At 66.3% G+C, this 54,615-nt stretch carries 58 protein-coding genes (1 of these 58 cut by a window edge); 36 read left to right on the forward strand and 22 right to left on the reverse strand.

Annotation, left to right across the window (positions count from 1 at the left end; genetic code table 11):
• From ATE67_RS06460 to mmsB, 10 genes are all read left to right on the forward strand, one after another.
• Nucleotides 1-1,481, forward strand: partial view of a CoA-acylating methylmalonate-semialdehyde dehydrogenase gene (locus ATE67_RS06460; protein ID WP_058815931.1) — the 3' portion only. The gene continues 13 nt to the left of window position 1, outside the view; 1,481 of the gene's 1,494 nt are visible here — the last part of the coding sequence; the start codon falls outside the window, past its left edge; the stop codon is at nt 1,479-1,481.
• Between the two features lie 34 nt (nt 1,482-1,515).
• Complete coding sequence (locus ATE67_RS06465) at nt 1,516-2,427, forward strand: polysaccharide deacetylase family protein (RefSeq protein WP_058815932.1); 912 nt, start codon at nt 1,516-1,518, stop codon at nt 2,425-2,427.
• Between the two features lie 47 nt (nt 2,428-2,474).
• Complete coding sequence (locus ATE67_RS06470) at nt 2,475-2,999, forward strand: hypothetical protein (protein ID WP_058815933.1); 525 nt, start codon at nt 2,475-2,477, stop codon at nt 2,997-2,999.
• A gap of 25 nt (nt 3,000-3,024) precedes the next feature.
• Complete coding sequence (locus tag ATE67_RS06475; protein ID WP_058815934.1) at nt 3,025-3,327, forward strand: I78 family peptidase inhibitor; 303 nt, start codon at nt 3,025-3,027, stop codon at nt 3,325-3,327.
• Nucleotides 3,290-3,736 carry a RidA family protein gene (locus ATE67_RS06480; protein ID WP_058815935.1) on the forward strand — a complete coding sequence of 149 codons (447 nt, stop codon included), beginning with the start codon at nt 3,290-3,292 and terminating at the stop codon, nt 3,734-3,736. The genes ATE67_RS06475 and ATE67_RS06480 overlap by 38 nt, the downstream gene beginning before the upstream one ends.
• Nucleotides 3,733-4,878 carry an acyl-CoA dehydrogenase family protein gene (locus ATE67_RS06485; RefSeq protein ID WP_058815936.1) on the forward strand — a complete coding sequence of 382 codons (1,146 nt, stop codon included), beginning with the start codon at nt 3,733-3,735 and terminating at the stop codon, nt 4,876-4,878. The genes ATE67_RS06480 and ATE67_RS06485 overlap by 4 nt, the downstream gene beginning before the upstream one ends.
• Complete coding sequence (locus tag ATE67_RS06490; protein ID WP_058815937.1) at nt 4,875-5,921, forward strand: enoyl-CoA hydratase/isomerase family protein; 1,047 nt, start codon at nt 4,875-4,877, stop codon at nt 5,919-5,921. The genes ATE67_RS06485 and ATE67_RS06490 overlap by 4 nt, the downstream gene beginning before the upstream one ends.
• A 95-nt stretch (nt 5,922-6,016) precedes the next feature.
• The gene (locus ATE67_RS06495; protein ID WP_058815938.1) at nt 6,017-6,799 is read left to right on the forward strand and encodes an enoyl-CoA hydratase-related protein; all 783 of its coding nucleotides are present in this window, start codon (nt 6,017-6,019) and stop codon (nt 6,797-6,799) included.
• The gene (locus ATE67_RS06500) at nt 6,796-7,032 is read left to right on the forward strand and encodes a hypothetical protein (protein ID WP_156416932.1); all 237 of its coding nucleotides are present in this window, start codon (nt 6,796-6,798) and stop codon (nt 7,030-7,032) included. Before ATE67_RS06495 ends, ATE67_RS06500 begins: the two co-directional genes overlap by 4 nt.
• Nucleotides 7,033-7,042: 10 nt before the next feature.
• Nucleotides 7,043-7,918 carry a 3-hydroxyisobutyrate dehydrogenase gene (gene mmsB / locus ATE67_RS06505; protein WP_058815940.1) on the forward strand — a complete coding sequence of 292 codons (876 nt, stop codon included), beginning with the start codon at nt 7,043-7,045 and terminating at the stop codon, nt 7,916-7,918.
• 216 nt (nt 7,919-8,134) lie between these two features.
• Here the strand turns inward: mmsB and ATE67_RS06510 are convergent, their stop codons facing one another.
• From ATE67_RS06510 to ATE67_RS06565, 12 genes are all read right to left on the reverse strand, one after another.
• Nucleotides 8,135-8,362 carry a hypothetical protein gene (locus ATE67_RS06510; RefSeq protein ID WP_231728070.1) on the reverse strand — a complete coding sequence of 76 codons (228 nt, stop codon included), beginning with the start codon at nt 8,360-8,362 and terminating at the stop codon, nt 8,135-8,137.
• Nucleotides 8,363-8,600: 238 nt separating this feature from the next.
• Nucleotides 8,601-10,634, reverse strand: a complete 2,034-nt coding sequence (locus ATE67_RS06515) for a 3-hydroxyacyl-CoA dehydrogenase NAD-binding domain-containing protein (RefSeq protein WP_058815942.1) — start codon at nt 10,632-10,634, stop codon at nt 8,601-8,603.
• A 120-nt stretch (nt 10,635-10,754) separates the two neighbouring features.
• Nucleotides 10,755-11,957: a serine hydrolase domain-containing protein gene (locus ATE67_RS06520; protein WP_058815943.1), complete on the reverse strand. Its 1,203-nt coding sequence runs from the start codon at nt 11,955-11,957 to the stop codon at nt 10,755-10,757.
• Nucleotides 11,954-12,901, reverse strand: a complete 948-nt coding sequence (locus ATE67_RS06525) for an aldo/keto reductase family protein (protein ID WP_058815944.1) — start codon at nt 12,899-12,901, stop codon at nt 11,954-11,956. The genes ATE67_RS06520 and ATE67_RS06525 overlap by 4 nt, the downstream gene beginning before the upstream one ends.
• 12 nt (nt 12,902-12,913) lie before the next feature.
• Nucleotides 12,914-13,717: an SDR family NAD(P)-dependent oxidoreductase gene (locus ATE67_RS06530; protein WP_058815945.1), complete on the reverse strand. Its 804-nt coding sequence runs from the start codon at nt 13,715-13,717 to the stop codon at nt 12,914-12,916.
• Complete coding sequence (locus ATE67_RS06535) at nt 13,717-14,493, reverse strand: SDR family NAD(P)-dependent oxidoreductase (RefSeq protein WP_058816381.1); 777 nt, start codon at nt 14,491-14,493, stop codon at nt 13,717-13,719. Before ATE67_RS06535 ends, ATE67_RS06530 begins: the two co-directional genes overlap by 1 nt.
• The gene (locus tag ATE67_RS06540) at nt 14,490-15,563 is read right to left on the reverse strand and encodes a phosphotransferase family protein (protein WP_058815946.1); all 1,074 of its coding nucleotides are present in this window, start codon (nt 15,561-15,563) and stop codon (nt 14,490-14,492) included. The genes ATE67_RS06535 and ATE67_RS06540 overlap by 4 nt, the downstream gene beginning before the upstream one ends.
• Entirely contained in the window at nt 15,560-16,651 is a 1,092-nt protein-coding gene (locus ATE67_RS06545; RefSeq protein WP_058815947.1) for a Zn-dependent alcohol dehydrogenase, read from the reverse strand. The genes ATE67_RS06540 and ATE67_RS06545 overlap by 4 nt, the downstream gene beginning before the upstream one ends.
• 108 nt (nt 16,652-16,759) lie before the next feature.
• A complete protein-coding gene (locus tag ATE67_RS06550; RefSeq protein WP_058815948.1) occupies nt 16,760-18,049 on the reverse strand; it encodes an acyl-CoA dehydrogenase family protein in 1,290 nt (429 codons plus the stop codon).
• Nucleotides 18,050-18,184: 135 nt separating this feature from the next.
• On the reverse strand, nt 18,185-19,627 hold the full coding sequence (locus tag ATE67_RS06555) for an MFS transporter (protein WP_082660240.1): 1,443 nt from the start codon (nt 19,625-19,627) through the stop codon (nt 18,185-18,187).
• Nucleotides 19,624-21,063, reverse strand: coding sequence for an MFS transporter (locus ATE67_RS06560; RefSeq protein WP_058815950.1), 1,440 nt, complete (start codon nt 21,061-21,063; stop codon nt 19,624-19,626). The genes ATE67_RS06555 and ATE67_RS06560 overlap by 4 nt, the downstream gene beginning before the upstream one ends.
• The gene (locus ATE67_RS06565) at nt 21,060-21,932 is read right to left on the reverse strand and encodes an SDR family NAD(P)-dependent oxidoreductase (RefSeq protein ID WP_058815951.1); all 873 of its coding nucleotides are present in this window, start codon (nt 21,930-21,932) and stop codon (nt 21,060-21,062) included. The genes ATE67_RS06560 and ATE67_RS06565 overlap by 4 nt, the downstream gene beginning before the upstream one ends.
• A 171-nt stretch (nt 21,933-22,103) precedes the next feature.
• Here ATE67_RS06565 and ATE67_RS06570 point away from each other — a divergent pair, with 171 nt between their 5' ends.
• The 4 genes from ATE67_RS06570 (at nt 22,104) to ATE67_RS06585 (ending at nt 26,250) form a co-directional block, all read left to right on the forward strand.
• Nucleotides 22,104-23,285, forward strand: coding sequence for an acyl-CoA dehydrogenase family protein (locus ATE67_RS06570; RefSeq protein ID WP_058815952.1), 1,182 nt, complete (start codon nt 22,104-22,106; stop codon nt 23,283-23,285).
• A gap of 148 nt (nt 23,286-23,433) precedes the next feature.
• The gene (locus tag ATE67_RS06575; protein WP_058815953.1) at nt 23,434-24,552 is read left to right on the forward strand and encodes an acyl-CoA dehydrogenase family protein; all 1,119 of its coding nucleotides are present in this window, start codon (nt 23,434-23,436) and stop codon (nt 24,550-24,552) included.
• A 121-nt stretch (nt 24,553-24,673) separates the two neighbouring features.
• On the forward strand, nt 24,674-25,477 hold the full coding sequence (locus tag ATE67_RS06580) for an SDR family oxidoreductase (protein WP_058815954.1): 804 nt from the start codon (nt 24,674-24,676) through the stop codon (nt 25,475-25,477).
• A 254-nt stretch (nt 25,478-25,731) separates the two neighbouring features.
• The gene (locus ATE67_RS06585) at nt 25,732-26,250 is read left to right on the forward strand and encodes a hypothetical protein (RefSeq protein ID WP_058815955.1); all 519 of its coding nucleotides are present in this window, start codon (nt 25,732-25,734) and stop codon (nt 26,248-26,250) included.
• 101 nt (nt 26,251-26,351) lie between these two features.
• Here the strand turns inward: ATE67_RS06585 and ppc are convergent, their stop codons facing one another.
• From ppc to ATE67_RS06600, 3 genes are all read right to left on the reverse strand, one after another.
• The gene (ppc, locus tag ATE67_RS06590) at nt 26,352-29,021 is read right to left on the reverse strand and encodes a phosphoenolpyruvate carboxylase (RefSeq protein WP_058815956.1); all 2,670 of its coding nucleotides are present in this window, start codon (nt 29,019-29,021) and stop codon (nt 26,352-26,354) included.
• Nucleotides 29,022-29,085: 64 nt separating this feature from the next.
• A complete protein-coding gene (locus ATE67_RS06595; protein WP_058815957.1) occupies nt 29,086-29,502 on the reverse strand; it encodes a YbaY family lipoprotein in 417 nt (138 codons plus the stop codon).
• Nucleotides 29,503-29,677: 175 nt separating this feature from the next.
• Nucleotides 29,678-30,244, reverse strand: a complete 567-nt coding sequence (locus tag ATE67_RS06600; protein WP_058815958.1) for an HNH endonuclease — start codon at nt 30,242-30,244, stop codon at nt 29,678-29,680.
• A 170-nt stretch (nt 30,245-30,414) separates the two neighbouring features.
• On the opposite strand from ATE67_RS06600, the gene gluQRS reads away from it, so the two are divergent.
• The 9 genes from gluQRS (at nt 30,415) to ATE67_RS06645 (ending at nt 38,057) form a co-directional block, all read left to right on the forward strand.
• Nucleotides 30,415-31,266 carry a tRNA glutamyl-Q(34) synthetase GluQRS gene (gene gluQRS, locus ATE67_RS06605; protein WP_058815959.1) on the forward strand — a complete coding sequence of 284 codons (852 nt, stop codon included), beginning with the start codon at nt 30,415-30,417 and terminating at the stop codon, nt 31,264-31,266.
• Nucleotides 31,267-31,275: 9 nt separating this feature from the next.
• Nucleotides 31,276-31,500, forward strand: a complete 225-nt coding sequence (locus tag ATE67_RS06610; RefSeq protein ID WP_058815960.1) for an HIG1 domain-containing protein — start codon at nt 31,276-31,278, stop codon at nt 31,498-31,500.
• Between the two features lie 136 nt (nt 31,501-31,636).
• Nucleotides 31,637-32,218 carry a cob(I)yrinic acid a,c-diamide adenosyltransferase gene (locus tag ATE67_RS06615; RefSeq protein ID WP_058816382.1) on the forward strand — a complete coding sequence of 194 codons (582 nt, stop codon included), beginning with the start codon at nt 31,637-31,639 and terminating at the stop codon, nt 32,216-32,218.
• Between the two features lie 270 nt (nt 32,219-32,488).
• Nucleotides 32,489-33,754, forward strand: coding sequence for an ergothioneine biosynthesis protein EgtB (gene egtB, locus ATE67_RS06620; RefSeq protein ID WP_058815961.1), 1,266 nt, complete (start codon nt 32,489-32,491; stop codon nt 33,752-33,754).
• A gap of 1 nt (nt 33,755) precedes the next feature.
• Entirely contained in the window at nt 33,756-34,742 is a 987-nt protein-coding gene (gene egtD / locus ATE67_RS06625; RefSeq protein WP_058815962.1) for an L-histidine N(alpha)-methyltransferase, read from the forward strand.
• 167 nt (nt 34,743-34,909) lie between these two features.
• Nucleotides 34,910-35,776: a 3-hydroxyacyl-CoA dehydrogenase NAD-binding domain-containing protein gene (locus tag ATE67_RS06630; protein ID WP_058815963.1), complete on the forward strand. Its 867-nt coding sequence runs from the start codon at nt 34,910-34,912 to the stop codon at nt 35,774-35,776.
• A gap of 65 nt (nt 35,777-35,841) precedes the next feature.
• Nucleotides 35,842-36,315, forward strand: a complete 474-nt coding sequence (locus ATE67_RS06635; protein ID WP_197411890.1) for an MAPEG family protein — start codon at nt 35,842-35,844, stop codon at nt 36,313-36,315.
• Between the two features lie 70 nt (nt 36,316-36,385).
• Nucleotides 36,386-36,874 carry a hypothetical protein gene (locus ATE67_RS06640; RefSeq protein ID WP_058815965.1) on the forward strand — a complete coding sequence of 163 codons (489 nt, stop codon included), beginning with the start codon at nt 36,386-36,388 and terminating at the stop codon, nt 36,872-36,874.
• A 40-nt stretch (nt 36,875-36,914) separates the two neighbouring features.
• On the forward strand, nt 36,915-38,057 hold the full coding sequence (locus tag ATE67_RS06645; RefSeq protein WP_197411891.1) for an epoxide hydrolase family protein: 1,143 nt from the start codon (nt 36,915-36,917) through the stop codon (nt 38,055-38,057).
• Here the strand turns inward: ATE67_RS06645 and ATE67_RS06650 are convergent.
• The 3 genes from ATE67_RS06650 to ATE67_RS06660 form a co-directional block, all read right to left on the reverse strand.
• A complete protein-coding gene (locus ATE67_RS06650; protein WP_058815966.1) occupies nt 38,052-38,363 on the reverse strand; it encodes an MliC family protein in 312 nt (103 codons plus the stop codon). The genes ATE67_RS06645 and ATE67_RS06650 overlap by 6 nt on opposite strands.
• 13 nt (nt 38,364-38,376) lie before the next feature.
• Nucleotides 38,377-38,988 (reverse strand): beta/gamma crystallin-related protein, encoded by a 612-nt coding sequence (locus ATE67_RS06655; RefSeq protein WP_058815967.1) that lies wholly within the window; start codon nt 38,986-38,988, stop codon nt 38,377-38,379.
• Between the two features lie 125 nt (nt 38,989-39,113).
• Nucleotides 39,114-40,475, reverse strand: coding sequence for a NupC/NupG family nucleoside CNT transporter (locus ATE67_RS06660; protein WP_082660242.1), 1,362 nt, complete (start codon nt 40,473-40,475; stop codon nt 39,114-39,116).
• Between the two features lie 146 nt (nt 40,476-40,621).
• Between ATE67_RS06660 and ATE67_RS06665 the strand changes: the two genes are divergently transcribed.
• Genes ATE67_RS06665 through ATE67_RS06695 form a run of 8 tightly spaced genes read left to right on the forward strand, consistent with a single transcriptional unit; the run spans nt 40,622 to nt 46,715 of the window.
• Nucleotides 40,622-42,421, forward strand: coding sequence for an alpha/beta hydrolase family protein (locus tag ATE67_RS06665; protein WP_058815968.1), 1,800 nt, complete (start codon nt 40,622-40,624; stop codon nt 42,419-42,421).
• Nucleotides 42,422-42,427: 6 nt separating this feature from the next.
• Complete coding sequence (locus ATE67_RS21330; RefSeq protein ID WP_156416933.1) at nt 42,428-42,574, forward strand: hypothetical protein; 147 nt, start codon at nt 42,428-42,430, stop codon at nt 42,572-42,574.
• 43 nt (nt 42,575-42,617) lie between these two features.
• Nucleotides 42,618-43,277, forward strand: coding sequence for a queuosine precursor transporter (locus ATE67_RS06670; protein ID WP_058815969.1), 660 nt, complete (start codon nt 42,618-42,620; stop codon nt 43,275-43,277).
• Entirely contained in the window at nt 43,274-44,182 is a 909-nt protein-coding gene (argB, locus tag ATE67_RS06675) for an acetylglutamate kinase (protein ID WP_058815970.1), read from the forward strand. Before ATE67_RS06670 ends, argB begins: the two co-directional genes overlap by 4 nt.
• Before the next feature lie 44 nt (nt 44,183-44,226).
• The gene (locus ATE67_RS06680) at nt 44,227-44,526 is read left to right on the forward strand and encodes a YggT family protein (protein WP_058816384.1); all 300 of its coding nucleotides are present in this window, start codon (nt 44,227-44,229) and stop codon (nt 44,524-44,526) included.
• Nucleotides 44,527-44,530: 4 nt separating this feature from the next.
• Nucleotides 44,531-45,424 carry a bifunctional methylenetetrahydrofolate dehydrogenase/methenyltetrahydrofolate cyclohydrolase FolD gene (gene folD / locus ATE67_RS06685; protein ID WP_058815971.1) on the forward strand — a complete coding sequence of 298 codons (894 nt, stop codon included), beginning with the start codon at nt 44,531-44,533 and terminating at the stop codon, nt 45,422-45,424.
• Nucleotides 45,424-46,089, forward strand: coding sequence for a hypothetical protein (locus tag ATE67_RS06690; protein WP_058815972.1), 666 nt, complete (start codon nt 45,424-45,426; stop codon nt 46,087-46,089). The genes folD and ATE67_RS06690 overlap by 1 nt, the downstream gene beginning before the upstream one ends.
• A complete protein-coding gene (locus tag ATE67_RS06695) occupies nt 46,086-46,715 on the forward strand; it encodes a MarC family protein (RefSeq protein WP_058815973.1) in 630 nt (209 codons plus the stop codon). Before ATE67_RS06690 ends, ATE67_RS06695 begins: the two co-directional genes overlap by 4 nt.
• 71 nt (nt 46,716-46,786) lie before the next feature.
• Here ATE67_RS06695 and ATE67_RS06700 read toward each other — a convergent pair whose 3' ends face one another.
• Nucleotides 46,787-47,476, reverse strand: coding sequence for an OmpA family protein (locus ATE67_RS06700; protein WP_058815974.1), 690 nt, complete (start codon nt 47,474-47,476; stop codon nt 46,787-46,789).
• Nucleotides 47,477-47,678: 202 nt separating this feature from the next.
• Here ATE67_RS06700 and ATE67_RS06710 point away from each other — a divergent pair, with 202 nt between their 5' ends.
• On the forward strand, nt 47,679-49,001 hold the full coding sequence (locus tag ATE67_RS06710) for a hemolysin family protein (RefSeq protein WP_058815976.1): 1,323 nt from the start codon (nt 47,679-47,681) through the stop codon (nt 48,999-49,001).
• 50 nt (nt 49,002-49,051) lie between these two features.
• Here the strand turns inward: ATE67_RS06710 and ATE67_RS06715 are convergent, their stop codons facing one another.
• Entirely contained in the window at nt 49,052-49,489 is a 438-nt protein-coding gene (locus tag ATE67_RS06715) for a hypothetical protein (RefSeq protein ID WP_058815977.1), read from the reverse strand.
• Nucleotides 49,490-49,638: 149 nt separating this feature from the next.
• A complete protein-coding gene (locus ATE67_RS06720; protein WP_058815978.1) occupies nt 49,639-49,836 on the reverse strand; it encodes a DUF1192 family protein in 198 nt (65 codons plus the stop codon).
• A gap of 143 nt (nt 49,837-49,979) precedes the next feature.
• On the opposite strand from ATE67_RS06720, the gene ATE67_RS06725 reads away from it, so the two are divergent.
• From ATE67_RS06725 to ATE67_RS06740, 4 genes are all read left to right on the forward strand, one after another.
• Nucleotides 49,980-50,960, forward strand: a complete 981-nt coding sequence (locus ATE67_RS06725) for an NAD(P)H-quinone oxidoreductase (protein ID WP_231728071.1) — start codon at nt 49,980-49,982, stop codon at nt 50,958-50,960.
• 16 nt (nt 50,961-50,976) lie between these two features.
• Complete coding sequence (locus tag ATE67_RS06730) at nt 50,977-51,600, forward strand: glutathione S-transferase family protein (RefSeq protein ID WP_058815980.1); 624 nt, start codon at nt 50,977-50,979, stop codon at nt 51,598-51,600.
• 228 nt (nt 51,601-51,828) lie between these two features.
• Nucleotides 51,829-52,464 (forward strand): DUF1013 domain-containing protein, encoded by a 636-nt coding sequence (locus ATE67_RS06735; protein ID WP_058816385.1) that lies wholly within the window; start codon nt 51,829-51,831, stop codon nt 52,462-52,464.
• A gap of 8 nt (nt 52,465-52,472) precedes the next feature.
• Nucleotides 52,473-53,624, forward strand: coding sequence for an MBL fold metallo-hydrolase (locus tag ATE67_RS06740; protein ID WP_058815981.1), 1,152 nt, complete (start codon nt 52,473-52,475; stop codon nt 53,622-53,624).
• A gap of 46 nt (nt 53,625-53,670) precedes the next feature.
• Here the strand turns inward: ATE67_RS06740 and ATE67_RS06745 are convergent, their stop codons facing one another.
• Entirely contained in the window at nt 53,671-54,477 is an 807-nt protein-coding gene (locus ATE67_RS06745) for a hypothetical protein (protein ID WP_058815982.1), read from the reverse strand.
• Nucleotides 54,478-54,615: the final 138 nt, after the last annotated feature.

A 54,615-nucleotide genomic window follows, 5' to 3' on the forward strand; every position in this document is an offset into this window, starting at 1 on the left:
ACCACCACATCGTCGGCGGGGCCGGCGGTAGCAGCCGTTTCGGCGACGTCCTCGACCCCAACAACGGCGGCGTACAGGCGCAGGTCGCACTCGGCGACCGCGCCGTCCTCGACCGCGCGGTGGCGGCAGCGAAGGCCGCCCAGCCCGCCTGGGCGGCGACCAACCCGCAGCGCCGCGCGCGCGTGATGTTCGAATTCAAGCGCCTCGTCGAAGCCAATATGAACCAGCTCGCCGAAATGCTTTCGAACGAGCATGGCAAGGTGATCGCGGACTCGAAGGGCGACATCCAGCGCGGGCTGGAGGTCATCGAATTCTGCTGCGGCATCCCGCATGTGCTGAAGGGCGAATATACGCAGGGCGCGGGTCCCGGCATCGACGTCTATTCGATGCGCCAGCCGATCGGCATCGGCGCGGGGATCACCCCGTTCAACTTCCCCGCGATGATCCCGCTCTGGATGGGCGGCGTCGCGACCGCGACCGGCAACGCCTTCATTCTGAAGCCCAGCGAGCGCGATCCCTCGGTGCCGGTGCGCCTGTCGGAGCTGTTCCTCGAAGCCGGGATGCCCGAGGGCATCTTCCAGACCGTCCATGGCGACAAGGAAATGGTCGATGCGATCCTCGATCACCCCGATATCGGCGCGGTCAGCTTCGTCGGCTCGTCGGACATCGCGCATTATGTCTACAACCGCGGCGTTGCGAACGGAAAGCGCGTGCAGGCGATGGGCGGCGCGAAGAACCATGGCATCGTCATGCCCGACGCCGACCTCGATCAGGTCGTGAACGACCTGACCGGCGCGGCCTTCGGTTCGGCGGGCGAGCGCTGCATGGCGCTGCCGGTCGTCGTCCCCGTCGGCGAGGACACTGCGAACCGCCTGCGCGAAAAGCTGGTCCCCGCGATCGAGGCGCTGCGCGTCGGCGTGTCGACCGATGCCGAGGCGCATTACGGCCCCGTCGTGACGCAGGCGCACAAGGACAAGGTCGAGGGCTGGATCGCCAAATGCGCCGAGGAAGGCGCCGAGCTTGTCGTCGACGGCCGCGGCTTCACCTTGCAGGGGCACGAGAAGGGCTTCTTCGTCGGCCCAACCTTGTTCGACCATGTCACCACCGACATGGAATCGTACAAGGAAGAGATTTTCGGCCCCGTGCTCCAGATCGTCCGCGCCCCCGATTTCGAAACCGCGCTCGAACTGCCGTCGAAGCACCAGTACGGCAACGGCGTCGCGATCTTCACGCGCAACGGCCATGCCGCGCGCGAATTCGCGGCGCGGGTCAATGTCGGCATGGTCGGCATCAACGTGCCGATCCCCGTGCCCGTCGCGTACCACACCTTCGGCGGCTGGAAGCGCTCGGCGTTCGGCGACACCAACCAGCACGGCATGGAAGGCGTGAAGTTCTGGACCAAGGTCAAGACCGTCACCGCGCGCTGGCCCGACGGTTCGCCCGACGGCGGCAACGCCTTCGTCATTCCGACCATGGGATAATCCGGCGTTGCTACGCCGGTTGCTTCTCCCTCTGATGCTTCTGTCGCTGCTGCCGGTCCCGGCGGCGGCGCAGAAGATGATCGCGCTGTCGTTCGACGACGTGCCGCGCGGCCGCGGCGCCTTTTTGACGCCCGAAGAACGCACGAAGCGGATCATTGCGGAACTGAAGAGGGCGAAGGCGCCGCAAGCGGTGTTCTTCGTCAATCCCTGCCGGATCGGCACGGGAGACGGTGTCGGCGGGGCCGAACGGATCGCGGCCTATGTCGCGGCGGGCCATGTCATCGCCAATCACAGCTGCACGCACCCGCATCTGAACGCGACGACCGCCGAGGCCTATCTCGCCGACATCGACGCGGCCGAGGCGTGGCTGAAGAGCCAGCCCGGCCATCGCCCGTCGTTCCGCTTCCCCTTTCTCGACGAAGGCGGGCGCGACAAGGCGAAGCGCGATGCCTTGCGCGCGGGGCTCGCGGCGCGCGGCCTCCGTAACGGCTATGTCACCGCGGAAAGCTCGGACTGGCGGCTCGAGGCGCTCGCCGCCGACGCGGTGCGCGAGGGGAAGGCCGTCGATCGCAAGGCGCTGGGCTCGCTCTACGTCCGCTGGCATGTCGAAGCTGCCGATTTCGCCGATGGGCTGATGCAACAAGCCATCGGCCGCCAGCCCGTGCATATGATGCTACTCCACGAAACCGATCTGGCGGCACTCCATATCGGCGATCTCGTTCGCGCGCTGCGCAAGGGCGGCTGGACGATCGTCAGTGCCGATGCGGCCTATGCCGACCCAATCGGCACGCTCATGCCCGACACTCCCGCCGCGAACGGCACGCTGACCGAAGCGCTCGCGTGGGAGAAGGGCCTGCCGGCGCCGCGCTGGTATCGCTATAATGAAGAGGCGCCCGCGATCGCCAAATTCCGCGCGAAGGCGCTGCATGAGGGGGCGGGCAAATGAAACCTGCTTCACCTGCCGGGCATTCCTTCTCCCGAAGGAGACGAGAGATGATCCGTTGGATGCTTCCCCCCGCGCTGCTGCTGCTTGCCGCGTGCAGTGGAGGCGACGATACGTCGGCGCCCGAAGACACCGCGACGATCGGCCCGCTGCAAAAGGCCGAACGCGCCGCACCGGATGCCGCAATCGACACGGACCTCCCCGCCGAAACCAAGACCGAAGACGCGGCGAAGCCCGGAACCGAAGACTCGGGCGATGGCAGCAGCATTCCTGCTGCGATCCGCGGGCGCTGGGCGCTGAAGGTCGCCGATTGCACCGCGAAGCGCGGCACCGATCTGACCGCGCTGGTGATCGATGCGACGAACCTGCGCTTCTATGAATCGCACGGCGAACTGGCGCGCGTTCGCTCGAGCGACGCGGCACAAATCCTTGCCGATTACAAGTTCAGCGGCGAAGGGCAGGATTGGGACCGGCGGGTGCAACTCGAACTCGTCGACAATGGCAAGACGCTGGTCCGCCGCGATCAGGGCGAGGGTGCGACCGGCGAGCCGATACGCTATACGCGCTGCGCCTGATGACAGATTGAAAGGGAGACTCACGATGGACATTCGCCTGCTTGCAATCGCCGCCGTCCTGCCGCTTGCCGCCTGTACGCAGGAAAAGCCCCCCGTCGAGTCGACCCCGCCGCCGTCCGCCGAAATGACGTGCAGCGCCGCCGCCGCGTCGAGCTTCGTCGGCCAGACCGCGAGCGCCGATGTCGGCGCCGCGATCGTCAAGGCGACCGGCGCGCGGACGCTGCGCTGGGGCCCGCCGCGGTCGGCGATGACGATGGACTATCGTCAGGACCGCGTGAACATCATGTACGATGACGCCTACAAGATCACGCAGGTCACCTGTGGCTGACGACCAATCGAAAACCGGGGGGCGGCGTAATCATAGCTCCGCGTCCCCGTTCGAACCGGTTTACGGCTACAGCCGGGCGGTTCGGGTGGGGAACCGCATCGACGTCGCGGGCTGCGCGCCGATCGAGCCCGACGGCAGCTCGACGCCGGGCGACGCGGGCGTGCAGGCGGCACGCTGCCTGACGATCATTCGCGAAGCCCTGGAAGCGCTCGGCGGCTCGCCCGCCGATGTCGTGCGCACGCGCATGTACATCACCGACCCCGCCGACGCCGATCTCGTCGGCCGCGCGCATGGCGCGATGTTCGGCGACATCCGCCCCGCCTCGACGATGCTCGTCATCCCCGCACTGATCCGCCCCGAGTGGAAAGTCGAAATCGAAGCCGAAGCCCTTTTAGAGACAGAGACATGACCGACCAGTTCCAGCTTACCGACTACCAGCTCGCCATCCAGGACATGGCGCGCAAGTTCACCGCCGACCGCATCACGCCCTTCGCGGCCGAGTGGGACGAGAAAAGCCACTATCCCGTCGATGTGTGGAAGGCGGCCGGCGAGCTTGGCTTCGGCGCCATTTACGTGTCCGAGGAATCGGGCGGCATCGGGCTCGGCCGATTGGAAGCCGCGCTGATCATGGAGGCGATGGCCTATGGCTGTCCCGCGACATCCGCCTATGTCTCGATCCACAATATGGCGACGTGGATGATCGACCGGTTCGGCGGCGCCGAGATCAAGGCGCGCTTCCTGCCCGATCTCGTCAGCATGGAAAAGATCGCGAGCTATTGCCTGACCGAACCGGGTTCGGGCTCCGACGCTGCGGCGCTCAAGACCACGGCGAAGAAGGACGGCGACCATTATGTGCTCAACGGCACCAAGCAGTTCATCTCCGGCGCCGGGGTCAACGACATCTATGTCTGCATGGTCCGCACCGGCGAGGAAAAGTCGAAAGGCATCAGCTGCCTCGTCATCGAAAAGGACACGCCGGGCCTCAGCTTCGGCGCGCCCGAGAAGAAGCTCGGCTGGAACGCCTCGCCGACCGCGCAGGTGATTTTCGAAGATTGCCGCGTGCCGGTCGAAAACCTCGTCGGCGCCGAGGGTGACGGCTTCCGCTTTGCGATGGCGGGACTCGACGGCGGCCGCCTCAATATCGGCGCCTGTTCGCTCGGCGGGGCGCAGCGCTGCCTCGACGAGGCGATCGCCTACACCAAGGACCGCCAGCAGTTCGGCCAGCCGATCGCCGATTTCCAGAACACCCAGTTCATGCTCGCCGACATGGCGACCGATCTCGAGGCGGCGCGCGCGCTGCTTTACATGGCGGCAGCGAAGGTCTCCGCCAACGCCGCCGACAAATCCCGCTTCTCGGCGATGGCAAAGCGGCTCGCGACCGACAATGGCAGCAAGATCGTCAACGACGCGCTCCAGCTGTTCGGCGGTTACGGCTATCTGCGCGATTATCCGATCGAGCGTTTCTGGCGTGACCTCCGCGTCCATTCGATCCTCGAAGGCACCAATCAGGTCATGCGGATGATCGTCGGAAGGGATTTGCTGCGCCAATGACCGAAGATGTTCTGATCGCAACGGAAGGCCGCATAGGCCGTCTGTCGCTCAACCGCCCAAAGGCGATCCATGCGCTGAACCTGCCGATGTGCCAGGCGATGATCGAGGCGCTGCTGAAATGGCGCGATGACGCCGCCGTCGAGGCCGTGATCATCGACCATAGCGAAGGCCGCGGCTTCTGCGCCGGCGGCGACATCCGCATGCTGGCGGAAAGCGGCGCGAAGGACGGGGTCGAAGCCCGCGCCTTCTTCCACACCGAATATCGCCTCAACCATCTGCTGTTCACATACCCCAAGCCCGTCGTCGCCTTCATGGACGGCATCACCATGGGGGGCGGGGTCGGGATTTCACAGCCGGCGAAATATCGCGTCGCGACCGAGCATACGCGCTTCGCGATGCCCGAGACGGGAATCGGCCTGTTCCCCGACGTCGGCGGCGGCTGGTATCTGCCGCGGCTCGAAGGGCGCGTCGGTGTGTTTCTGGCGCTCACCGGTGCGCGGCTCGACGGCGCCGATTGCCTCGCGCTCGGCCTCGCGACGCATTATCTGCCGTCGGAAAAGCTTGCCGAGGCGAAGGCGCGCATCGCGCAGCACCCCGACCGCATCGGCGGCATATTGGGCGAACTGTCGGTCACCGCGCCGCCCGCGGCGATCGCCCACCAGATCGACAAGATCAACCGGCTGTTCGCGAGCGACACCTATGAGGACATCCTCGCTGCGCTGGAAGCCGATGGCGGCGAATGGGCGATGAAAGAACTGGCGGCGCTGCACAGCAAATCGCCGCAGACCTGCAAGGTCGCGCTGCGTCAGCTCAAGGAAGGCGGCGAGATGCACGACTTCGCGGCCGAGATGACGCAGGAATATGCGATTGGCGCTCGCGTCGTCCAGATGCACGACTTCATCGAAGGCGTCCGAGCGCTGATCGTCGACAAGGACAACAGCCCCAAATGGGATCCGCCGACCGCAGAAGCCGTCACCGACGACTGGATCGACGCGATCTTCGCGCCGCTGCCTGAATCCGAGAAATGGACCCCGCTTACATAAGCTCGTCACCCCGGACTTGATCCGGGGGCCATCGCCGCCCCGTCGCAATGGATACCGGATCAAGTCCGGTATGACGATCATAAGGAGATTGCCGAATGACCTACGAAACCCTTCTCGTCGAACAGCGCGGCGCCGTGACGCTGGTGACGCTCAACCGTCCGCAGGCGCTCAACGCGCTGAACTCGGGCGTACTCGAGGACCTGATCGCCGCCTTCGCTGCCTTCGAGGCCGACGACAGCCAGCGCTGCGCCGTCCTCACCGGCTCGGGCGACAAGGCTTTTGCCGCGGGCGCCGACATCAAGGAAATGGCCGACAAGCCCGCCGCCGATTTCTATCTCGAGGACTTCTTCTCGAAATGGACGAGCGACTTCGTGAAGAAGGTCCGCAAGCCGTGGATCGCGGCGGTGAATGGCTTTTCGCTCGGCGGCGGCTGCGAGCTCGCGATGATGGCCGATTTCATCATCGCGTCTGAGAAAGCGAAATTCGGCCAGCCCGAAATCAAGCTCGGCGTCGCCCCGGGCATGGGCGGGTCGCAGCGGCTGACGCGCGCGATCGGGAAGGCGAAGGCGATGGAAATGTGCCTCACCGGCCGGATGATGGACGCGGAAGAAGCCGAACGCTCGGGCCTCGTCGCGCGCGTCGTTCCGCATGAAAGCCTTGTCGAGGAAGCGGTGAAGACCGCGGCCCTGATCGCTTCGATGCCGCCGATGGCCGCAATGGTGAACAAGGACATGGTCAACGCCGCGTTCGAGACGACGCTCGACCAGGGGCTGATCTACGAACGCCGCCTGTTCCAGATCCTCGCCGCGACCGAGGACAAGGCCGAAGGCATGGCCGCCTTCATCGAGAAACGCGAAGGCGTGTGGAAGGGGCGGTGACGCTGGCGTCGCTCACCTTGGTAATGGGTGGCTGCGCGTTGATAGCGATGTCCGCCTGTTCTTGGTGGGCGCGGCGCAACGGAAGAATTTGCCCGGTCACCAAGCTTCTCGGTGCGAGGCTGGATCACGTAAGCACGCCAATGACGATCTGGGAGCGATTTGAAGACCCGTTCTATTTTCTCGCCGGCCTGTTGTTGATCGGTGCTGGCCTGACTTTGCACCATGGATTTTGAGGAAGAAGAGATGAAAATCGCCTTTATCGGACTCGGCAATATGGGCGGCGGGATGGCCGCGAACCTTGCGCAGGCCGGGCATGACGTCCGCGCTTTCGATCTCAGCGAAGAGGCGCTGGATCGCGCCGTCGAGGCTGGCTGTTCGCGAGCCGCGTCGGCCGCCGAAGCCGTGGCTGGCGCCGAAGCGGTTGTGACGATGCTCCCCGCGGGCAAGCATGTCGCGGGCGTCTATGAAAGCGACGTCTTCCCGAATGCGGCGCCGGGCACCCTGCTGCTCGACTGCTCGACGATCGACGTCGCCACCGCGCGTTCGAATATCGAAGCCGCCACAGCCAAGGGGCTTGTCGCGGTCGACGCGCCGGTGTCGGGCGGCATCGCCGCCGCCAACGCCGGCACGCTGACCTTCATGGTCGGCGGCACCGATGAGGGCTTTGCGCGCGCCGAACCGATCCTCGCCAAAATGGGCAAGGCGGTGATCCACGCCGGCGACGCGGGCGCCGGGCAGGGGGCGAAAATCTGCAACAATATGCTGCTCGGCGCATCGATGGTCGCGACGTGCGAAACGCTGGCGCTCGCGCAGAAGCTTGGGCTCGATCCGCAGAAATTCTTCGACATTGCCAGCGTGTCGTCGGGGCAGTGCTGGTCGCTGACCTCTTACGCGCCGCTGCCCGGCGTCGGGCCGACGACCCCTGCCGACAATGGCTACAAGGGCGGGTTCGCCGCGGCGCTGATGCTCAAGGACCTGCGCCTCGCGATGGAGGCGGCGGCGAGCGTCGATGCCGATGTGCCGATGGGATCGAAGGCGCGCGAACTGTATGAGGCGTTTGTTGCGGCCGACAAGGACGGCCGCGACTTCTCGGCGATCATCCAGACGTTGCAGGGCTGATCGTCAGCTTTGGGGTGGGAACAAGACGATCCTCCCCACTTGTGGGGAGGTGGCAGCGCGAAGCGCTGACGGAGGGGGGTGGCGTCCTCAAGCGGCGCTTCAGGCCGAGAGCCCCCTCCACCACCCGCTTCGCGGGCGGTCCCCCTCCCCGCAAGCGGGGAGGACCTTTATGTCCGCTTCCGGCCGAAACCTGCCGTCCCGCCCGCATCCGCACGCTCAATAAAAATCCGCGGTCTCCCCGCCGTCGCGGCGTTCGGTCCGATGCACCTGCGTCGGCGCCTTGCGCTCGCCGGTCCTGACCTCGATCCGGTCGCCAACCCGCCGCACCTCGGCGGGCGCCAATATCCGCGCGCGTGCCACACCGACGGCAGTAACCTGCGGCGCCGCGACGGGAGCGGCAGCCGGGGCGCTTCCGGCAAGCAGCAGAATGGCGAGGGTGGACATGGCGTTCATGCTCTGCCCTAACGGCAGGCCTTGCCAGCGCTTTAACCCTGAATCGCAAGTTTCCGGTCGCACCTGTGGCGGCGCACCGGCAAAAGAAAGGCCGCCTGCCCCGCGGCGGGACAGACGGCCTTGTATTTCATAAGTGCGCGTGCCCCTGCGCAGGCAGGGGCCCATCTCCGGTCGGTGCGATCTCGGACCGGCCCCCGCCTTCGCGGGGATACGGAACCGTCGGGAAGGCTCAGAACCCCGCCTTCGCCTCGGCCTTTTCCTTGAGCAGCGGCGCGACCGCAAACCCATGTTTCTCCAGCGCCGCGACGATCTTGTCGGTGCCTTCCAGCCCCGCCCAGAACATCGGGCCGCCGCGATAGACCGGCCAGCCATAGCCATAGATCCACACGACATCGATGTCCGACGCGCGCTGCGCCTTGCCCTCGGTCAGGATCAGCGCGCCCTCGTTGACCATCGGATACAGCGTGCGCTCGATGATTTCCTGGTCGCTGATCTCGCGCTTCGCCTTGTTCGAGTGCTGGCGGAAATCCTCGATGATTTCGGCGACCTCGGCGCTGGGCGACGGATTGCGCTTCTCGTCATAGTCGTAGAAGCCCTTGCCGGTCTTCTGCCCCCAGCGGCCCTTGGCGGCGAGCGCGTCGCGGATCGATTCGATGCGCGTCGGGTCGCGGTGCCAGCCGATGTCGACGCCCGCGAGGTCGCTCATCTGGAACGGCCCCATCGGCATGCCGAAATCGACATGGACCTTGTCGATCTGCTGCGGCGTCGCGCCTTCCATGAGGAGGTTCATCGCCTCGACCTGGCGGGGCTTGAGCATCCGGTTACCGATGAAGCCGTCGCACACGCCCGCGACCACCGCGACCTTGCCGATCTTCTTGCCGATCGCCATCGCGGTCGCCAGCGCGTCGGGCGCGGTCTTGTCGCCGCGCACTACTTCGAGCAGCTTCATGACATTGGCGGGCGAGAAGAAGTGCATGCCGAGCACGTCGCCGGGGCGGCTCGTCGCGGTCGCGATCTCGTCGATGTCGAGATAGGAGGTGTTCGACGCGAGGATCGCGCCGGGCTTGGCGATGGTGTCGAGCTTCGCGAAGATTTCCTTCTTCACGTCCATATTCTCATAGACCGCCTCGATGATCAGGTCGCAGTCGGCGAGATCCTCGATGGCGAGCGTCGGGGTGAGCAGCCCCATCATCGCCTCGACCTGCTCGGGCTTGAAGCGGCCCTTGGCGGCGCTCGCCTCATAATTTTTCCGGATCACGCCGGTGCCGCGGTCGAGTGCGTCCTGCTGCATCTCGACGATGGTGACGGGGATGCCCTTCTGGAGGAAGTTCATCGAAATGCCGCCGCCCATCGTGCCGGCGCCGATCACGCCGACCTTCTTGACGTCGCGCAGCGCGGTGTCCTTGGGCAGGCCGTCGATCTTCGCGGCCTGGCGCTCGGCAAAGAAGATATGGCGCTGCGCCGCCGACTGGCTGCCGAACATCAGCTTGGTGAATTCCTGCCGCTCGAAGGCGAGGCCTTCCTCGAAGGGCAGCCGCGTCGCCGCCTCGACGCAGGCGAGGTTCGCATAAGGCGCGTCGAACCCGCGCCACTTCTTGGCGTTGGCGGTCTTGAGCTGCTCGATGATCGCGACGTCGCCGAACACCGGGCGTTCGCGCGTCGGGCGCGGCCCATCGGCGATCTTCGCGCGGGCAAAGGCGATCGCATCGGCGGCAAGGCTGTCCTCGCCCGCGAGCGCGTCGACGAGGCCGAGCTCCTTGGCTTTCGATGCCGGCAGCGGATCGCCCGACGACACCATCGTCGCCGCGGCTTCGACGCCGACGACGCGCGGCAGGCGCTGGGTGCCGCCGGCACCGGGCAGCAGGCCGAGCTTGACCTCGGGCACGCCGAGCTTCGCCGAGGGCACCGCGACGCGGTAATGGCAGACGAGCGCGGTCTCGAGGCCGCCCCCAAGGGCAGTGCCGTGGATCGCGGCAACGACCGGCTTGGTCGCGGCTTCGATGCTGTTGAGCACCGCGTTGAAATCGGGACCGCGCGGCGGCTTGCCGAATTCGCTGATGTCGGCGCCCGCGATGAAGGTCGCGCCGGCGCAGCGCAGCACGATCGCCTTGACGCTGTCGTCGGCCAGCGCGGCGCCGAAATTGTCTTCCAGCCCTTGGCGAACGTGCCAGCTCAGCGCGTTGACCGGTGGATTGTTGACGATGATGACGGCGACGTCGCCGTCCTTTTCCATCGTGACGCTGACGGGGGTTTCTTCGGACATGGGAGACTCCTTCAATCTAAAACCCGTTCGCATCGAGCGCAGCCGGGATGCCCATCGTCGGCGCATGCCTTCTGGGTATCTCGACTTTGCTCGACACGAACGGCGAGGTGGTGTTGCATTTCAATCATCGATCGCGGCGTGGACCAATGTCTTGACCTCGCGCCGGACGGGATAGGTGGAAGAGGGCATGAGTTGGGTCATGAACACCATGCAGATTTCCTCGACCGGATCGACGAAGAAGCCGGTCGAAAACATGCCGCCCCAATAAAAGTCGCCGACCGATCCGGGGGTCATCGTCTGCGCGGGGCTTTCGTTCACCGCGAAGCCGAGACCGAAGCCAATGCCGGCATTTTCCGCCTCGGAAAAGATACCAACACTGTGCTGCGTCAGATCGCCGCCGCCGGGCAGATGGTTCGCGGTCATCAGCTCCAATGTCTTGCGGCTGATGATCCGCGTGTCGCCCAGCTTGCCGCCGCCGAGCAGCATCAGGCAGAAGCGGTGATAGTCGTGCAAGGTCGAGGCGAGCCCGCCGCCGCCCGAATGGAAGCTGCGGTCCTTTGCCCAGCGGCTTTTGTCGCCGCTGTCGAACGGCTTCATCTTCTCCCTCGGGTCGAAGGCATAGCAATCGGTCAGACGGTGCTGCTGGTCGGCGGGGACCTTGAAGCCGGTGTCGACCATGCCGAGCGGGCCGAAGATGCGCTCCTGCAACACCTGCGCGAACGGCTTGCCCTCGATGCGCTCGATGACTGCGCCGAGCACGTCGGTCGCCATCGAATAATTCCAGTGCGCCCCGGGGTCGAACTGCAGCGGGATCTTCGCAAGCCCCGCGATGAAGCTGTCCATCGTATAGTCGGCGTCGAAATCGTCGATCCGCGCCTTGCGGTACGCCGCATCGACCGGGGTGCGTTCCTGAAAGCCATAGGTGAGGCCTGAGGTATGGCGCAGCAGGTCGACCATGCGGATCGGCTGCGCCGACGGGCGCGTCAGGAACGGGACGTTGCCGCCGCCCGCGACGAAGACGCCGGTGTCCTTGAACTCGGGGCAATATTTGACGAGCGGATCGCTGAGCGCGGCCTTGCCCTCTTCGAGCAGCATCATGAAGGCGATGCTCGTGATCGGCTTGGTCATGCTCGCGATGCGGAAGATCGCGTCGTCTTTCAGCGCTTCGCCCGGCCGCGCCTCGCCGACGCACGACAGATGCGCAATCTCGCCGCGCCGCGAGACGAGCGTCGCCGCATGCGGCAGCCGGCCCGCGCTCACATATTTGGCGTCGAGAAAGGCCGGAATGCGGTCGAGGCGTTTGCTGTCGAATCCGTGGCTCACGAAACGCGGACTCCTTCGACGATGGCGGCGGCTTCGGCGAGCAGCGCGGGGTCGATCGCCAGATCGGCGGCCGCGGCGGTTTCTTTCAGCTGTTCGGGCCGGCTCGCGCCGATGATCGCGCTCGTGATCCCCGGCTGCGCGAGCACCCATGCGATCGCGAGCTGCGCCATCGAACATCCCGCCTTCTCGGCGACCGGCTTCAGCTGCTGCACCGCTTCGAGCACCGGATCGGCGAGATAGCGCTGCATATATTGCTCGTCCTCGCTCGCGGCGCGGCTGCCCGCGGGCGGCTCGGCGCCCGGTGCATATTTGCCGCTGAGCACCCCCATCGCAAGCGGCGACCAGACGATCTGGCCGATGCCGTTCGCCATGCTGATCGGGATGACCTTTGCCTCGGGGCGGCGATAGAGCAGATTATATTGCGGCTGGCTCGACACGAATTTGACCGCGGGCGGCGCCAGCGCGAGCGCGGCCTCGATCTCCTCGGGGGCCCATTCGGAAAAGCCGATCGCGCGCGCCTTGCCGCTGCGCACCACTTCGGACAGCGCGTCCATCGTCTCTTCGAGCGGGGTGTCGGGATCGTAGCGGTGGCACTGATAGAGATCGACATAGTCGGTCCTGAGCCGCGTCAGGCTGGCATCGATCTGTTTCGCCACCTGCGCCGCCGATAGACCGCGATCCTCGGCGGTCATCGGAAAGAAGAGCTTGGTCGCGAGCACATAGCTGTCGCGCGGCCGGTCCTTCAGCGTGTCGCCGAGGAAGCTTTCGGCCGCCCCGCGGCCATAGATATTCGCGGTGTCGATGAAATTGATCCCGGCGTCGAACGCCGCATCGACGCACGCGCGCGCCGCATTGTCATCGACCCCGACGCCATAGGTCAGCCAACTGCCGAGGCAGATCGCGGAGACTTCGATTCCGCTGTCGCCAAGCTGCCGATACTGCATGTCGTTTCTCCGTCAGTGCGAGGTCTGGCCCAGCAGCTGGCGCGTCACCGGATGCGAGCTGGTGAGGCCGCCGTCGACCGCTATGGCCTGTCCGTTGACATAGCTCGCCTGGTCGCTGGCAAGGAAGAGGGCAACATTGGCCAGCTCCTCGGGCTGCGCCGCGCGGCGGAGCGGGTTGAGCTGGCCGAGCTTGTGTGTGACTTCTTTGGCCTTCGCATAATCGAAGGTCGGCTTGGTCATGCCGGTCTCGGTCAGGCCCGGGCAGATCGCGTTGACGCGCACGCCGCTGGTCGACAGCTGCTGCGCCGCGACCTTGGCGAGGTTGATGACCCCCGCCTTCGACGCCGAATAGGCGCCCGGGCCGGCGCCCGAATTGATGCCCGCGACGCTGGCGGTCAGCACGATCGCGCCGCCGCGGCCTTGGTCGACCATCGCCTTGCCGGCGTGCTTCACCATCAGCGCGGGGCCGATCAGGTTGACGCGCAGCGTTTCGGCCCAGGCGACGGGATCGAAATCGAAGATGCCGCCCATGTCGCCGATGATCCCGGCGTTGGCGAACGCGACATCGAGCCCGCCGAAACTGTCCTTCGCCGTTGCGACCAGCTTCGCGACATCGGCCTCGACGCCCGCGTCGATTTCGAGCGCGATCGCTTCGCCGCCCGCATCCTTGACCGCCTGCGCCGTCTCGTGCACCGCCGCCGTCTTGTCGCCGAGCACCAGCTTCGCGCCCTCGGCGGCGAAGCGCAGCGCGCTCGCGCGGCCGATGCCGCTGCCCGCGCCGGTGATGATTGCGATCTTGCCGTCCAATGCGCCCATCATGCGCCTCCCGAAATCGTGGCCCCGCCATCGCAGACGATGGTCTGGCCGGTGGTGAATGCCCCCGCCTTGCTGGCAAGGAAAACCGCGGCGCCCGCGATCTCGTGCGGCTCGCCGATCCGCTTCAAGGTCGAGGCGGCGGTCGAGCGTTTCAAATTCTCCGGATCCTCCCACAGGGCACGCGCCATGTCGGTGCGGATCAGCCCCGGCGCGATGCAGTTGACGCGCACGCCGCGCGGGCCGAACTCGACCGAAAAATTGCGCGCCATCTGCATGTCGGCGGCCTTCGAAATGCAATAGGCGCCGATGATCGGCGACCCCTTGAGGCCGCCGATCGAGCTGACGATGATGATCGACCCCTCGCCGCGCTCGACCATTTCGGGCGCGACCATCGAGATCAGCCAGTGGTTGGACAGGATGTTGTTGTCCATGATCTTGCGGAACTGGTCGTCGCTGATCCCGAGGCCGGGGCCGTAATAGGGGTTCGATGCCGCGTTGCAGACGAGCGTCGTGATCTTGCCGAACGCCGCGCGCGTCTCGTTCACGAGGGTCTGAAGGTCATCCTTCGACGAGATGTTCGCCGCGACCGCAATCGCGGTGCCGTCGCCGAAGCGCGCGTTGATCTCGGCCGCGGTCGCGTCGCACGCATCCTGCTTGCGGCTCGAAATCACGACCTTCGCGCCCTGCTCGGCCATCGCCTCGGCGGTCGCCTTGCCGATGCCGCGCGACGATCCGGTGATCAGCGCGACTTGCCCCGTCATGTCGAACAGGCTCATGCGCCAGCCCTCCTTGCGAAGTCCCACGCTCGCTCGGCAAGCGGCAGGACGCGTTCGGACATCGCCTTGGCGTGGGCGGAGGAAGCGGTGCCGTCGATGACGCGCTTCTTGATCCCCTGCATGATCCCCGCGAGGCGGAAGAAATTATAGGCGAAATACCAGTTCAGGTCGGGCACCCCGTCGCGGCCGGTCGCGGCGCAATAGCGTTCGACCACCTCGTCGAGCTCGGGAATGCCGAGCCTCTTGCGGTCGAGATCCATGACGCCCGAGCGTCCGCCATTCTCGGTCACCCACGCCATCGCGACATAGGTGAAGTCGGCGAGCGGATCGCCGAGCGTCGACAGCTCCCAGTCGAGCACGGCCAATACCTCGGGCCGGTCCTTCGCGTAGATCATATTGTCGATGCGATAGTCGCCGTGGACGACGCTGGTGCGCGTCTGTTCGGGCAACGTCGCGGGCAGCCAGGCGATCAGCTGCTCCATCTCGTCCATCGTCTCGGTTTCGGAGAGCCTGTACTGCTTCGTCCAGCGGTCGACCTGGCGGCCGAAATAATTGCCGGGCTTGCCGAAGTCCGACAGCCCCGCAGCCTCGACGTCGACGCTGTGCAGCGCGGCGAGCGTGTCGATCATCGCAAAATAGGTGGCGCGGCGGTTCTCGGGGGTCGATCCGGGCATCGATCCGTCCCAGATCGTGTGGCCGTCGACCATCCCCATCACATAGAACCAGCTGCCGACGACCTCGTCGTCGGTGCAGAGCCCGTACTGGCGCGCGACCGGAAAGCCCATCTTATGGAGGCCCGCCTGCACCTTATATTCACGATCGACCGCGTGCGCCGAGGGCAGCAGCGGGCCGAAGGGCTTGCGGCGGAGGACATAATTGCCCGACGGCGCGCTGATCTTGTAGGTCGGGTTCGACTGGCCGCCGGCGAACTTGCTTTGCGTCAGCGGGCCTTTGAAGCCCTCGACATTGGCCTCCATCCACTGGGTCAGCTTCGCCTCGTCGAGCACATCGGCGCCCTCGGGCGCGACCGTGCCGCTGAAGGCCTTCTGGGCGTCGATGCCCGTCGTCATTGGTCGAACACGATCACCGACCGCGCGGCATCGCCCTTTCGCATCTTGTCGAACCCTTCGTTGACCTGGGTCAGCGGGATCGTTTCGGCGACGATGGAGTCGAGGTCGAGCAGGCCGCGGAGATAAAAATCGACGAGGCGCGGGATGTCGACCGGGAAGCGGTTGCCGCCCATGATCGCGCCCTGTAATTTCTTGCCGCTGAGCAGGTCCATCGCGCTCAGGCCGACCTTTTCGGCGAGCGGCATCATGCCGAGGATCGTCGCGGTGCCGCCGCGGCGGAGCGAGGCGACCGCGAGGCTGGCCGAAGCGGGACGCCCGACCGCCTCGATCGCATGGTCGACGCCGCCCTTGGAAATCTCGAGGATCTGCTTCGCGGCATCGCCATCCATCGCGTCGACCACATCCGTCGCGCCGAGCTTCATCGCCAGTGCGCGCTTCTCGGGCACCGGGTCGGCGGCGATGATCCGCCCCGCGCCCGCGATCTTCGCGGCGTTGATCGTCGCGAGGCCGACGCCGCCGCAGCCGACGACCGCGACCGTCTCGCCCGGGGTCACCTTGCACGCGTTGAAGATCGTCCCCGCGCCCGTGGTCACCGCACAGCCGATCACCGCGGCGCGGTCGAGCGGCATGTCGGGGTCGATTGCGACGCACGCATGTTCGTGGACGATCATCGTCTCCGAAAAGGCGCTGAGATTCAGCATCTGGTTGACCGGTGATCCGTCGGGGCGGGTGATACGCGGCGCCGATCCAACCGCACGCCGCGTATCGCCGCCAAGGCAGAGCGACATGCGGCCGCTGACGCAAAATTCGCAGTGGCCGCAGAAGGCCGACAGGCAGGTGACGACCGCGTCGCCGACCTTCACCGTGCGCACCTCGCTGCCGACCGCCTCGACGATTCCTGCGGCCTCGTGGCCGGGAATCGCGGGCAGGGGATGCGGATAGGCGCCGTCGATGAAATGCAGGTCCGAATGGCACAGTCCGCATGCGGCGGTGCGGATACGCACCTCGTGGGGGCCGCAGTCGGCGATCTGGACGGTCTCGATCGACAGCGGCTGGCCGGGTTCGACAAGGATGGCGGCTTTGGTCATTTAACTACCCTCTCTGGCCGTTCGCCCTGAGCCTGTCGAAGGGCCGTTCTTTCTTGCGCGGTGAAGAAGGACGGTGCTTCGACAAGCTCAGCACGAACGGATTATCTCTTAGCGTGATACCCCGATGTCGCCCGACGAGAAGCCCGGTTCGCTCGCGTCGCTGTGCTTGGCGAATTCGATGCGGGCGATCGCGCGCTCATGGACTTCGTCGGGACCGTCGGCGAGCCGCAGCGTACGCTGGTGCGCATAGGCCTTCGCCAGACCGAAGTCCTCGGACACGCCGCCGCCGCCATGCGCCTGGATCGCGTCGTCGATGATCTGCAGCGCCATGTTCGGCGCCTGCACCTTGATCATCGCGATCTCGGCTGCGGCGGCCTTGTTGCCGACCTTGTCCATCATGTCCGCGGCCTTCAGGCACAGCAGGCGCGTCATGTCGATGTCGATGCGCGCGCGGGCGAGGCGATGTTCCCAGATGCTGTATTCGGCGACTTTCCTGCCAAAGGCGACGCGCGACTGCAGCCGCTTCGCCATCTTGGCGATCGCTTCCTCGGCGACGCCGATCGTGCGCATGCAGTGGTGGATGCGGCCCGGCCCGAGGCGACCCTGCGCGATTTCGAAGCCGCGGCCCTCGCCCAGCAGCATCGCCTCCTCGGCATTGACGCGCACGTCCTTCAGTTCGATTTCCATATGGCCGTGCGGCGCATCGTCATAGCCGAAGACGGGCAGGTGGCGCAGGATGTTCACGCCCGGCGCGTTCAGCGGCATCAGCACCATCGACTGCTGCGCGTGGCGCTTGGCGGCGAAATCGGTCTTCCCCATCACGATCGCGACTTCGCAGCGCGGATCGCCGGCCCCCGACGACCACCATTTGCGGCCGTTGATCACATAATCGTCGCCGTCGCGCTCGATCCGCGTTTCGATATTGGTCGCGTCGGACGAGGCGACCTGCGGCTCGGTCATCAGAAAGGCCGACCGGATCTCGCCGTTCATCAGCCGGCCCAGATATTTCTCCTTCTGCGCGCGGGTGCCGTAGCGGTGAAAGACTTCCATGTTGCCGGTGTCGGGCGCCGAGCAGTTGAACACCTCGCTGGCAAAGCCGACGCGGCCCATTTCCTCGGCGCAGAGCGCATATTCCAGGTTGGTGAGGCCGGGGCCCTCGAATTCGAAGGTCTCGTCGACATGGTGGTGCGCGGCCGACTTGGGCGGCATGAACAGGTTCCAGATGCCGGCGGCCTTCGCCTCGGCCTTCAGATCCTCGACGATCTGGATGACCTTCCAGCGATCGCCGGCCTTGTCCTGCTCGTTATAGATCGGCACCGCGGGGCGGACCTTGCGCTCGATGAACTCGCGCACCCGCCCTTGCCAATGCTTTTGCCGGTCGGTGAGGTCGAAATCCATCTGTGCATCCTTCCCTTTACGTTTACGTAAACCCTTGGGCCGATTCGAGGCTTTTGCCAAGGCCCGGCGGCGCGAAATTGCATTTTTCCGCGACCGCCCGACATTTTCTTTGCTTATGGCCGAAATGCACGATCCTTATGGGCTCGGCGGCTCCCCATCCGGCGCCCGGGGTTCGCCGAGCAGCGCGAGCCGCGCCTCGTGGCTCGCGCGGTCGATCGCGTAGCGGCGCAGGCCCAGCGCTGCGCAGCCGCCGATCAGCACCATCATCACCGCGTAAATCCATCCCATCTGGGCCGCCGTGTCGGCGGGCAGGTCTTCGGGCCGCATCCGCTCGCCGAGCCCCGCAAAGGCGACGAGCTGGCCGACGAGAAAGATGCCGAGCGCCTGCCCGAATTTCTGCGTCATCAGATAGCCCGCGAAAAAGACGCCCTCGATTCGGGTGCCATGGTCGACCTCGTGCGCCTCGACGATTTCGGCGACCATCGACGCGGCGGATATGTTCGCGACGATCTGTCCGAACAGCGACAAGGTCATGAAGCCGAGCAGCAGACCGACCGACGCGGTGCCGCCGAGTTCGGGCCAGAAGCCGAGGTTGCGCGCGGCATAGGGCAGGAAGGCGAGGACGCCGCTGAACAGCGCGGCGGCGATCGCGGTGTTGCGCTTGCCGAAGCGGCGATGCGCGCGTCCGACCGCGGCAAAGGCGCCGAACACCGCGATCGCGAGGCCGAGCGGATACCAGGCGAATTGCGCGTCGCCGAGCTGCCACACATAGAGCATCATATAGTTGATCGAGGCGATCGCGGTCGCATAGCCGGTGACGATGAACAGCGCCCCACTCGCCAGCGCCACGAAGGCCGGGTTGCGAAAGGCGATCGCGATGTCGGCGAACAGCGAATGACCATGGCGCGCCGCGGGCGGCGGCAACGACAGGATGCGGCGGTGCTGTCCCAGCGCCGACCCCAGCGTCGTGACCAGGATCATCGCGGCCCCGAACAGTCCGAAGCCGGTATAGCCCGACGCCTCGAGGAGCCCGCTCTGCGCCGGATCGTCGGACGCCAGGAAATAGCCATAGGCCAGCGCCGTCGCGGTCAGGCCGCCGAGCCAGCCGAAGAGGAAGCGGAAGCGCATCAGGGTCGTGCGCTCGTCATAGTCGCGCGTCAGCTCGGCAACGAGCGAAATGGAGGGTATCTCGCACGCCGAGACGAGGATGCGCACCGCGACGACGTTGACGATCAGACCCAGCGTCGAATGCTGCGCGATGTCGGGGGAGACCCAGAGCATCGCCCAGGCGATCGCCATCGGCACCGCCGCGCCATAGAGCCAGGGCAACCGGCGTCCGAACCGCGTGCGCGTCGCGTCCGACAGGCGGCCGATCAGCGGATCGACCAGCGCGTCGATCACCATCGCGCCGATCAGCACCAGCGACACGGTGCGTGGGTCGAACCCCAGCACCTGGTTGTAATAGAGCATGAAGAAGGTGGTGAGTCCTGCCTCCTTGATCCCCAGCGTCACGCTGCCCAGCCCGTGAGCGAGCTTGATTCGCATCGGGAGCGGGGCGGGAAGGGTGGGAGCGGTCATTGCAGGCCCGTCGCCTCGGTCGCCGACAATGCGGCGAGCCGTGCCTCATGGTCGGCGCGGTTGATCGGGAAGCGCGAGAAGATCCACGTCGAGCAGGCCGCGGCGATCACCACGATCACGCCATAGCTCACCACCAGCCGATCGATCACTTCGGGCGCGACCTGTCCGGGGATCGCCTTCGACGGCAGGCCCGACAGGCTGATCAGCAGGCCGGTCAGCCCGATGCCGACCGCGGTCGCGCATTTCTGGACGAACATCCAGCCCGCCGCGAACACGCCCTCGGTGCGGCGCCCGGTCTCGACCTGCGAGGCTTCGACAACGTCGGCGAGCATCGACTGGCCGGAGATCATCACCATCACCGCATTGATGTTCGACAGGAGGATGAAGCCCATCAGCAGGTTGCTGGAAAAGGTCGATCCGATCGCGGGCCAGTTGTCCGACAGCAGCAGTACGAAGGGGACGATCCAGAAAATCGTGCTGATAATCCCGCACACCACCGCGGTCCGCTTCTTGCCGAAACGGTGATGCAGCGGCTGCACGAGCAGGAAGGAACCGATCACGCTCACCATCAGCAGCCATGGCAGCGCCGCGAAGGCGCCGTCCGAAAAGCGCCAGACGTAAAGGTAGAGGAAGTTCGAGATGGTGAAGGTCATCTGCGTGCTCGAAATCGCGACCAGCGATGCGCCGAGCAGGATCAGCGCGGCGGGATGGCGGAGCGACTCCCATATCTCGGCAAAAAGACGTTTCGGCGATCCGGGTTCCGGCTTCGTGGCGGGCAGGCGTGCGACGCGGCGATGCTGGCCGATCGCCGAGATCAGCACCGTTGCCGCCATGATGATTGCGCCGCACAGGCCATAGAGCCAGTATCCGGCGGGATTGAGCTGGCCGAATTCGTGCGTCGCGTCGGGGCGCAGGAACACCGTGTTCGCGAGGAAGAAGACAAGCAGACCGCCGCCCCACGCGAAGAGGAAGCGGAATCGGACGAGCGCGGTGCGCTCGTCATAATCGCTCGTCAGTTCGGCGACGAGCGATTGCGACGGCACCTCGCAGCACGACACCAACGTTCGCACCAGCACCGCCACGACGACCAGATAGACGAAGATATGCGTATGGTCGTCGGGCGGCGACCAGAGCAGCATCCATGCGAAACCGAGCGGGATCGGGGCGAGATAGAGCCACGGATGCCGCCGTCCCCAGCGCGTATAGGTGCGATCGGAGAAATAGCCGATCAGCGGATCGACGAAGGCGTCGGCAAGCAACGCGAACATCAGCGCGAGCGAGACCAGCTTCGCATCAAGCCCGACGACCTGGCTGTAGAAGATCAGCAGAAAGGTCGAAAAGCCGTTGTCCTTGACGCCATAGGCGACGCTGCCAAGGCCGTGGAACAGCTTGAGGCGGACCGGCAGGCGCGTCCGCGCCGGGGTGTCGGCGGTCACCCGGCGGCTCCGGCTTTCGCCGCTTCCTCCATCGCCAGCAGGGCGTCGAACATGCCCGGCGTTTCCTTGTCCCAGGCATGGCGCTGGCCAATCGTCAGCCCGCCGTCGACGAGCATATGCGTGCCGGTCATGAAGCTCGACTCCTCGCTCGCGAGATAGGCGACCGCATTCGCGATGTCCTCGGGCTGGCCCCCGCGCGCCACGGGCTGTGCGCTCGCGCTCATCTGCGCAATCACGGCGTTGGCCTGCGTCTTCAATTCACCTGGGACGTCGAGCGAGGCGGTGAAGATATTGGTGTTGATGAAGCCGGGGCAGATCGCGTTCACGCGGATGCCATATTGCGCCAGATCGGTCGCGGCGACCTTGCTGAGATGCAGCACGCCCGCCTTCGCGACCGCATAGGCGGTGGGCGAATAGCCCGCGCCCAATGCCGCAACGCTCGCCGTGTTGACGATGCTCGCGCCTCCCGAGCGAGTCGAGGGGCGGCCCTTCATGTGCGGCGCGGCGTAGCGGATGCCCATCGCCACCGACTTCAGCACCAGGTCCATCGTGCGATCCCAGCCCTCGGGCGTGATCTCGTCGATCGGCGCGCGGTCGCCGCCCGCGGCGGCGTTGTTGAAGACGATGTCGATCCCGCCGGCCTTCGCTGCGGCGGCATTCATCAGCGCCTCAATGTCCTCGGGTCTGGTCACGTCGCACCGGACGAAGTCGATCTTGCCGTTCGACTGTTCGGCGAGCGCCCGGCCGCCGGCTTCGTCGATGTCGGCGGCAAAGACATGCGCCCCTTCGCCCGCCAGTTTCAGTACCGCGGCCTTGCCGATGCCCGATGCCGCGCCGGTGACGACGGCGACCTTGCCTGCGAATCGCATATCCTCTGCTCCCGTTTTATTTTGCCACGCAACTTAGGCGCGCGGCGGGTCGCGTCAACGGCCCGCGACCTTCCGTTACGGCGCCGTAGCGTCGGGTCGGGCGCTCAAGTTGACGCTTGCGTAAAGCGGCGAAGCGGACGTAGATTTGGCGGCAGAAGAGGAGCCAGAAGGATGAGCGAACAGGACGCTTTCCGCGCCGAGGTGCGGGAATGGCTGGAGGCCAATTGCCCCCCCGAAATGCGCGAACCGATCCGCGACGAGGATGACGTCTGCTGGGGCGGGCGCAAATTCAGGTTCAAGAACGACGCCCAGAAGGCGTGGCTCGATGCCTGTGTGGCGAAGGGCTACACCGTCCCCGACTGGCCCAAACCCTATGGCGGCGCCGGGCTGACGCCGGAGCAGACCAAGATCCTCAGACAGGAAATGAAGCGCATCAAGGCGCGCTCGCCGCTCGACAGCTTCGGCATCTGGATGCTCGGCCCCGCGCTGCTCAAATTCGGCACCGAGGAGCAGAAGGTCCAGTATCTGAACCCCATCGCGCGCGGCGAAATCCGCTGGTGCCAGGGCTATTCGGAACCCGGTTCGGGCAGCGACCTCGTCAGCTTGCAGACCTTCGGCGAGGACAAGGGCGATCATTGGGTCGTCAACGGCTCGAAGATCTGGACGAGCTACGCCGACAAGGCCGACTGGATCTTCTGCCTCGTCCGCACCGACAAGGCGAACAAATATCAGGGCATCACCTTCATGCTCTTCGATATGGAGAGCCCCGGCGTCACGACGAAGCCGATCCTGCTGATCAGCGGCAACAGCCCGTTCTGCGAGACCTTCTTCGACGATGTGAAGGTGCCCAAGACGCAATATGTCGGCGAGATCAACCGCGGTTGGGACGTCGCCAAATATCTGCTCGGCCACGAACGCGAGATGATCTCGGGCGGCGGCGCGGGCGGCGACATGGTCAGCATCGGCGGCGCCTTTGCCAAGGCGTTCGGCAAGAATGCGGCGGGCGAACTCGACGACCCGATCCTGCGCGCCGAAATGGCGGCGTTCGATACCGACGTCTTTGCCTATCGCGCGATGGGCGAGCGCTTCATGGACATGTGGAAGACCGGGCGGGCGCATCCGGCGTCGTCGAACATGATGAAATATGTCGGCACCGAACTCAACAAGCGCCGCCACGAACTCGTGATGTCGGGCGGCGGCAGCGACGCGCTCGAATGGGATAGCGAAGACAGCAAGGGCGGCGCCCGCGCGCGCAGCTGGCTGCGCACCAAGGCCAATTCGATCGAAGGCGGGACGAGCGAAGTGATGCTCAACGTCATCGCCAAGCGTATCCTCGACCTGCCCGGGGCGTAAAACAACAAGCCCTCCCCTTCAGGGGAGGGCAGCGAGACTTGGCAGCTTGCTGCCTAGTCGCAGCGGGTGGGGGCCATCGATCTTGCGCAAGGCCGATGGCCCCCACCCCAACCCCTCCCCTGAAGGGGAGGGGCTAAGGAGAAACAAAATGCCGCTCTATCACAATGACGACCAGACGATGCTCAAGGACAGCGTCGCGCCCTTCGTGGCCGAACAGGCGCCCGTCTCGCATCTCCGCAAACTCCGCGACACCGCCGACGCCACCGGCTTCTCGCGCGACCTCTGGGCGCAGTTCACCGAAATGGGCCTGCCCGGCATGCTCGTTCCCGAGGCCCACGGGGGCCTCGGCATGGGGCATATGGAAGCAGGGATTGTACTCGAGGAAATCGGCCGCAACCTGACCCCGTCGCCCTTCCTTGCGACCAGCGTCGGCGCGGTCGCTGCGCTCGCCAAGGCGGGCGGCACGCAGGCGGGCCGCTGGCTTCCTGCGATCGCTTGCGGAGAGGCGATCGTCGCGCTCGCGATCGACGAGGGCGCCAAGCACCGCCCCGACCGCATCGCGACGACCGCGACGCGCGCCGGCAACGGCTTCCGTCTCGACGGCAAGAAAAGCTTCGTCCTCCACGGCCATGTCGCCGACATGAGCATCGTCGCGGCGAAGACCGACGGCGGCATCACGCTCTTCGCCGTGCCCAAGGACGCGAACGGCGTCACCGCCGATCCGCGCCGCCTCGTCGATTCCAGCCTCGCGAGCCATGTCACGCTCGACGGCGTCGAGGTCGATGCCGACGCCGTGATCGGCGAGGTCGATGCCGGTGGCGAGATTCTCGACGCGCTGCTCGCCGCCACCCGCACCGGCGCCGCCGCCGAAATGGTCGGCGTCGGACAGGGTGCGATGGACATGACGGTCACCTATCTCAAGGAACGCAAGCAGTTCGGCAAGCTGATCGGCGAGTTCCAGGGCCTCCAGCACCGCGCCGCGCATCTCTATGGCGAGATGGAAGTCGCGCGCGCCACGGTGATGAAGGCGCAGCAACTCCTCGACGAGGGCAGCGAAGGCGCGAAGCTGATGGTTTCGGTCGCGAAAGCCAAGGCCGGCCGCGCCGCCAATCTTGCCGTCCGCGAAGGCGTCCAGATGCACGGCGGCATCGGCATGACCGACGAATATGACATCGGCCTCTATATGAAACGCGACCGCGCGCTCGCCGAATTTATGGGCGATGTGCATTACCATATCGACCAGGTCGCCCGGATGAACGGGTACTAGGACCGAGCATTTCCAAACTCCGCTCGCCCTGAGCTTGTCGAAGGGCCGTCCTTTTCTTGGACGTGGCAGAGGAAGAACGGTCCTTCGACAAGCTCAGGACGAACGGAAAAAGGAACAGGGTATGAACCTTCAGGACATGTTCGGCCTCGACGGCCGCATCGCACTCGTCACCGGCGGCTCGCGCGGGATCGGCAAGATGATCGTCGAGGGCTATCTCGCGGCGGGTGCGGCGCGCGTCTACATCTCGGCGCGCAAGACGGCGCAGATCGAGGAAGCCGTCGCCGATTTCGAAACACGCTATCCGGGCAAGGTCATCGGACTCCCTGTGGACCTTTCGACCGTCGAGGGTTGTCGCGCGCTCGCCAAGGAACTCGAAGCGCGCGAGGAACGCCTCGACATCCTCGTCAACAACGCCGGGGCGGCGTGGGGCGAACCCTTCGAAGGTTTCCCCGAAGCGGGCTGGGACAAGGTGATGGACATCAACGTCAAATCGCCCTTTTTCCTGACGCAGGCGCTGCACGGGCTGATGAAGGCAGCAGGGACACCCGAGCGCCCGGCAAAGGTCATCAATATCGGCTCGATCGACGGCCAGCGGCTGAACCCGTGGGAAACCTACAGCTATCATGCGTCAAAGGCCGCCATCCTGTATCTTACCAAGCGTCTCGCCGCGCGGCTGGTGACCGACAATATCATCGTGACCGCGATTGCGCCGGGCGCCTTCCAGTCGGACATGAACAAGGCCGCGCGCGATCATGGCGACGCGGTGGCGAAGAGCATCCCGGTCAAGCGCATCGGGGTGCCCGAAGATATGGCCGGCGCCGCGATCTTTCTCGCGTCGAAAGCGGGCGACTATGTCGTCGGCGACACGATCACCGTCGATGGCGGCTTGGTCCACGGCGATTTGAAGACCAGCATCGACGCTTAACTTAAGCCCCTCCCCTTCAGGAGTGGCGGGTAAACTGTCCCCCGGACAGTTTAGATCATGCCGGGGGCATGATCGACCCTGCCACTGGTTTGGGGTGGGGGCCATCGGCCTTGCGCAAGGCCGATGGCCCCCACCCGCTGCGACTAGGCAGCAAGCTGCCAAGTCTCGCTGCCCTCCCCTGAAGGGGAGGGCGGACAAGGTTTGACACAGTCCTCAAGGTGTATTATTGAGCTAATGCACCAAGGAGATGTGCCATGCGTTTTGCTTATCTGATCCCCCCGATGATGCTCCTCGCCGCCTGCGGGCAGAGCGACGAGAAAAAGGACACGCCCGAAATTTCGATCAATGCCGGCGATGGCAAGGGCGGGGTCCAGATCAGCTCGAACAAGGACGGCAGCGGCCGGCTCAAGATCGGCGGCGACGGCGTCAATATCGACATGAAGATCCCCGATTTCGTCGATCTCGACGTCGAGGGCGATTTCGATATCGACGGCGTGAAGCTCTATCCGGGCAGCAACGTCACCACGGTCAATGTCGATGCGAGCGACAAGAATGGCGTCGACAAGGCGACCGTCGAACTCGGCTTCACCTCGCCCGCGGCGCCCGCAAAGGCGGCCGAGTGGATGGCGGGCGAATTCGCCAAGAAGAATATCCAGGTCCAGCGCGCCGGCGATACGCTGCGCGGCACGACCAAGGACGGCGACGATTTCAAGATCGACTTCGGCCCCGACGGCGCGAACGCCAAGGGCAAGGTGACGATTACGAAGAGCTAGACAAGAATCCCGTTCGCATCGAGCGAAGTCGAGATGCCCTTCGCCGAGGCGTGATCCTATGGGTGTCTCGACTTCGCTCGACACGAACGGGATCTAGAAAGCTACCCGCTGTTCCGCAGCGCCGTCGCGATCGCGTTGATCGTCAGCTGGATGCCCTCGGCGATCCGCGGGTCGGTCTCGCCCGCGCGGTGGCGCTTCATCAGCTCGATCTGGAGCAGGTTGAGCGGCTCGATATAGGGCAGCCGCAGCCGGATCGACGCCTCGAGCGCCGGGTTCTTCTCGAGCAGGCGCGACTGGCCGGTAATCGACAGCAGCCCATCATGCGCGCGGTTCCACCCGTCGCGGATGCGCGTGAAAATCGCCGCATGCCCCTCGACCCCGCTCGCCAGTTCGGCATAGCGCGCCGCGATTCCCATGTCGGACTTCGCGAGCACCATCTCCATGTTGCCGAGCAGCGCGGCGAAGAAGGGCCAGCTTTCCGCCATGTCGGCGAGCAGCGCCTTGTCGCCGAAATCCGAAAAGGCCTCGCCCGTGCCGTACCAGCCCGGCAGCATCGTGCGCGCCTGCGCCCAGCTGAACACCCACGGGATCGCGCGCAGATCCTCGATCGCGGTCGATTTGGTCCGGCTCGACGGGCGCGACCCGATCTTCAGGCCCGCGATCTCGGCGATTGGGGTCATCGCGCGGAAGAAATCCTTGAACGCCGGGGTCTCGTAGACAAGCCCGCGATACGCCGTGAACGCGCTGTCCGACAGCGCGTCCATCGCCGCGGTGAAGCGCCCGCTATTGGCGTCGCTCAGCCCCTCGGGCTCGAGGCTCGCGAGCAGGCTCGCCGAGACCATCGCCTCGAGGTTCGTCGCCGCGCTGTCGGCGGTGCCATATTTGGCCGCGATCACCTCGCCCTGCTCGGTGATGCGGATGCGCCCCTGCACCGTGCCTGCGGGCTGCGCGCGGATCGCGGCAAAGGCGCTGCCGCCGCCGCGCCCGACCGCACCGCCGCGGCCGTGAAACAGCTGCATGGAGGTGTCGGCCGCCTCGAACACCGGCGTCAGCGCATCGGACGCCTGATGCAGCCCCCAGGTCGAGGTCAGATAGCCGCCGTCCTTGTTCGAATCCGAATAGCCGATCATCACTTCCTGATGCCCGCGCGCCGCGATGTGCGGCGCAATCTCGGGCAGCGCGAAATAGCGCGCCATGATCGCGGGCGCGTCGTCAAGGTCGGCGATCGTCTCGAACAGCGGCACGACCATCAGCGTGTCGCGCCCTTCCGCCGACCAGAGCCCCGCCTCGCGCGCGAGCACATGGACTTCGAGCAGGTCGGACAGGCTCTCGGCCTTGCTGATGATCCATTGCAATATCGCCTGATGGCCGAGCTTCGCGCGGATATCCGCAGCGGCATGGACGATCGCGAGTTCGCCCGCCGTCTCCTCGCTCCACGCGTGCCATGTGGCGGCGAGCGGCCGGTTGACGCCAAGCTCGCGGCGCAGCAGCGCGACGCGCGCTTCCTCGTCCAGCGCCAGATAGTCGCTCTCGACCCCCGACACCTTGAGCAGTTCGGCGAGCACGCGCTCGTGCACCGCGCTGTTCTGCCGCATGTCGAGCGTCGCGAGGTGAAAGCCGAACACTTCGACGGCGCGGATCAGCCGCCCGAGCGCACCGATCCCGACCAGCTGCCCCTCGCCGCTCGCCGACAGGCCGTTCGCGATGACCAGCAGGTCGCGGCGAAAATCGGCGGGCGTCGCATAAGCTTCGCCCTTCAGCGCCGACGCGCGAGGCGGCGCCTTGCCGACGATGCCGGCGTAAGTCGCGCAGACGCGCGCATAAATGCCCGACAGCGCGCGGCGATAGGGCTCGTCGCGGCGGCTCGGCGCATTGTCGCCGCTCGCTTCGGCCAAGGCTTCGACGGCCTCCGGCACCGGCGCGAGCCCCGACGATACCGACAGTTCGGCGCCGAGGCCGTGGACCGCATCGGCATAATGGCCGAGCACCGCCGCGGCGTTGCGGCTCGTGGCGAGCTTCAGCGTCTCGGCGGTGACGAAGGGATTGCCGTCGCGGTCGCCGCCGATCCAGCTCCCGACGCGCAGAAAGCTCGCGGGACGCTGGCCCAGCTCGGCCTCCCAGCGCGCGTACAGCTTGGGCAGCACCGGCACGAACACGTCGCGGAGGTACGTCAGCGCATTGTCGATCTCGTCGGCGACGAACAGCTTCTCCATGCGCAGCGGCCGCGTCTGCCACAGCAGCACGATCTGCCGCCTTATCGCTTCCTCGACGATGTCGCCCTCGGGCGTCTCGTCGCTCCCGGCGTCGCGCAGCCGCATCAGCTCGGCGATGCGGTTCTTGTGATCGAGCACCGACTTGCGTCGCACCTCGGTCGGATGCGCGGTCAGCACCGGCGCGACGAGCGCCGCGTCCAGCAGCGCCGCGACCGCGTCGCTGTCGATCCCGTCGGCGCGCAGCTTTTCGAGCGCCGCCGCGACGGTCGCCTCGGGCTCGGCCGCCACGCCTTGTCTGTCCTCGGCGAGGTTCGCGAGCATCGAAAACAGCATGAACCCGCGCACGAAGGCGACGGTATCGTCGAGGCTCAGCGCATCGAGCCCCGGATCGATCGCCTCGGCCCCCGCGATGCCGCGGTGCCGGTCGACGCTCGACGAGCGGATATATTCGGTCTGCCGGAACAGTTTGTCGCCGCCATAGGCGCGAATGACATCACCCAGGATCCGCCCGAGATAGCGGATGTCGGGATTTTGCGAGATCTGGATCGGTGGGCCCATGCGCCGGATTGCTGCACCTGCGAAGGCGTGGGGTCAAGCCGCGCATAGCTATGCTTGCGACAGATCAGTGCGTCTTGACGAGAGTCAGCGTTCCCAGATCGACCGTCGATCCGCTCCCGAACGTAACGGAGTTGCGCGTGTCGGTGATGAACATCAGCTTGCCGTCGGCGTCGGTGATGCGTGCCGACACGGCATAGCTGTGCCGCGGATCGATGTCGGCGCGGTCGACGGTCAGGCTGAAGGCGAAGGGCACCCGCTTGCCCTCGCTGGCGAAGCGCTGCGTCGCCATATTGTTCGCGGGCGCGTCGGCGAGGCTGACGTCGTCGAGCCGCACCTCGATCTCGGCGGTCGGGGGCAGCGCGATGCGCTCGCCATAGGCGATGCTGCCGGTGACGGCGACGGTGCGTTCGGCGGGCACACCGGTCGAGGCGCAGGCGGCAAGCGTGAGCGCTATCGTAAAAGGAGCGGCAAAACGGAGCATCGTCTAATCTCCTACCTCGTCATTCCCGCGAAGGCGGGAATCCAGCTTATTGTACCTTATCTTTGCGCCTTAGCGCCTTTGCGTGAAACAAGAAAAACGGGTCTCACGCAAAGGCGCTAAGGCGCAAAGAAAAAGCTGGATCCCCGCCTTCGCGGGGATGACGAAGGAGAATTGATCAGCCCTCCAGCTCGACGTCCCAATAGAGCCAGTCGATCCAGCTCGTGTGGAGATAGCCCGGCGGGAAGGCGCGGCCATTGTCCTGCAACTGCCAGCTCGTCGGGCGCCAGGGCTGGCGATAGAGCGGCATCCGCGCCTGCTGCGGCGTCCGGCCGCCCTTCTTGAGGTTGCACGGGGCGCAGGCGGTCGTGACATTCTCCCACGTCGTGCGCCCGCCGAGCCGGCGCGGGACGACGTGATCGAACGTCAGATCCTTGCCCGACCCGCAATATTGGCACGCGAAGCGGTCGCGCAGGAACAGGTTGAAGCGGGTGAAGGCCGGATGTTCGGACGGCTTCACATATTGGCGGAGCGCGATCACGCTGGGGATCGGCATCGTGCGCGTCGGCGAATGGATCTCGCGCTCGTAATTTTCGACGATCGTCACCCGGTCGAGGAATACCGCCTTGACCGCGGTCTGCCACGGCCACAGGCTCAGCGGATAGTAACTCAGCGGCGTGTAGTCTGCGTTGAGAACAAGGGCCGGACAGGAATCGGGATGCCGGGCAAGATCGGGATGGAACATGGCTCGGTAACGCTGCCCCCTATGCTGCGCGGGATGGCGCGCCACTGCCTTCCCTGCATGACAGCGTCATTACATGCCGCATCAGAATCTGACGTCAAGGGGGCATTTGCCGCAAGATATGGAATGATTCGCGAAACTTCTCCACTGGATATGGTTTCGGGACCCGCCCGATGCTGACGCGGTTCGCGCCCAGTCCCACGGGCGATCTCCACCTCGGCCATGCCTATAGCGCCGCGCTCGCGCATGCGGCGGCGCGCGCGGCGGGCGGAGGCTTTCGCATCCGCATCGACGACATCGACGGCAGCCGCTCGCGCGAAGCCTTCGTCGCGGCGTCGCTCGCCGATCTCGCCTGGCTCGGGATCGACTGGGACGGCGATCCGATACGCCAGTCGGCGCATCTCGGCGCCTATGCCGCCGCGCTCGAAGAGTTGCGGTCGCGCGGGCTCGTCTATCCCTGCTTCTGCACCCGCGCCGATATCGCCGCCAGCCTTGCCGCGCCGCACGGCCCCTCCGGCGCCATCTATCCCGGCACCTGCCGACCGCTGTCCGAAGCCGAGCGCGCCCGCCGCCTCGCCGACGAGCAGCATTGCTGGCGTCTCGACATGGCGCGGGCCGTCGCGGTCGCGGGCGACCTGCGCTGGGAGGAGGCGGGGCAGGGCCCGCGCTTCGCCGACCCGCTCGCGCACGGCGATGTCGTGCTCGCGCGCAAGGACGCCCCCGCCAGCTATCATCTCGCCAGCACGCTCGACGATGCCGCGATGGGGGTGACGCACGTCATCCGCGGCGCCGACCTCGTCGCCTCGACCGATGTCCACCGGCTGCTCCAGGCGCTCCTCGCCTTGCCCACCCCGCTCTACCGCCACCACGCCCTCGTCTGCGGCGCAGACGGCAAGCGGCTCGCCAAGCGCGATGCTGCGGCATCGCTCGCCTCGCTCCGCGAAGCGGGCGGCGACGGACGCGCGCTCGCCGCCGATCTCGTGGCGGGACGCCTTCCCACTGGATATTCGCTGCAAATGCCCTAGATAGAGGATATGCAACTCTTGCTCGTCCTCGGGGTCGTTGCGGCGGCCGGTCTCGTCCTCTTCTCGCTTGCGCGCGGGCTGATCCATTTCGCCAGGGGCCATCAGGCCGCGATCGACGGCACCGTCCATGAAAATCAGGTGCTGCAGAACAAGATGATGATGGCCCGCGTGAAGTGGCAGGCGATCACCGTCATCCTGCTCATCATCATCGGTGTGACCGCCGGCACGCGCTGAGCCGGTTACTTCCTTTCCCGTTCGTGTCGAGCGAAGTCGAGACACCCATCGACCTTGCGCCCGGCCCGAGCGGCATCTCGACTTCGCTCGATGCGAACGAAGCGGGATGATCGTTTCGAATCCCGGGTTGTCTGACATGGTCAAGCTCAACAAGATCTACACCCGCACCGGCGACGACGGCACCACCGGCCTCGTAGATGGCTCGCGCATCGCCAAGTCGGCGCCCTTGATGGCGGCGATCGGCGACGTCGACGAGGCGAACAGCTGGGTCGGCCTCGCCGCTGCCGCGCTCAATCCGGACGGCGAGCATGGCCGGATGCTTGGCCGCATCCAGAACGAGTTGTTCGACCTCGGCGCCGATCTGGCGACCCCGCCCGACATCCAGTTCGGCTTCGGCCCGCACGACATGGCGCTGCGCATCGTGCCGAGCCAGATCGCGCGGCTCGAGGACGAGATCGACCGCATGAACGACGATCTCGAGGCGCTCACCAGCTTCATCCTGCCCGGCGGCACCGAAGCCGCGGCGCGGCTCCATCTGGCGCGCGCAGTGACGCGGCGGGCCGAGCGATCGGCTGTCGCCGCCGATGCCGAGCGCGACCTCAACCCGCTCGCGCTCACCTATCTGAACCGGCTCTCGGACCATCTCTTCGTGGTGACGCGGCATATCAACGCGGCGGCGGGCGGCGACATTCTCTGGAAGCCCGGCGCGACGCGCTGATCTGAACGTCCTCCCTGCCGCGTGGCGGTGGGGAGGGGGCACCGTCCGCGAAGCGGATGGTGGAGGAGCTGCGTCATGGCCCGCTCATTAGCCTGCGCCGTAGGCGCAGTTTATCGTGAGCGCCTGCAAGGCAGTCCAAGGGCGCTGCCACCTCCCCCTTGCTGCGCAACAGGAGGCCATGTTCCCTAAACGTTCTAGACAATCCGCGTCGCCGTAACCATAATCCATCCCACAGCGAAACCGAATCGCACTTCGGGGGATTGTCTCATCATGGCCAGCCGCACCGACGCTTCGCACCGCACCGATCCGCTGGAGGAACTGGCCCGCCGTTTTTCTGCCACGCGGCGCCTGTCGCTCGATCTGGTCGCGACGCTGTCCGACGCCGACGCGAGCGCGCAGTCGATGCCCGACGCCTCGCCCGCCAAATGGCATCTCGCGCACACGACATGGTTCTTCGAAACCTTCGTGCTGCGCGACCATCTGCCCGGCTATCGGCATTTCGACGATCGCTACGCCTATCTCTTCAACAGCTATTACGAGGCCGAGGGCCCGCGCCACGCGCGCCCGCACCGCGGGCTGCTGACGCGCCCGTCGCTCGACGATGTCTGCGTCTGGCGCGCGCATGTCGATACGGCGGTACAGACTGCGCTGCCCGACCTGCCGTCCGCGGCGCAGGCGCTGGTCGAGCTGGGCATCCATCACGAACAGCAGCATCAGGAGCTGCTGCTCACCGACATCAAGCATCTCTTCGCGCAGAACCCGCTCGGCCCGGCGGTGTGGGACAATGCAATCGCGAATGAAGTTGCGCAGTTTTCCGCGATGAAATGGGTGAAGGGCGCCGAAGGCGTCGCGGCGGCCGGCCATGACGGCGCCGGCTTCGCGTTTGATTGCGAAGGCCCGCGCCACGACACGCTGCTGACTCCGCATGCGCTGGCCAGCCGCCCCGTCACGAACGGCGAATGGCGCCAGTTCATCGACGACGGCGGCTATCACACCCCCTCGCTGTGGCTCAGCGACGGTTGGGCCTGGGTGCAGGCAGAGGATATTCAGGCGCCGGCCTATTGGCGCGAAGGGCGGACCTTCACCCTGTCGGGATGGCAAGAGATCGACCCGGCGGCACCTGTCACGCACGTCAGTTTCTTCGAGGCCGATGCTTTTGCCAGCTGGGCGGGCGCCCGCCTTCCGACCGAACACGAATGGGAAGCCGCCGCTTCGGCGCTTGACCCTGATGGCGGCCAGCAGCTCGATGCCGCCGGGCCGGTGCAGCCCGCGCCCGCGACCCCCGACACGGATCTGCAACAGATGTTCGGCAGCGTGTGGGAATGGACCGGCAGCGCCTACCGCCCCTATCCCGGCTTTCGTGCCGCACCCGGCGCGGTCGGCGAATATAATGGCAAGTTCATGAGCGGCCAGTTCGTCCTGCGCGGCGGCAGCTGCGCCACGCCGCGCGGCCATTTGCGCGCCTCCTACCGCAATTTCTTCTACCCCCACCAACGCTGGCAGTTCACCGGCGTCCGCCTCGCGAAGGATCTTTGACATGGGCGTTGTACGCCACCTGCGGCAGGTCGATGCCGACGCGACGGGGGTCGACATCGCCTTTCGTGCCGACGTCCACGCCGGTCTCTCGCAGCGCCCGAAGGCCGTCCCCGCACGCTGGTTCTACGACGCGACCGGCTCGGCGCTGTTCGAGGATATCACCGCGCTCCCGGAATATTATCCGACGCGCAGCGAGACCGATCTGCTCACCCGTCATGCCGCCGAAATCGCCGCGGCGATCGGCCCCGGCCGCGCCGTCGTCGAGCTCGGCTCGGGCAGTTCGACCAAGACGCCGCTGCTGATCGAGGCGATCGACCCGGCCGCCTATGTCCCCGTCGATATTTCGGGTGATTTTCTTCGCGACAGCGCAGAGGCGCTCGCGACGCAGTTTCCGGGGCTCGCCATCTATCCGGTCGAGGCCGATTTTACCCAGCGCGTCGATCTGCCGCGCGAAATCTGTCCGTTGCCGAAGCTCGGTTTCTTTCCGGGCTCGACGATCGGCAACATGGTCGCGCGCACCGCGATCGATCTGCTGCGGGGCTGGCGTGCGACGCTCGGCGACGGGTCGCTGATGCTGATCGGGGTCGACCGGATCAAGGATATCGCCATCCTCGAACGCGCCTATGACGACCCGGCGGGAGTCACCGCGGCGTTCAACCTCAACCTGCTCGAACGCATCAACCGCGAGCTCGGCGGGACGATCCCGGTCGAGAATTTCAGCCATCGCGCGATCTGGAACGATGTTCATGCGCGCATCGAAATGCACCTCGTCGCCGCCTGCGACATGGACTTCACCGTCGACGGCCGGACCTATTCGATGGCAAAGGGCGAGACGATCCATAGCGAGAACAGCCACAAATACGGCCCGCGCGACGCGAACCTGCTGCTCCGCGCGGGCGGCTGGACGCCGGTCGCGACCTGGGACGATGCCGATCCCGCCTTCGCGCTGATCCTCGCCGAAGCGACCGAGTTCCGCTCGGCCCCTTGACGCGCTAGCGCTAGAACGTAGAGCGAGGGCCGCTCCCTTACGCCGTTTGTCCTGAGCTTGCCCAAAGACCGTCCTTCTTTGTTGCGCCGGTCGCAAGACAAGAACGGCCCTTCGACAAGCTCAGGGCGAACGGCGGGGGGTGTTTTGGAAATAATAGGGGACAGTATATGATCGTCGGCGTCATCGGGGCAGGGCAAATGGGCGCGGGCATCGCGCAGGTTTCGGCGGGCGCCGGCCACGAGGTGCTCCTCTCCGACATCGACATCGCCCGCGCCGAAGCCGGCAAGGCCGGCATCGCCAAGGCGCTCGGCCGCCTGGTCGCCAAGGACAAGCTGACGCAGGCCGACGCCGACGCGCTGCTCGGCCGCATCACCCCCGTCGCCGATCACGCCGCCTTTGCCCCCGCCGACCTCGTCGTCGAGGCGGCGACCGAGCGCGAGGAGATCAAGCGTGCGATCTTCGCCAGCGTCGGCCAGCATCTTTCGGGAAGCGCGATTCTGGCCTCGAACACCAGCTCGATCCCGATCACCCGCCTGGCGCAAGCGGCGCCCGACCCGGCGCGCTTCATCGGGGTGCATTTCTTCAATCCGGTGCCCGTGATGGGGCTGATCGAGCTGATCCGCGGCCTGGCGACCAGCGACGACACGCTGGCAAAGGTCGAGGCCTATGGCCGCGGGCTCGGCAAGGAAATCGTCCACGCCAACGACGCGCCGGGCTTCATCGTCAACCGCGTGCTGATGCCGCTGATCAATGAGGCGATCTTTGCACTGGGCGAGGGCGTCGCGACGATGCAGGACATCGACGCGGGGTGTCGTTTGGGCCTCAACCACCCGATGGGCCCGATCACGCTCGCCGACTTCATCGGCCTCGACACCTGCCTCGAAATCATCCGCGTGCTGCAGAGTGGCACCGGCGACCCCAAATTCCGCCCCGCGCCGCTGCTCGTCCAATATGTCGAGGCGGGCTGGGTCGGCAAAAAGGCGGGGCGCGGTTTCTACGACTGGACGGGCGAGGCGCCCGTGCCGACGCGGTGACGCCGCCGGCCGACCTCGGGCGCGAGCAGCGCGGGGTCGTCCGCGGGGCCGCGCTTGCGGCGGCCGTGTCCCTGATTGTCATCCTCGCCGGCTGGCTTTCGCGCGACACGATCGTGGCGCGGAGCGACGATCCGCTGGCGCGGCTGCTGCTCGCTCTCCGCCTCGATCTCGCGCTGCTCGCCTGCCTCTTTGTAGCCATCGGGCGCGTCGCCCATGGCCGCTATACCTCGGCCGAAGATATCGGCGGGGGCGCGGCACCGACGGAAAGCGCGCCCGTCCGCGAAGGCCGCGCGCAGCTCCAGAACACGCTCGAACAGGTGGTGCTCGCGCTGCCGGCACATCTGGCGCTGGCAACGCTGCTCCCGCCCGACCGCATGGGGGTGATCGCCGCGCTCGTCCTGCTGTTTGTCGCAGGCCGCATCGCCTTCACACGCGGCTATGCGCGCGGCGGCCCCGGGCGCGCCTTCGGCTTCGGGCTAACCTTCTATCCGACCGCCGCGGCGCTGCTCGCGGCGGCCGCGCTCGCCATCGGCAATTGACAGGAGCTTAAATCGCCGAAGGGCGTTAGCATGGCAAAAGACGCCATCGCCGCCGCAACAGGAGCCCGTCATGAATCGCCAATTCGCCGGATTGTTTTCGCTTCTTTTGCTGACCACCGCCGTGCCGCTGCACGCGCAACAGGGCTCGCCCGAGGAATCGACCATCAAGGACACCGCCAATCAGGTGACCGAGCCGTTCGACGGCAAGGAAGCGCCCCCGAAGCTGCTGGCGATCCAGGGCGATCCCTATTCGCTCGCCGGGATGGGCAAATGTTCGGCGATCATCCGCGAAATAACCGAACTCAACGACGTGCTCGGCCCCGATGTCAACGAAACCGTCGACAAGGACCGCGCCAAGAAACGCGAAGAAACCGCCGGGCGGGTCGCGGGCAGCCTGGCCGGATCGATCATCCCCTTTCGCGGCCTGATCGGCGAAGTCACCGGCGCCAATGCCGAACGGCGGCGCTATGCCGCGGCGGTCTACGCCGGGACGGTGCGGCGCGGCTTCCTGAAAGGGGTCGGGCTGCAACGCGGTTGCAAGGCGCCCGCGCGGCCCTGATACACTCCCCATTATAGGGGTAGCGAGGGAGGGGATTGATATGGATGTCGCGAATATCCGGGCCTTCACCATCGATGTGCCGCAGACGGCGCTCGACGATCTGCGCGATCGGCTGGCGAGGACGCGCTGGCCCGAAAAGGAGACCGTCGACGACTGGGACCAGGGCGTCCCGCTCGCCTATGCGCAGGAACTCGCAGCCTATTGGCGGGAGCATTACGACTGGCGAGAGGTAGAGGCGCGGCTCAATCGCTATCCCAATTATCTCGCGACGGTCGACGGGCTCGACATCCATTTCCTCCACATCCGCTCGCCGAACCCCGCGGCGCGGCCGCTCGTGCTGACGCACGGCTGGCCGGGCTCGGTGCTCGAATTCCTCGATGTCATCGAACCCCTGTCGGCCGACCATCATCTCGTGATCCCGTCGCTCCCCGGCTACGGCTTTTCGGGCAAGCCGGCCGAGGCCAAGTGGAGCGTCGAGCATATTGCAGCGGCGTGGGACGCCCTGATGCGGGCGCTCGGTTACGACCGCTATTTCGCGCAGGGCGGCGACTGGGGCAGCGCGGTGACCTGCGCGATCGGCGGCAATCACGCCGGTCATTGCGCGGGCATCCACGTCAACATGATCGTCGGCCAGCCCGATCCGGCGACGATGAGCGACCTCACCGATGCCGAGAAGGCCTATCTCGCCCGCTTCGGCTGGTATCGCGCCAAGGACAATGGCTATTCGACCCAGCAGGCGACGCGGCCTCAGACGGTGGGGTACGCCCTCGCCGACTCGCCGGTCGGGCAGATGTGCTGGATCGTCGAGAAATTCCACGGCTGGACCGACTGCGGGCATCAGCCCGGCGGCCAGTCGATCGGCGGCCACCCCGAAAAGGCGCTGTCGAAGGACGCGATGCTCGACACCGTCAGCCTTTATTGGCTGACCAACAGCGCGGCCTCGTCGGCGCGGCTCTATTGGCACAGCTTCGCGCAGTTCGGCTTCGGCGAAATTCATGTGCCGACGGGGTGCAGCCTGTTCCCGAACGAGATCATGCGCCTCTCGCGCCGCTGGGCCGAGGGTCGGTACAAGAATATCGTCTATTGGAACGAGCTGCCCCGCGGCGGCCATTTCGCCGCGTGGGAGCAGCCCGACCTGTTCGTCGGCGAGGTCCGCGCGGCCCTCGCCGAAATGACGCTATAGCGGCGTGTAGACGACGCGGCAGCTTTCGGGCGCGCTCCGCGCCGCGGTGTTCCACGTCACCTCGTTGCCGTTTCGCGCCAGCCGCGCCCCGGTCCTGTTTTCATAGACCGGGCCGCCGTTCGACGGCGTCTGCTTCAGCACCATCGACCGCATGCCGTTGACGCGCACGATCGCCGAGTTGCCGACATAGTCGACCTTCAGCTTCGTGCCGCGGTTGCAGTCATAGCTGGTGCCGCTGTTCTCCGGTACGCCCGAACAGCCCCCGAGAGCGAGCGCTGCGCCAAGGATCAGGATCGCCGGTTTCATCGTCCTGCTCCTCTCAATAGCCCGAGCGAACGCACAGCACGTCGGCCAGATATTCGCGGCCGCCGACCGTTTCCATATGCTCGCGCGCCGACCCGTTCCAGCCAATCGACCGGCACCAGGCGTCGGCAGTGCGGGCGGCGCAGGCCGCGGTTGACGACCCGCTCGTGCAGGCGGGAGCGCGATAGCCGTTGGTTCCCGGCTGCGTATGGAATTCGGCGAAATTGCCGCGCGTGCTCTGATCGTTCGCGGGCGGATTCGGGTTCCAGCCTCCGCCTGTGGCGGTCGGCCGGATCGACTGGATCGTCAGTCCGCGAAGCACATTGTTCAACATCGGTGTGTCGCGGTCTACCGTGCGGCAGGCGCCGCGATAGCGGGTCTTCTCGCAAAGTTCCCAGCTCCCGCTGGCGACGCGGATCGAATTGACCGGCCACGACAGGCCCAGATTCGGCTTGGCTTCGCCGATGAACACGGCGGGTCCGCGGTAGGCGGCGTCGCGATAGATCGTCGCCTCGGGCGGCCGGTACATCTTGTCCTGAGGGGGCTGGGCGCTCGAGGTGGCGAGAAATCCCGCCCCTATCGACGCCGCGGCTGCGGCAAGGATCGACAAACGATAAGCGGTTTTCATCACAGCCTCCCATTTCAGCGAAACGCGACCCGGGACTCGTTATGGTTCCGGAGTTTACGCCGTGCGGGAGCCGCTTGCAAATTATCACGGTGAACCGGCGTCAACCATGCCGCCGCCGCGGCCGGTCACGGCGTCTTGGCAGGCTCGGTGGCCGGAGCCGCGTCGGCGGCAGCCTCCGGCGTGGTTGCCGGAGCGGTGATGGCCTCGGCCGGAGGAGGCGCCGCCGGTGCAGGCGCGGCGGCCAGCGGCGTGACGCTGAGGATCAACCCCGCGAGCGCCGCCGACATCAGATTCGACAGGCTGCCGGCCAGCAACGCCTTCAGCCCCAGCTTGGCGATCATCGGCCGCTGATTGGGGGCGAGGCCGCCCGTCACCGCCATCTGGATCGCGATCGAGCTGAAATTGGCGAAACCGCACAGCGCAAAAGTCGCGATCGCGATCGCGGCGGGCGACAGCGTCCCCTGTACCTTGCCCAGGTCGATGAAGGCGACGAATTCGTTGAGCACGATCTTGGTCCCGAACAGCCCGCCTGCGGCGGCGCTCTCGTCCCACGGCACGCCCATCAGCCACATCACCGGGCGAAAGATCGTGCCGATGATCGACTGGAACGACAGGTCGGGATAGCCGAACCAGCCGCCGATCCCGGCGAGCAGCCCGTTGGCGAGCGCGACGAGCGCGACGAAGGCGAGCACCATCGCGCCGACCGCGACCGCGAGCCGGACGCCGGTCTGCGCGCCCTGCGCGGCCGCCATGATGATGTTCGCGGGCTTTTCCTCGTCGTGGCTCGCCTCGGGCATGATCACCGGCTCGATGCCCAGATCCTTGGGATCGTCGGGCATCATGATCTTGGCCATCAAGATGCCGCCGGGCGCCGACATGAAGCTCGCGGCGAGCAGATAGGGCAGCAATTGCTCGCCGATCATGCTCGCATAGGCGCCAAGGATCGTGCCGGCGACGCCCGCCATGCCGACCGTCATTACCGTGAACAGCTGCGGCGGCGTCAGCCCGGCCAGATAGGGGCGGATGACGAGCGGGCTTTCGCTCTGCCCGACGAAGATATTGGCGGCCGCTCCGAGGCTCTCGACCTTGGTGATGCCGGTGATCTTCTGGATCGCGCCACCGACCCATTTGATCACCAGCTGCATGATGCCGAGATAATAGAGGATCGAGATCATCGAGGCGAAGAAGATGATCACCGGCAGCGCGGCGATGGCGAAGCTGTGTCCGCCCATGTCGGGGCTGGCGAGCGGGCCGAAGATGAAGTCGGTGCCGGCCTTGGCATAGCCGAGGAGGTTCGACACCCCGCTCGACATCGCCTGGATGACGTTGCGGCCCCACGGCGTGCCGAGAACGAGCAGCGCGAAGCCGGCCTGCAGCAGGAAGGCGGGGACGACGACGCGCGGGCGGATCCAGCGCCGGTTCGAGGAAAAGAGCACGGCGATCGCAAGCAATGCGACGATGCCGAGCAAACCGATAAGCCGTTCCATAATGTCTGTGCGTCCCCCGCAAGTTTATTGCGCCTGTCTAACGGGCTTTGCCGAGGGGGCAAGGGGCAGGCCGCCATATTGGTCGCAAAGCCGCTTGGCGGTGGCGCTGTCCCGCGATAATCCGGCGGTGGGCAAGGGGGAATGAAATGCGATTTCTGATCGTTGCGGCGACGCTTTGGGCCGCGGTTCAGCCACTGGCGGCGCAGACCGATACCGCCATTCCGGCAACAGCGTCGGCGAAGTTCGAACCGCTGCCGACCGCCGCCTTCGCCCGGCTTCCCTTCGCCGAAATGACCGCGCTGTCGCCCGACGGCAGCCATATCGCCGGCCTGTTCGCCGTGGACGGCGCGCAGCATATCGGGATCCTTCCCGCCATCGGCGACCGCAGCAAGACGATCGGGATTGCGGTTCCCGACCAGACGCAGATCGGCTGGATCCAGTGGGTCAACGACGACAATATCATCGTCGGCCTGCGCGCGCTCGTGCCTGTGGAGGCGGATAATTGGTACGTGTCGCGTCTGATCGCGGTCAACCGGACGACGGGCAAGGTCACACGCCTGTTGTGGGACGTCGGCGGGCAGAATGCTTCGGACGTGCTATGGGTGCCCACCGACGGCAGCAACGAGATTTTGGTCGCGGCGCAGAACTCGATCTATGAGGGCGAGGCGTTCTGGCCGACGGTGTACCGGGTCGACGTGACGACCGGACGCAAGAAGGTGGAGGTCAAGGGGCGGGTGAGCGTGCTCGACTGGGGCGCCGACCATCTCGGCCGGGTCCGCTACGGCATCGGCTACAGCGATACGACGACGAAGGCGACCTTGCTCTATCGTGCCGATGCCCGCAGCAGCTTTCGCACGATCGACAGCGCGCGGCTTCGCGACGACGAGCGATTGGCGATCCCCTTCATCTTCGTGCCCGGCACCGACAACGGGCTGATCTATAAAGATCTAGACGACGGCCGGACGGCAATCGTCGAGGTGAATCTGTCGACTGGCGCCGAAGTGCGCACCGTCGTCTCGCCCGAGAAGAGCGATATCGAGGGGGCGATCCGCTCGCCCGACGCGACGAAGCTTATCGGCGTGTACACATCCGACGACGACCAGCCAGTCCGGTGGCTCGATCCCGCGATGGTGCAAATGCAGGAAACGCTTGCCTCGACGTCACCCAAGTCGCGCGTCACAATCGACAGTTACAGCCGCGATCTCACCAAATTGCTGGTCCGCATCGCGACGCCGGATAATCCGGGGCTGCTCTATTATTATGATTCGACGAAGGCCGAACTGTCGAAACTCGCGACGATGAACAATGCAATCGGCGGCCGGCGGCTGTCGCGCGCCAAATATGTGCAGTATAAGGCGCGCGATGGGCTCCGGATCGAAGGCGTGTTGACGCTTCCCCGCGGGCGCGACCCGAAATCGCTGCCCTTCATCGTCATGCCGCACGGCGGGCCGTGGGGCCATGACGAGCTCTCCTACGATTATTGGGCGCAGTTTCTGGCCGAGCGTGGCTATGCGGTGCTGCAGCCCAATTTCCGCGGCTCGACGGGCTATGGCGGCGATTTCGAGCGCGCGGGACAGGGGCAGATGGGCTTCGCGATGCAGGACGATATCACCGACGGTGTGCGCTGGGCCGTCGCGGAGGGCATCGCCGATCCGAAGCGCGTCTGCATCGTCGGCGCTTCCTATGGCGGCTATGCCGCGATGTGGGGCGTCGTGAAGGATCCCGAGCAGTATCGCTGCGCAATCTCGATCGCGGGGGTCGCGAACCTGCGCCGCGAGGTCAATGATTTCGGCGGATCGGTTCGCGCCAATCTGCACCGCGGCCAGTGGCAGAAAATGACTCCGGATTTCGCCGCGGTTTCGCCGATCAACGCGATCGACCGGATCAGGACGCCGCTGCTGCTGATCCACGGCAAGAAGGACATCACCGTCGATCACAGCCAGTAGACGCGCATGTATTCGGCGATGACCAAGGCGGGCAAGGCGGTCGAATTCGTGTCGCTGCCGCTCGCCGATCATTATTTCACGCGCGAAGCCGACCGGCTCAAGCTGCTCCAGTCGATCGAGGCGTTTCTGACCAAGCATAACCCGCCCGATTGAGCGGTGTCTTTCCAGCGCGGGCAAAAGCGATTAAGCGGCCTCGATGGAAAATAGCTCCTCGCGCCTGATCGCGCCCTCGCTGCTGCTGTTTGCAATCCTCTACGGCGGCATGGTTCCGCTCGGCGGCTTCCTCGGCGCGAAACAGGTCGCACTCGGCCCGCTCGCCGTCGAAGCTGGGATTTTCCCTTTTCTGACGCTGATTGCGATCTCCAGCGGCATCGCCGAACTGCACGGCCGGGCGGTCGCGGACAAGCTGGTTCGCTTCGGTTTCATTCCGCTGGTCCTCGCGATTATCCTCACCGTCTTCGTGCTGCAACTGCCGACCGACGAGGGGATGTACGAGCCCGCGAAGGAAGCCTTCCCGATCATCGTCGGACAGGGATGGCGGATGATGGCCGCTGGCATATTGGCCTATGGCGTGTCGGTCAGCCTCAACGTCTGGATCTTCGCGCGGATGACCGCGAACAACGGCCGGCTGCTGCCGCTGCGCGGTTTCGTCGCTGCGGCGCTCAGCCAGATCATCGATACGCTGATTTTCATCACCGTCAGCTTTTACGGTGTGCGCCCGATCGCCGACCTGATGCTCGGCCAGATGATCGCCAAGGTCGTGTTGTCGGCGGTGATGGTGCCGCTGCTCGTGATGGCGGTGGTCGCCATCGGCCGCCGTCTGGACGGGACGCAGGCGCCAGAGGCAACCGCATGATGTCGACCACCGACCCTTCCAAAATGCCCGATCTGCTCGCCAAGGCCGAAACGCTGGTCGAGGCGCTGCCCTATCTGCAGCGCTATGCCGGCGAGACCTTCGTGATCAAATATGGCGGCCATGCGATGGGCGATCCCGAGGCGCAGCGCGATTTCGCAGAGGATGTCGTGCTGCTCAAAGCCGTCGGGATCAATCCGGTGGTCGTCCACGGCGGCGGCCCGCAGATCGGCCGGATGCTGAAGCAGCTCGGGATCGAATCGACCTTCGTCGGCGGTCTTCGCGTCACCGACGCCGCGACCGCCGAGGTCGCCGAAATGGTCCTTGCGGGCAAGATCAACAAGGAAATCGTCGGCTGGATCGCCGGGCTCGGCGGCCGCGCCGTCGGCATTTCGGGCAAGGACGCCAATCTGGTGCTTGCCGAGAAGGTCAAGCGCACCGAACCCGATCCCAATTCGGGGATCGAGCGCCACGTCGACCTCGGCTTCGTCGGCGAGCCGGTTGCGGTCGATCCGACGATCCTGACCAATCTGGCGAGCGACAATTTCATCCCGGTCGTCGCGCCGGTCGCGCTCGGCGCCGACGGCGCGACGTACAATATCAACGCGGATACGATGGCCGGGGCGATCGCGGGTGCGCTCGGCGCCAAGCGCTTTTTCTTGCTCACCGACGTTGCTGGCGTGCTCGACAAGGCGGGGTCGCTGCTGACCGACCTCGACCGCACCGCGATCGACGCGTTGAAGGCCGACGGGACGATCACCGGCGGCATGATCCCCAAGGTCGAGACCTGCGTCGCGGCGGTCGATGCCGGGGTCGAGGCTGCCGTCATCCTCGATGGCCGCATTCCGCATGCGATGCTGCTGGAAATTTTCACCGCAAGGGGTGCGGGCACGCTCATTCACCGCTAAGGCGGTATTACGACCCTTTCGGCCGGAGACCTTCCTTGTATTTCATGATGCTCGATATTCTGTCGATCCTGCTCAATGTGCTGTGGTGGATCATCATCGTCCAGGCGGTGATGTCGTGGCTGATCGCGTTCAACGTCATCAACACCCACAATGATTTCGTCGGCCAGCTCTGGTATGTGCTCGACCGGATCACCGAGCCGCTATACCGGCCCTTCCGCCGGATCATGCCCGATTTCGGCGGCATCGACCTGACCCCGATGCTGGTGCTGATCCTGCTCATCATCCTGCGCGGCCCGGTGCTTGGCTACCTCTATCAGCTCGGCATGAACGCCGGGATGGCGTGATCCGATGGCGGCGGCGGTCATCGACGGGAAGGCGTTCGCCGCCGGACTGCGCGCCCGGATCGCCGGCGCGGTGCCGGCGTTCGAGGCTGCGACCGGCCGCGCCCCGGGGCTTGCGGTCGTGCTCGTCGGCGATGACCCGGCGAGTGCGGTCTATGTCGGATCGAAGGGCAAGGCGACGCTCGCCGCCGGGATGGCGAGCTTCGAGCACCGCCTGCCCGCGACCGCGACGCAGGATGAGGTCGAGGCGCTGCTGGCGACCCTCAACGCCGACGAGGCGGTCGACGGCATCCTGCTCCAGCTGCCGCTGCCCGCCCATCTCGATGAACAGCGCGCGGTCGCGACGATCGATCCCGACAAGGATGTCGACGGGCTGACCCCGGTCAGCGCGGGGCGGCTTGCGCTCGGCATCGCAGGGATGGTGCCCTGCACCCCCTATGGCTGCCTGCTGCTGCTCCAGGACCGGCTCGGCGACCTCGGCGGCAAGGATGCGGTCGTGATCGGCCGCTCGATCCTGGTGGGCAAGCCGATGGCGGCGCTGCTGCTCGGCGCCAATGCGACGGTGACGATTGCGCATAGCCGGACGAAGGACCTGCCCGATCTCGTCCGGCGCGCCGATATCGTCGTCGCCGCGGTCGGGCGGCCCGAGATGGTCAAGGGCGACTGGATCAAGCCGGGCGCGGTCGTGATCGACGTCGGCATCAACCGCCTGCCGCCCGCCGATGGCGAAGCGAAGGGGCGTCTGGTCGGCGATGTCGATTACGCGTCCGCCGCCGCCGTCGCCGACGCGATCACGCCGGTGCCCGGCGGGGTCGGGCCGATGACGATCGCCTGTCTGCTCCGCAACACGCTCGTCGCCGCGCACCGCCGCGCGGGCCTTGCCGATCCGGAGGGTTTCTGATGCGCCTCGTCCTTGCCGCTGTCACCCTGTCGCTGCTCGCCGGCTGTTCGCAGGGCCCCGATCCGCGCAAGCGCCCGCTCGCCGCGAACCCCAGCGCCTATGTCGCCGCCGAGATCGCCTTCGCGCGGCTGGCGCAGGAGAAGGGGCAATGGACCGCGTTTCGCGAGACGTCGGCGCCCGACGCGGTGATGTTCGTGCCGCAGCGCGTGAAGGCGCGCGACTGGCTGAAATCGCAGAAGGATCCTGCCGAGGCCGTCAAATGGCAGCCGCATGCGGTCTATGTCAGCTGCGACGGCAACAGCGGCGCGACGACGGGCGCCTGGCAGAAGGCGGGCGCAAACGGCTATTTCACGACCGTGTGGATGCGCGATCCGATGAGCGGCAAGATCCGCTGGGTGCTCGATCATGGCGACGGCCTGTCGACGCCGCGCGCGGCGCCCGAGTTTATCGAGTCGAGCCAGGCGCAATGCGGCGCGCGCCCCGCGGTGCCGATCGAGGCCGGCGCCGAGGGCGACGACATGGCGGTCGGCCTGTCGGGCGACCAGACGCTGAGCTGGACCTCGACCGTCCATCCCGACCGGTCGCGCCGCGTCATCATCCGCCTGTGGGACGGCAAGGCCATGAAGACCGTCATCGACGACCGGGTGGCGGCGCCGGCGCCATGATGGACCTGTTCATCTCGGCCTTCGTGACGCTGTTCGTCGTCATCGATCCGCCGGGCTGCGCGCCGATCTACGCCAGCCTGACGACGGGGGCGAGCGCCGAGCAGCGCCGCGCGATGGCGATCCGCGCGACCTTGATCGCGGGCCTCATCCTCGTCTTTTTCGCGATGTTCGGCGAAGCGCTGCTGAGCTTTCTGCATATCGACCTCGACAGCTTCCGGATCGCGGGGGGCATCATGCTGTTCGTGATCGCGATCGACATGGTGTTCGAAAAGCGCACCGAACGGCGTGAACAGCGCGCCGAAAAGGTCCGGGCGACCCCCGAGGTCGAGGATGTCTCGGTGTTTCCGATGGCGATGCCGATGCTCGCCGGACCGGGGTCGATCGCCTCGGTGATGCTGCTCGTGTCGCAGAACAACGGCCTCGACCGGGCGCTGGTGATCTTTGCCGCCTTGCTCGTCGTGCTGCTGCTGACGCTCGCCGCCTTGCTCCTCGCCGGCCCCTTGATGCGGCTGATCGGCAACAAGGGCGAGGCGGTGATCACGCGGCTGCTCGGCGTGCTGCTCGCGGCGCTGGCGGCGCAGTTCGTGATCGACGGGCTCAAGGCCAGCTTCCCCAGCCTGGGATAAGAAAGGGGCGCCGCCCGCAGGCGACGCCCGCTGTTCCACGGGAATGGAACGTCCACGGGAATGGAACCTGTTCAGCCCGCGGCGTTGACGTCGTTCTGCGTCACCGGCGCGATGCGGATTTCGACGCGGCGGTTGCACTGATAGTCGGCCTCGCTGCGTTCGGGCGAGCATTTGAGCTGGGTTTCGCCATAGCCCAGCGTCGCCATGCGCGCGCGCTGGATGCCGCGGCCGGCAAGATAATCGGCGACCGATGCCGCGCGGCGCTCCGACAGGCCCTGGTTATAGCTATCGCTGCCGGTCGAATCGGTGTGGCCATAGACGTCGATATAGGTGCTCGGATATTCGGCGAGGGTCGAGGCGACGCTGTCGAGCGCGCTGCGGAACTGCGATTTCACGAGCGCGCTGTTGTAATCGAAGGTGACGTCGCCGGGCATGTTGAGGACGAGCTGGTCGCCCTGGCGCTCGACATCGATGCCGGTGCCCGCGGTGCGTTCGCGCAGCTTCTTTTCCTGCTGATCCATATAATAGCCGACGCCCGCACCCGCGACGGCGCCGATGCCCGCGCCGACGATCTTTTCGGTGCGGTCGCTGCGCCCGCCGATCAGGTCGCCGAGCAGATAGCCGCCGAGCGCGCCGCCGATGCCGCCGATCGCGGCCTTCGAAATGCGCTTCTCGCCCGTTTCGGGATCGGTCACGCAGGCGCTGAGAGTCAGCGCGCCAAGGCTGGCCATCGCAGCGAGCCTGAGGGTGGTGGTCTTCATTCTATCGCTCCCTTTTTTCGGCCGCCGGACTGGTCCTCCGCCGCGGCCGTCAAGCCGATAACATATTGGCCGGGATGTGGTTCCATCCGGCGCCTGAACGCCGCCTGAGCGCGCCATTTGTAATCGGACGGCTTTCGCTTATAGGGAGGCGCATGACCGAAGATGACAGGGGCCGGGCGCCGCAACGCCATATGCTTGCCCAATGAGCCCTTTTCCTTGGGGCGACGTCGCGATCATCGCGATCCTTGTGCTCCTCAACGGCGCTTTCGCCATGTCCGAACTGGCCATCGTTTCGTCGCGCGATCCGCGGCTGCAGGCGGCCGAAAAACGCGGCAGCCGCGGCGCCAGGCTGGCGCGCCAGCTCGCCTCCGATCCTGGCCGCTTCCTCTCGACCGTGCAGGTCGGCATCACGCTGATCGGGGTGCTGACCGGCGCCTATTCGGGCGCCAGCCTCGGCGGCCCGGTCGCCGAACGGCTGCAGGCCTGGACCGGGCTCGACCCCGAAAATGCCGAGAATATCGGCTTCGCGCTCGTGATCGCGGTGACGACCTATTTCTCGCTGATCGCGGGCGAACTGGTCCCGAAGCAGTTCGCGCTCCGTACGCCCGAACGCATCGCGATCCTCATGGCGGTGCCGATGTACTGGCTGTCGCGGATCGCGGCGCCGCTCGTCTGGCTGCTCGACAACAGCTCGGCGCTGATCTTCCGCCTGCTCGGGCTCAACCGCGAATCCGAGGAGCGCGTCACCGCCGAGGAACTGCACCTGATCGTCGCCGAGGCGTCGAAGTCGGGGGTGATCGAGGAAAGCGAACGCGCGATCATTTCGGGCGTCGTGCGCCTCGCCGACCGGCCGGTGCGCGAGGTGATGACGCCGCGCATCGACGTCGACTGGATCGACATATCGTCCGACGCCGACGCGGTGCGCGCGAAACTGCTCGAAACCCCGCATACGCGCATCCCGGTGGCGCGCGGGTCGGTCGACGACATCGTCGGCATCGTCCAGGCGCGCGATATCGCGGGCGCGCTGTTCCGCGGCGAAGCGCTCGACATCGAAAAGCTGACGCGGTCGGCCAAGGTCATCCACGACCAGATCGACGCGATGGACGCGCTCGAGGCGCTGCGCGCCGCCGATGTGCCGATGCTGCTCGTCCACGACGAATATGGGCATTTCGAGGGGCTGGTGACGCCCGCCGATTTGCTGTCGGCGATCGCGGGCGAGTTCGCGTCGGATCAGGACATCGGCAGCGAACCCTTCGTGGTCGAGCGCGACGACGGCAGCCTGCTGATCGCGGGATCGATGCCCGCCGACCAGATGGCCGAGCGGCTGGGAATCGAGCTGGGCGACGACCGCGACTATGCGACCGCCGCGGGCCATGCGCTTGCGATCCTGAAGCATCTGCCCGAGGAAGGCGAGCATTTCACCGACCGCGGCTGGAAGTTCGAGATAGTCGACATGGACGGCCGCAAGATCGACAAGCTGCTGGTCACCGAGGTTCGCAAGCCGAAGGACGACGAAGGCGAATGATGCCCGGCCGCTTGCGGGCTTAAAGCGACAAAAGATACGGACATACGCCGTCATTCTGTCTCCTTTGTCGCTTTAAGGAGATGCGGCGGGCTGGCCTCGTCGCGCAGCGCGGCGTGGACGACCGCCATGTCGGGGCCGCCGCTGACGTCGATCGCGCCGCCGCGCAGGACGCGAACAATGGTCACGCCGTTGATCGCCCGGTCCATCGCAATGCTATATTGGTGCATGCGCCCCATCGAGATCGCGCGATCCCACGCCGCGGCGAAGCTGGCGGCGTCGGGCCGTTCGCGCAGGCGGTAAGCGGACGCGCGACCCATACCAACCGCCTTTGCGGCTTTGCCGACCGAGCCCATCGCGCCCAGCGCGCGAATGAAATTGGCCTGTGTTTCCGGGGTCCATCCGTCGGCGCGATGGCGCTGCTGCGGCACGGGCGCAAAGGCGAGGCGGGTCTCGGCGAGCAGCGGAGCGCGTGGGGTGCTGTGTTCCATCGACCAGTGTGAAGCACGGCGGAATAATGTAGGAAAGAGCTATTTGGCCATAGTTTGTTTTGGGGCGGGGAGCAGCCTCTCAATTCTCGTGATGCTGAGGCAAGTCCAGCATGACGATGCGATGCATGTCGCGCTCCGGTAGCGTCCGGTCATCCCTTGCGGAACAGCGCCTCGGCGTTCGCCTTGAAAGCGCCCGCGGCCGCCTTGTGCGCCTTGACGCGCGCGATCTCGCTTTCGAGGACCGCGACGCGCTCGTCGAGTTCGTCGAGCGACAAGGGATCGAGCGGCTGCTTGATCAGCGCCGCGAGCACATCGTCGCGGCGGCGGGGAAGGTCGTCATCGTCCATGGCGCGTCCTCTCTCGCTGGTCACCCATTGAGGGCGCGTGACTGTTGACCCGTGTCGCACCTCTGTCAATAAGGCGGGGCATGGGCGTTGTGGGGACGCCCGATGAATGTGGGGGAATATCAGTGACTAGCCTGCCAGCGACCATGACCGCGATCGCCATCCGCGAGCCCGGCGGACCCGATGTGCTGGTGCCCGAGACGCGGCCGGTGCCGCAGCCGGGGCCGGGCGAGGCGCTGATCCGCGTCGCCGCGGCGGGGGTCAACCGTCCCGACGTGCTCCAGCGCATGGGCGTCTATCCGCCGCCGCCGGGCGCGTCGGACCTGCCGGGGCTCGAGGTTTCGGGCACCGTCGTCGCGGTCGGGCCGGGCGACGATCCCGAACTGCTGGGGCAGGCGGTCTGCGCGCTGATCGCGGGCGGCGGCTATGCCGAATATTGCGTCGCGCCGGTCGGCAGCTGCCTGCCGGTTCCCGCGGGCTTTTCGATGGCCGAGGCGGCGGCGCTGCCCGAGACCGTCTTCACCGTCTGGCACAATCTGTTCGAGCGCGCCTATGTTCGCGAGGGCGAGACCGCGCTGGTCCACGGCGGCACCAGCGGCATCGGCACGACCGCGATCGGCCTTTGCAAACTATTCGGAATCCGGACGATCGTCACCTGCGGCAGCGCCGACAAATGCGACGCGGCGCGCGCGCTCGGCGCCGATCTCGCCGTCGACTATTCGTCCGAGGATTATGTCGAGGCGGTGAAGGCCTTCACCGGCGGCAAGGGCGTCGAGGTGGTGCTCGACATGGTCGGCGGCGACTATGTGCCGCGCAATCTGGAGTGCCTTGCAGACGACGGCCGTCACGTCACCATCGCCTTCCAGCGCGGCGCGAAGGTCGAGATCGACATTTCGCAGCTGATGCGCCGCCGCCTGACGATGACCGGCTCGACGCTGCGCGCGCGCAGCGCCGAGTTCAAGGCGCTGCTCGCCGACGAAATCCATCGCACTTTGTGGCCGCGCCTGTCCGAAGGCGGCTGGAAGCCCGCGATGGACCAGAGCTTCCCGCTGACCGACGCCGCCGCGGCGCACGCGCGGATGCAGGCGGGCGCGCATGTCGGAAAGATCGTGCTGACGGTGGCATAACGACGGGAGGGGTGTGATGAGCGACTGGCCGATCCTTCACGAATATGCGGCGAGCGGGAATTGCTACAAGATTCGCCTGACCGCCGCGCTGCTGGAGACGCCGATCGAGCGGCGTGCATATGACATCATGAAGGGCGAGACGCGCACGCCGGACTTTCTGGCGACCGTCAACGCCAATGGCCGCATTCCGGTGCTGCAGGTCGGCGACCATTTCCTGCCCGAAAGCAACGCCGCCTGCTTCTATCTCGCGGAAGGGACGCATCTCGTCCCGCACGACCGCTTCGAGCGCGCCGACATGCTGCGCTGGATGTTCTTCGAACAATATAATCACGAGCCGAATGTCGCGACCCTGCGATTCTGGATGCGCTGGGTCGGCGAAGATAATTTCAGCGACCTCCAGCGCGCGCTCGTGCCGGTGAAGCAGGAGGCGGGCAAGGCCGCGCTGGCGCTGATGGACGAGCATCTGGCGGAGCGTGACTGGCTGACGGGCCACGACCTCTCGCTCGCCGACATCTGCCTCTATGCCTACACGCATGTCGCCGAGGACAGCGGGCTGTTCACCCTTGCCGACTATCCGGCGGTACGGCGCTGGATCGAGCGGATCGAAGCCGAGCCGGGGTTCGTGGCGATGGAGGAGTAACGCAAGGTCCGGAGACGAGCGAGCCCAGCCGTCGCCCCGCCAAGGCGGGGGCGACCTTGTTGGAACGTCCGCGTCCCACCCCCAAAGCCAACCTCGAATCCCCGCACTTGCCCCTTTCGCCATTCCGGCATATATCCACCGCCAATGTCCGGCCGCCCCGCGAGGGGCGGCCCTTATTATTTGCGCTTTTGGAGAGCAGTCATGGCCAATGCCGATGCAACCCCGCTGATGCCGCACGCGACCGCCGCCTGGCTGGTCGACAACACCGGCCTCACCTTTGTTCAGATCGCCGAATATTGCGGCATCCACATCCTGGAGGTTCAGGCGATCGCCGACGAGACCGCCGCGACCAAATATACCGGCCGCGATCCGGTGCGCGCGCACGAGCTGTCGATGGAAGAGATCGAAAAGGGTCAGGCCGACCCGAATTACAAGCTCAAGATGACCAAGCAGGCGCAGGACACGATCCGCCGCACCCGCGGCCCGCGCTACACCCCGGTGTCGAAGCGCCAGGACAAGCCCGACGGCATCGCCTGGATCCTGAAGAACCATCCCGAGGTGTCGGACGGCGCGATCGGCAAGCTGATCGGGACGACGCGCAATACCATCGGCGCGATCCGCGACCGCAGCCACTGGAACAGCGCGAACATCGTCCCCAAGGACCCGGTCACGCTCGGCCTCTGCTCGCAGCGCGAACTCGACGCGCTGGTGGCGAAGGCAGCGAAGAAAGCCGGCATCGCCGCGCCGACCGACAATCGCCTCGAGGGCGACCGCGAAGCGCTGCTCGAAGAGCTGCGCGCCGAGCGCAGCGCCGCCGCCGAAGCGCGCGCCGCCGAGGAAGCCGAAGCCGACAGCGAAGCCTGAGGCGTCGCATGTCCGGGGGGCCGGCTTCGCGCGACGACGACGATATTCCGGCGGCCAGCGGCTCGCCGGACGCCTCGCTGACGCAGGACGACAGCTTTACCGCGACCAGCCATGCGGGCCTGACCTATCCGTGGGGCGACGCCGCGCCCGGTGTGGGCGAGACGATCCGCATCGCGCCGGGCATCCGCTGGGCGCGCATTCCGATGCCGGGATCGCTCGGCCATATCAACAGCTGGCTGCTCGACGACGCGGCCGATAACGGCGCGGACGGCGTTGCGGTCGTCGACACCGGCATCTGCCTCACCATGTGCTCGGACGCGTGGAAGGCGCTTTATGCCGGGGCGCTGAAGGATACGCGCATCACGCGGGTCATCGGCACGCACCTCCATCCCGATCATATCGGCCTGGCCGGCTGGATCGCGAAGAAGCAGGGCGTGAAGCTGTGGATGACGCGCGGGGAGATGCTGACCGCGCGCGCAATCGTCGCCGATTCGTCGGACACGACGCCCGACGAGGTGCTCGCGCAGTCGCGCGCCGCGGGCTGGGACGAGGAGGCGATCGAGACGCAGCGCGCGCGCGGCTGGAACATGTTCCAGCGGATGATCTTTGCGCTGCCGCGGTCCTATGTGCGGATTTGCGACGGCGAGACACTCGACATGGGCGGGCACCGGTGGCGCGTCGTCACCGGATCGGGGCACAGCCCCGAACATGCGTGCCTGTGGAACGAGCGCGAGGGCGTTCTGGTCTCGGGCGATCAGGTGCTGCCGCGGATCAGCTCGAACGTGTCGGTCAACATCACCGAGCCCGACGCCGATCCGCTCGGCGAATGGCTCGCCTCGATCGACAAGCTGATCGCGACGATCCCCGGCGACGTCGTGACCTGCCCCGCGCACGGCCAGCCGTTCCGCGGGCTGCACGTCCGCCTGATGGCGCTGCGCGACGAGCATCGCATGCGGCTCTACAATCTGTCCGAGGCGATCGCGAAGGCGCCGATGCGCGCGGTCGACAGTTTTCCGATGCTGTTCAACCGGAAGATCGGCCCGGAACAGCTCGGCATGGCGACGGGCGAAGCCTTCGCGCATCTAAAGCGGCTTGAAGTCGAAGGCCGCGTCCAGCGCGAAGACCGCGACGGCGTCTGGTGGTATCACGGGGTGGCCTAAGGCTCCGCGCCGACGCCCGCTTTTGGGGTAGATTCGAGACCAGCCCTTACAACTCCCCGCCCAGCGCGCCGTATTTCGCTTCGAACCCGGCCTTGTCGCCGCGGGCGAGGTAGCCGGCCTGGTCGACAATTGCGTCGCGTGCGATGCGGCCCTGGAAGGCGCCGAGTTGGGGGTCGATGGCCGCGACGTCGGCGTCGGTCCAGTCGGCGATCTGCTGGAAACTGGTCACGCCGAGGCCGTTCAGCAGCACGACCATCTTGGGGCCGACGCCCTTCAGCAGTTGCAGATTGTCGCTCGTGGTGGCGGGCGCCGCCGCCGGTTCCGGTGTCGCAACGACTTCGGGAACCGGTTCGGGCGCCGGCGGCGGAACCGTGGGCTCCTCGGGTGCGATCGCCGCGGGTTCGGGCTCTGGTTCCGGGGCTGGTGCAGGCTCGGGCTGCGGCTCGGGCTCAGGCTCTGGCTCTGCCGGAACGGGGGCTTCGGCGACCGGTTCCGCGGGAACGGTCGGCTCTTCCGGAATCTCGGCGACCGGTTCGGGTTCAGGAGCGGGGTCCGGAACCGGTTCGGGTTCGGGCGCAGGCGGCGCTTCGGCGACGGGTTCCGGCGCAGGGGGCGGCGGAGGAGGAGCGGCGGCGACAGGTGCGGGCGCCGGTTCCCTGGGTTTGAAACGCGCGGGTTCGGCGGCGATGATTTCGGGCTTCACCGCTTCCAAGGGCTTGCGCGGTTCGGCGGGCGGGGCGGCCGGGGTTTCGATTTCCTGCGGCGCCCTGCGGCCGAAGAGGAGCCACAACAGCACCACCGCGACGACGAGGCCGACGACTGCGATGATCCAATTTTCCTGAAGCCACGCCATTCAATTCGCTCCCTGTCTGTGTGCTCGCGCGGCAGCGGGAGCCCAGAGCGTTCAAAGGCGGCTGGCGCAATTTCGCTCTGGGTCCCCGCCTTCGCGGGGACACATGATGGGGATGCAAATATCCGGCGGGTCGCTGGC

The organism is Sphingopyxis sp. H050, from assembly GCF_001468265.1.
Classification (GTDB): domain Bacteria; phylum Pseudomonadota; class Alphaproteobacteria; order Sphingomonadales; family Sphingomonadaceae; genus Sphingopyxis.

Coding starts and splice junctions, on each gene's coding strand:
- ATE67_RS06465 (WP_058815932.1), top strand. CDS start 1,516: ATGCTTCTGTCGCTGCTGCCGGTCCCGGCGGCGGCGCAGAAGATGATC.
- ATE67_RS06470 (WP_058815933.1), top strand. CDS start 2,475: ATGATCCGTTGGATGCTTCCCCCCGCGCTGCTGCTGCTTGCCGCGTGC.
- ATE67_RS06475 (WP_058815934.1), top strand. CDS start 3,025: ATGGACATTCGCCTGCTTGCAATCGCCGCCGTCCTGCCGCTTGCCGCC.
- ATE67_RS06480 (WP_058815935.1), top strand. CDS start 3,290: ATGACGCCTACAAGATCACGCAGGTCACCTGTGGCTGACGACCAATCG.
- ATE67_RS06485 (WP_058815936.1), top strand. CDS start 3,733: ATGACCGACCAGTTCCAGCTTACCGACTACCAGCTCGCCATCCAGGAC.
- ATE67_RS06490 (WP_058815937.1), top strand. CDS start 4,875: ATGACCGAAGATGTTCTGATCGCAACGGAAGGCCGCATAGGCCGTCTG.
- ATE67_RS06495 (WP_058815938.1), top strand. CDS start 6,017: ATGACCTACGAAACCCTTCTCGTCGAACAGCGCGGCGCCGTGACGCTG.
- mmsB (WP_058815940.1), top strand. CDS start 7,043: ATGAAAATCGCCTTTATCGGACTCGGCAATATGGGCGGCGGGATGGCC.
- ATE67_RS06510 (WP_231728070.1), bottom strand. CDS start 8,362: ATGTCCACCCTCGCCATTCTGCTGCTTGCCGGAAGCGCCCCGGCTGCC.
- ATE67_RS06515 (WP_058815942.1), bottom strand. CDS start 10,634: ATGTCCGAAGAAACCCCCGTCAGCGTCACGATGGAAAAGGACGGCGAC.
- ATE67_RS06525 (WP_058815944.1), bottom strand. CDS start 12,901: ATGCAGTATCGGCAGCTTGGCGACAGCGGAATCGAAGTCTCCGCGATC.
- ATE67_RS06530 (WP_058815945.1), bottom strand. CDS start 13,717: ATGGGCGCATTGGACGGCAAGATCGCAATCATCACCGGCGCGGGCAGC.
- ATE67_RS06535 (WP_058816381.1), bottom strand. CDS start 14,493: ATGAGCCTGTTCGACATGACGGGGCAAGTCGCGCTGATCACCGGATCG.
- ATE67_RS06540 (WP_058815946.1), bottom strand. CDS start 15,563: ATGACGACGGGCATCGACGCCCAGAAGGCCTTCAGCGGCACGGTCGCG.
- ATE67_RS06545 (WP_058815947.1), bottom strand. CDS start 16,651: ATGACCAAAGCCGCCATCCTTGTCGAACCCGGCCAGCCGCTGTCGATC.
- ATE67_RS06550 (WP_058815948.1), bottom strand. CDS start 18,049: ATGGATTTCGACCTCACCGACCGGCAAAAGCATTGGCAAGGGCGGGTG.
- ATE67_RS06555 (WP_082660240.1), bottom strand. CDS start 19,627: ATGACCGCTCCCACCCTTCCCGCCCCGCTCCCGATGCGAATCAAGCTC.
- ATE67_RS06565 (WP_058815951.1), bottom strand. CDS start 21,932: ATGCGATTCGCAGGCAAGGTCGCCGTCGTCACCGGCGCGGCATCGGGC.
- ATE67_RS06570 (WP_058815952.1), top strand. CDS start 22,104: ATGAGCGAACAGGACGCTTTCCGCGCCGAGGTGCGGGAATGGCTGGAG.
- ATE67_RS06575 (WP_058815953.1), top strand. CDS start 23,434: ATGCCGCTCTATCACAATGACGACCAGACGATGCTCAAGGACAGCGTC.
- ATE67_RS06580 (WP_058815954.1), top strand. CDS start 24,674: ATGAACCTTCAGGACATGTTCGGCCTCGACGGCCGCATCGCACTCGTC.
- ATE67_RS06585 (WP_058815955.1), top strand. CDS start 25,732: ATGCGTTTTGCTTATCTGATCCCCCCGATGATGCTCCTCGCCGCCTGC.
- ppc (WP_058815956.1), bottom strand. CDS start 29,021: ATGGGCCCACCGATCCAGATCTCGCAAAATCCCGACATCCGCTATCTC.
- ATE67_RS06595 (WP_058815957.1), bottom strand. CDS start 29,502: ATGCTCCGTTTTGCCGCTCCTTTTACGATAGCGCTCACGCTTGCCGCC.
- ATE67_RS06600 (WP_058815958.1), bottom strand. CDS start 30,244: ATGTTCCATCCCGATCTTGCCCGGCATCCCGATTCCTGTCCGGCCCTT.
- gluQRS (WP_058815959.1), top strand. CDS start 30,415: ATGCTGACGCGGTTCGCGCCCAGTCCCACGGGCGATCTCCACCTCGGC.
- ATE67_RS06610 (WP_058815960.1), top strand. CDS start 31,276: ATGCAACTCTTGCTCGTCCTCGGGGTCGTTGCGGCGGCCGGTCTCGTC.
- ATE67_RS06615 (WP_058816382.1), top strand. CDS start 31,637: ATGGTCAAGCTCAACAAGATCTACACCCGCACCGGCGACGACGGCACC.
- egtB (WP_058815961.1), top strand. CDS start 32,489: ATGGCCAGCCGCACCGACGCTTCGCACCGCACCGATCCGCTGGAGGAA.
- egtD (WP_058815962.1), top strand. CDS start 33,756: ATGGGCGTTGTACGCCACCTGCGGCAGGTCGATGCCGACGCGACGGGG.
- ATE67_RS06630 (WP_058815963.1), top strand. CDS start 34,910: ATGATCGTCGGCGTCATCGGGGCAGGGCAAATGGGCGCGGGCATCGCG.
- ATE67_RS06640 (WP_058815965.1), top strand. CDS start 36,386: ATGAATCGCCAATTCGCCGGATTGTTTTCGCTTCTTTTGCTGACCACC.
- ATE67_RS06645 (WP_197411891.1), top strand. CDS start 36,915: ATGGATGTCGCGAATATCCGGGCCTTCACCATCGATGTGCCGCAGACG.
- ATE67_RS06650 (WP_058815966.1), bottom strand. CDS start 38,363: ATGAAACCGGCGATCCTGATCCTTGGCGCAGCGCTCGCTCTCGGGGGC.
- ATE67_RS06655 (WP_058815967.1), bottom strand. CDS start 38,988: ATGAAAACCGCTTATCGTTTGTCGATCCTTGCCGCAGCCGCGGCGTCG.
- ATE67_RS06660 (WP_082660242.1), bottom strand. CDS start 40,475: ATGGAACGGCTTATCGGTTTGCTCGGCATCGTCGCATTGCTTGCGATC.
- ATE67_RS06665 (WP_058815968.1), top strand. CDS start 40,622: ATGCGATTTCTGATCGTTGCGGCGACGCTTTGGGCCGCGGTTCAGCCA.
- ATE67_RS21330 (WP_156416933.1), top strand. CDS start 42,428: ATGTATTCGGCGATGACCAAGGCGGGCAAGGCGGTCGAATTCGTGTCG.
- ATE67_RS06670 (WP_058815969.1), top strand. CDS start 42,618: ATGGAAAATAGCTCCTCGCGCCTGATCGCGCCCTCGCTGCTGCTGTTT.
- argB (WP_058815970.1), top strand. CDS start 43,274: ATGATGTCGACCACCGACCCTTCCAAAATGCCCGATCTGCTCGCCAAG.
- ATE67_RS06680 (WP_058816384.1), top strand. CDS start 44,227: ATGATGCTCGATATTCTGTCGATCCTGCTCAATGTGCTGTGGTGGATC.
- folD (WP_058815971.1), top strand. CDS start 44,531: ATGGCGGCGGCGGTCATCGACGGGAAGGCGTTCGCCGCCGGACTGCGC.
- ATE67_RS06690 (WP_058815972.1), top strand. CDS start 45,424: ATGCGCCTCGTCCTTGCCGCTGTCACCCTGTCGCTGCTCGCCGGCTGT.
- ATE67_RS06695 (WP_058815973.1), top strand. CDS start 46,086: ATGATGGACCTGTTCATCTCGGCCTTCGTGACGCTGTTCGTCGTCATC.
- ATE67_RS06700 (WP_058815974.1), bottom strand. CDS start 47,476: ATGAAGACCACCACCCTCAGGCTCGCTGCGATGGCCAGCCTTGGCGCG.
- ATE67_RS06710 (WP_058815976.1), top strand. CDS start 47,679: ATGAGCCCTTTTCCTTGGGGCGACGTCGCGATCATCGCGATCCTTGTG.
- ATE67_RS06715 (WP_058815977.1), bottom strand. CDS start 49,489: ATGGAACACAGCACCCCACGCGCTCCGCTGCTCGCCGAGACCCGCCTC.
- ATE67_RS06720 (WP_058815978.1), bottom strand. CDS start 49,836: ATGGACGATGACGACCTTCCCCGCCGCCGCGACGATGTGCTCGCGGCG.
- ATE67_RS06725 (WP_231728071.1), top strand. CDS start 49,980: ATGACCGCGATCGCCATCCGCGAGCCCGGCGGACCCGATGTGCTGGTG.
- ATE67_RS06730 (WP_058815980.1), top strand. CDS start 50,977: ATGAGCGACTGGCCGATCCTTCACGAATATGCGGCGAGCGGGAATTGC.
- ATE67_RS06735 (WP_058816385.1), top strand. CDS start 51,829: ATGCCGCACGCGACCGCCGCCTGGCTGGTCGACAACACCGGCCTCACC.
- ATE67_RS06740 (WP_058815981.1), top strand. CDS start 52,473: ATGTCCGGGGGGCCGGCTTCGCGCGACGACGACGATATTCCGGCGGCC.
- ATE67_RS06745 (WP_058815982.1), bottom strand. CDS start 54,477: ATGGCGTGGCTTCAGGAAAATTGGATCATCGCAGTCGTCGGCCTCGTC.